The following is a 54,825-nucleotide window of genomic DNA, read 5'->3' as shown; positions in this document are numbered from 1 at the left end:
GCCCGGCGCCCCGACCACCACCCTGACGCGCATTCGGGCACCTCGTTGCCAGTAATTTCGCCTTGCGGCAGACGGTCTGCCGCTTCTAGAATTTGGGACTACGTTCCAAAAAATGGAACAAACGGTATCATCATGAGCGCTCTGACCAACGCCATCGACATCCTGCGCTGCTTCTCGACCGCGCGGCCCGACCTCTCCTTTGCCGACGTCCAGGTCCTGACCGGCAAACCGAAAAGCTCGACCTCCCGCCTGCTCCGCTCGCTGCGCGATTGCGGCCTGCTCGAGCAGGATCCGCACAGCCGCCGCTACCGGCCGGGCCTGCTCACCTTCGAGCTCGGGCGGCTGCACCGGGCCCATGACGACCTGATCGCCACCGCCGAGCGCGAGCTGCGCGATGTCTGCGCGCGCACCGGCCACACCGGCTACATCGCCGTGCTCGACGGCTATCAGCAGGTGGTGCTGCGCATCGTGCCCGGCTCCAACCCGCTGCGCGTCGTCAACCCGCCGGGCCAGCGCACGCCGGCCATCATCACCTCGAACGGCCGCGCCATGCTGGCGCGTCTGACAGACCAGGAGATCCGGACGCGCGTGCCGCTCGACTACCCGAAGGTCCCGGCCAACTCGCCGCAGAACTTCACCGAGCTGATGGCGCGGCTGAACGAGATCCGCCGGACCGGCATCTCGGACGCCGCCGACGAGGCCATCGAGGGCGTCGGCTCGCAGGGCTTTGCGCTGACGAGCGGCGAGAGCGGTGAGCTGATCGGCATCGCCGTCTCCTACTCGGTCCAGGCCACCACCGAGATCGAGCGTGCCAATGTCCGCCGCGAGCTCGGCAGCATGGCCGCAAAGCTGCGGCGCATGACCGGCGATCCGCTCGGCCAGACCATCGAGCAATTGGCCGGACTGGCCTCCTGATGACGAGCAGCAGCGCGCCGCGCGTCAACAGCCTGGCGCTGTTGATCCTGCCGAGCGCGCTGCTGTTTGCGTTGTTCTTCTTTCTGCCGATCGGATTGATGGCGGTGATGAGCGTCCTGACCGGCAACCCCGTGGTCATGCCGAACGTCGCCCTCACAGCCAGGCACTATGCCCGCATGGGCGATGACGGCTACTATCTCGAGGTGATCTGGACCACGATCCGGATCGGCCTCTGGACGACGCTCGCCGCGCTCGTGATCGGCTACCCGCTCGCGCATTGGATGGCGCGTATCAAGAGCCGCACCGGCCATGCGCTGCTGCTGATGGCCGTGCTGGCGCCGATGCTGACCGGCATCGTGGTGCGTACCTTCGCCTGGATGACGCTGCTGTCCGACAAGGGTGTCATCAACCAGATCCTGGCGTCGCTCGGGCTGGTCACAAGGCCGTTGCAGCTGATGTACAATGAGACCGGCATCATCATCGGCCTGGTCCACATCTATGTGCCTTTCATGGTGCTGACGCTCACCGGCGTGATCGGCCGCATCGACGAGCGGCTGGAGCAGGCGGCGGAGAATCTCGGCGCCAGCCCATGGCGCGCATTTCTCGAGGTCACCCTGCCGCTCAGCCTGCCCGGCATCCTCGCCGGCTCGCTGCTCGTCTTCGCGCTCGCGATCAGCGCCTATGTCACCCCGATCCTGCTCGGCGGCTTCCAGGTCATGACCTTGCCGATCCTGATCTACCAGCAGATCTCCGCCAACTTCAACGTCGGCTTCGCGGCTGCGCTCGGCATGGTGCTGCTCATCATTTCGCTCTCGCTCGTCATCGCGTATAATCACGTGCTCGGCCTCGTTTCGGGCCAGCGCGAGCTGCAATGAGGGCGCAGATGACGAGCCTTGCTCCGGGATCGCGGCCGCCGCTCGCTGCGCCAATCGGTCTGGCGGCCACACCTGCCCTTCGCAGCAAGGCGCGGCCGCTCCGGTGGGGCCGCAGGCTCTATCTCGCCGCCAACACCGCCATCCTCGTCTTCCTGCTGGCGCCGATTGCGATCGTGATCGTGTTCGCGCTCAACCCGACGCCTTTCATCCAGTTTCCACCAGTCGGCATCTCCTTTCGCTGGTTCGAGAAATTCTTCGCCTCGGGCGACTTCATGCACGCGCTGCTGTTCAGCATCGAAGTCGCGGCCATGACCACGGTCGCGGCCACCGTGCTGGGCGCCTCGGCCGCGCTGGCGATCGCCCGCGGCAACCTGCCAGGCTCCCGGCTGATCGTGGCGACCATGCTGTCGCCGCTCATGCTGCCGGCGATCCTGACCGGTCTTGCGCTGTTCCAGTCCTACGTACTGCTCGACGTCGGACGCCCGGTGTGGGGGCTGGTGGCTGGTCACACGCTGGTGACGATTCCCTACGTGGTGCGGACCACGCTCGCCGTGCTGCACAATTTCGATGTCAGGTTGGAGGAAGCCGCGCAGAATCTCGGCGCCAGCCCCACCCGGACCTTCTTCGAGATCACGCTGCCGCTGGTGAAGCCCGGCGTTCTGGCAGGCGCGATCTTTGCTTTCATCGTCTCGTTCGACCAGTTTCCGGTGTCGCTGTTCCTGGTCGCGCCGGGCAGCGAGACCTTGCCGATCACGCTGTTCAACTATCTGAAGTTCGATCTCGACGGCACCATCGGCGCGGCCTCGGTGGTCTCGATCCTGCTCGCCTTCATCGTCGTCATCGCGCTCGACCGCACCGTAGGTCTTCGCTCCTACGTCAAACTCTAAGGGAGATCCCGGACATGACCGCCTCATCGCGTCGTTTTCCCCTGAGCCGCCGCCGCCTGCTGACCGCGGCTGCGTCGCTCGGCGCCGGCGTTGTCGCTGCTCCCTTTGTCGCGCGTGCGGACGAGCCCGTTCTCAACGTCACCGGCTGGGGCGGCAAATGGGGTGACGTGATGAAGGCCGAGATCGGCCCGGCCTTCGAAAGCGAGTTCAAGTGCAAGCTCAAGACCGACACCGCGCTGCCATTCCTGCCGAAGCTGCAGGCGAGTTCGCGCTCGGCTCCCATCTACGACGTGCTGCACACCAACTCCAACGAGCAGTGGGCGGCCGTGGAGATGGGTCTCGTCGAGCCCAAGGTCGACCCCAAGCTGGTTCCGAACATTGCCGACGTCTACCCTTACGCCGTCAGCGACAAGATCGTCGGCGTCTGCATCTTCACCAGCGCCATCGGGCTCGGCATGCGCACCGACAAGGGCTATGGGAGCGTCACGTCGTGGAAAGACTACTGGGATGCGAAATTCAACGGCGCGCGCGGCGGCTATGTGATCCCTGCCAATAGCCTTGGACAGGCGTTCGTGATGATGTGCGGCGCCCTGTATGGCAAGGGCCAGACCGACCTCGACGCCGCCTATGCAGCGCTGGAGAAGCTGAAGCCGATCAAGCTGGTCGACTTCACCGGCGCGATGGAGAAGCTGATCCTGTCCGGTGAGGTCGGCCTCGGCATCCTGCATGATTCCGGCATCTATCGTTACGACGGCCAGAACCAGCCGGTCGACTTCGTCACGCCAAACGAGGGCGTGCTGTCGCTCGAGCAAGTGCTGAGCATCACGCCTGGCAGCAAGGTGAAGGATCTCGCCAACGCCTATATCAACTACATGCTGCGCTCCGAGGTTCAAAAGCGCCTCGCTGAGACCGTCTGGTATTCGCCGGCCAACAAGAAGGTCAAGCTCGACTCCAAGTATGACGCCAAGCTGCTGACGACGCCGGAGAAGGTCGGCAAGCTGATCCAGGTCGACTGGAAGTGGTACAACGCACGGAAGGACGAGATCGACAGCCGGGTCAACCGGATATTCCGCGCATGAGCGCTGCCATCGAGATCGCCGCGGTCAGCAAGATCTATGACGGCGGCGTACGCGCAGTCGACGCGGTTGCCGTGAACATCAGGCCTGGCGAGTTCTTTTCGCTGCTCGGCCCGTCCGGCTGCGGCAAGACCACCACCCTGCGCATGATCGCCGGCTTCGACAGCCCAAGCGCCGGCGAGATCCGCCTCGACGGCGCCGACATCACCCACGTGCCGGCGCACAAGCGCGACATGGCGATGGTGTTCCAGAACTACGCCCTGTTCCCGCACCGGACCGTGGCCGAGAACGTCGCCTTCGGCCTGCGCATGCGCAAGATCGACAAGGCGACGATTGCCGCGAAGGTGAAGGCAGCGCTGGCGATGGTTGAACTCGGAGGCCTGGAGAACCGCAGGCCGGCGCAACTGTCCGGCGGCCAGCAGCAGCGCGTCGCGCTCGCCCGCGCCATCGTCATCTCGCCCCGCGTGCTGCTCTGCGACGAGCCGCTCGGCGCGCTCGACAAGAAATTGCGCCAGCAGATGCAGTTCGAACTCAAGCGGCTGCAGAAGACGCTTGGCCTCACCCTCGTGTTCGTCACCCACGACCAGGAGGAGGCGCTGGCCATGTCGGACCGCATCGCGGTCATGAACGCCGGCCGCGTCGAGCAGATCGGCACCCCGCTCGAGATCTACGATCAGCCGCGGACGCGTTTCGTTGCCGATTTCATCGGCGACACCAACATTTTTCGTGGTCAGCGCGTGACCTTGGACAAGGGCGTCGGGATAGCCGTCGGCAACGGTCTGGTACTGTCCCTGGCGGACACAGTTGCAGCAGCCGAGGCCGAGGTTCTGTCGGTCGCGCTGCGGCCGGAGAAGATCTCGGTATCGCCAGCCGAGGTGGCCGATGCCAAGCGGACAGGCATGTCCGCGCGCGGCACCGTCGAGAGCACCAATTTCCTCGGCGGCGCGGTGCTGTACCGCATCGCCCTGGAGAGCGGACAGCACGTGCTGGCGCAACAGCCGAATTCCGGAGCTGGTCCTCTCCATGCGCCGGGTCAAACGGTCACGCTCGACTGGCGTCCGGCCGATCTCGTCATCCTCGAGGATTGATATTGTGAGCGTTATATTCCTATTCCCGCAGCAGTACCGTGCGCCGCAGTCACAGAGCGACGTCGAAGAGCTTGTGCCGTGAGCGCAGCCGGCATGAAGACGATCAGCCTCGACGACATCGAGGCGCTCGCGGTCGGCGCCTGGATCCTCGGCACCGGCGGCGGCGGCAGTCCCTATCTCGGCCTGCTCAACCTGCGCCGGCTCTATGCGGAGGGGCATCGCGTGCAGATGATATCGCCGCTCGACCTCGCCGACGACGACTGGGTCGCGGTGGTCTCCAACATGGGCGCCCCCTTGGTCGGGCAGGAACGGCTGGCCGACAGCCGCAGCATCGCGCGTGCGGTGCGCATGCAGGAGGAGATCAACGGCATCACATTTCGCGCCGTGATGTCGGTCGAGATCGGCGGCGGCAACGGCATGCAGGCGCTGATGGCGGCGGCGCATCTGAACATCCCCGTGGTCGACGCCGACTGCATGGGCCGTGCCTTTCCCGAGGCACAGATGACGTCGGTCGCGATCGGCGACCTCAAGCCCTATCCCTGCACGCTCTACGATCCGCGCGGCATCGAGGCCGTCGTGACCAAGGTGCCGAGCTGGAAGTGGATGGAGCGCGCCAGCCGCAAGATCTGCGTCGAGATGGGCTCGATCGCCTCGACCAGCAAGGCGCCGCGCACGGGCCGCGAGGTCAAGGACTGGGGCATCCATTTCACGACCACCAAGGCGATCGCGATCGGCCGTGCGGTCGAGGCAGCGAACCGGAGCCACCAGGATCCGATCGCGGCGATCCTCGATTGCGAGGGCGGCCAGCGGCTGTTCAGCGGCAAGATCGTCGACGTCGAGCGCCGCACCACCGAGGGCTTTCTGCGCGGCAGCGCCGTCGTGGAGGGCAGCGACGACGATCGCGGCACCCGGCTCAAGCTGTCGTTCCAGAACGAATGGATCGTGGCTTGGCGCGATGGCGAAGCCATCGCGATGTCGCCAGACCTGATCTGCGTGCTCGACAGCGTCAACGGCCACGGCATCGGCACCGAGACGGCGCGCTACGGCCAGCGCGTCACCGTGATCGCGCTGCCCGCGCCCGCCGTATTGACCAGCCCGCGCGGGCTCGAATTCGTCGGCCCCCGCGCCTTCGGTTACGACCTCGATTTCCGGTCGCTGTTTGCGACCCCTGGAGCTCCCTGAGAATGAAGCGGATTGGCATTGACGTCGGTGGCACCAACACCGACGCCGTCCTGATTGCCGACGACCATGTCGTCCACTCCGTCAAGGCTGCGACCACCGCCGACGTCACCTCCGGCATCCTCGCGGCGCTGAAGGCGCTGCGAGAAAATCCCGCGGCGGCCGCGCCGGTCGACGCGGTCGTGATCGGCACCACGCATTTCATCAATGCGGTGGTGCAGCGGCGGCACCTGCAGAAGATCGGCGCCATCCGCATCGGCATGCCCGCCTCCGCCTCGCTGCCGCCGTTCTGCGACTGGCCGGGCGATCTCGCCGCGCTGGTCAGCGGCGAGACGTTCATGCTCGAGGGCGGCCACGATTATGATGGCCGCCCATTCATGCCGCTCGACATCGGCGGCCTGAAAGCCGCCGCGCGCGCGATCAAGGCCAAGGGCCTGCGCGCGGTCGCGGTCGCCTCGTCGTTCTCGCCGCTCGACCCGAGCTGTGAGATCGCGGCGCGGGAAATCCTCGCCGAGATCTGCCCTGATGTGGCCGTCACGCTCTCGCACGACCTCGGCCGCATCGGACTGCTGGAGCGCGAGAACGCCGCCCTGCTCAATGCCGCGCTCCACGACCTCGCGGTCACGACGGTCGCCGCCTTCCGCAAGGCGATCGCGGAGTCCGGCATCGATGCGCCGCTGTTCCTGACGCAGAACGACGGCACCGTGATGCAGGCGGAGATCGCGACCGCCTTCCCGGTCATGAGCTTCGCCTCCGGCGCCACCAACTCGATGCGCGGCGCCGCGTATCTCTCCGGCCTCGACGACGCCATGGTCGTCGACGTCGGCGGCACCACCAGCGACATCGGCCAGTTGCGCCACGGCTTTCCGCGCGAGGCCAACACCGTCGTCGAGGTCGGTGGCGTCCGCACCCTGTTCCGCATGCCCGATTTGCTCTCGATCGGGCTCGGCGGCGGCAGCCATGTCGAGCAGGATCCGGTCCGCGTCGGCCCGCTCAGCGTCGGATACCGGCTGACATCCGACGCGCTGGTGTTTGGCGGCGACCGCCTGACCGCGACCGACATCGCGGTCGCGGTGGGGCTGATCGACATCGGCGACAGATCGCGCGTCGCGCATCTGCCGAAAAGCCTGATCGACGCCGCGCTCGCCGACGCCCACCGCAAGCTCGAGGGCGACATCGACCGCATGAAGACCGAGGCCGGCGACGTGCCGCTGCTCGCGGTCGGCGGCGGCGCCTTCCTGGTGCCGGAGCGCCTTGCCGGCATCTCCACCATCGTGCGCGTCGACCATGGCGACTGCGCCAACGCGGTCGGCGCCGCCATCGCCCAGGTCTCCGGCGAGGCCGACCAGGTCTTCCGCGACCTGACCCGCGACGAGGCCATCGCGGCGGCGCGGGCCATCGCCGAGGAGCGCGCGGTGCAGGCCGGCGCCGACCGCGACACGCTCAAGACGGTCGATGTCGAGGACATGCCGATCGCCTACCTCCCCGGCAACGCGCTGCGCGTCCGCGTCCGCGTCGCCGGCACCATCGCCGAGCCGACCATCGGCGCGGCGGCGTAGTCCATCGTCGCTACGCCAGCTCGGCGATCCGCTCGACCCCAGCCTCCGCGCCCTGCGCCTTGGCCGCCGCCATCGAGCCGCCGAGGTCGATGCCGCGGCAGGCGTTGTCGATGACGATGGCCGCGAAGCCGAGCCGCCGCGCATCGACCGCCGAATAGTGCACGCAGAAATCGGTGGCGAGGCCGACCAGGAAAACCCGCTTCAGGCCGCGCTCGCGCAGGTAGCCGGCGAGGCCCGTGGGCGTGGTCTTGTCGTTCTCGAGGAACGCCGAGTAGGAATCGATCGCGGCACGAAAGCCCTTGCGGATGATGAGCTGCGCCTTGTCGGTCGCAAGCTCGGCATGGAAGGCGGCGCCCGGCGTGCCCTGGATGCAGTGGTCCGGCCACAAGGTCTGCGGCCCGTAGGGCATCGTGACGCTCTCGAACGGCGCCTTGCCGGGGTGGCTCGAGGCGAACGAGCTGTGTCCCGCCGGGTGCCAGTCCTGGGTCAGGACGACGTGATCGAACATCCCGCTCAGCCGGTTGATCACCGGCACCACGGCATCGCCGTCGGCCACGGCGAGCGCGCCGCCGGGACAAAAATCGTTCTGCACATCGATGATGAGCAGCAAATCCTCGTTGGCCCTGATCTGCATTCCTGTCTGCATCCGTTTCACGCGCACTCCATCAAGGATGGCCCCAGGCCGCGGCGATCTCAAGCCGGGCCGCCGAATAATCCGCGGCAAGCCAGCCCCTCCATTTTGGAATCCCTGCCCTGCAGGATGGGCCTGGAAACACCCGCCGATTCATGGATTCTCCCGGCGGGAGAGCGTGGCCGATGCAGACTGCCGTCACACACCATTCCGCGAGCCAGCGTCTCGAGCGCTGGGCGGTCGCCACCCTGCGCGAGGCCGGCGCGATCGTCGAATGCGAACAGCACGGCTGGATGCGCGAGCGCGGCGACCCGCATGCGCTGGCGCGGGCGCTTCGCATCGCACGCGACGATCCGCCACGCGGCTTGTGTAGTTCGGACGCGCTCGCGGCGATCGAGGCCGTCCTGGCCGCGACCGGCGACACCTGCCCTGATTGTTCACGGCACGGAGAGCCGGAATATCCGCCGTGATTCAAATAAGTGATTCCGTAGCTACCCCGAGATGCCCTAGCCTGAGGCCTCCACCGGGAGACGCAATCATGCCGAATCATCCGGTCCCGTGGCTGCTGCGCAAGCCATGCCCGACCTGCGGCCGTGCGCTCGCGGTTCGCGAGGGCAAGGGCGGGCGCCGCGAGCTTGCTTGTCCGACCTGCGATGGGCCCGATCCGCTGCACTCGCCCAAGGCGCTCCGCTGGGCGAGGGGATCGCTTCGGCCGCCGGAGCGGCCGAAGCAGCATTGACGTCACTGGCGCGTCAGCTTGCGCTCGACTTTCTTGCGGCTGTTGCCGACCTTCTTGACCGCCTTCTTCACCGCGGACGCCGAGCGGCCGCTCTTCTTGGCTTCGTAGCGGACTTCGTGGTCCTGTCCACCCGCGACGCGGGCGCGATCCTGGTTGCGTCCGCGAGCTGACTTTGCGGTCGAGGCTTTCTTCTTCGTTGCCATGGTGCATCTCCTTATCAGCGCGCAACGCACGACGCAGCGAAGCGGTTCCGCCGATGAGGGAGCCCCATCGCATCGATCAACCGAGGTCGAACTTGACGCCCTGCGCCAGCGGCAGGCTGCGGCCGTAGTTCACGGTGTTGGTGGCCCGGCGCATATAGGCCTTCCATGAATCCGAGCCGGACTCACGGCCGCCGCCGGTCTCCTTCTCGCCGCCGAACGCGCCGCCGATCTCGGCGCCCGAGGGGCCGATATTGACGTTGGCGATGCCGCAATCGGAGCCGCGCGACGACACGAACAGTTCGGCCTCGCGCAGATCATTGGTGAAGATCGACGACGACAGCCCCTGCGGCACCGCATTGTGCAGCTCGATCGCGGCATCGAGATCGCGATACGGCATCACATAGAGAATCGGCGCGAACGTCTCGCGCTCGACCGGACCGGATTGCGATTCGATCTCGACCAGGGCCGGCCGCACGTAGTACGCCTCCGCAAAGCCGCCGACCGCGACGCGCTCGCCGCCGAACACGCGGCCGCCGTGATCCCGCGCGGCGCTCAGCGCGTCCTGCATGGCGTCGTAGGCGCCGCGATCGATCAGCGGGCCGATCAAGGTGCCCTGCTCCAGCGGATTGCCGATCGCCACCGAGGCGTAGGCCTGCTTCAGCCGCGGCACGAGCTGGGTGTAGACGTCGGCATGCACGAACAGGCGGCGCAGGCTGGTGCAGCGCTGGCCCGCGGTGCCCATCGCCGCGAACGCCACGGCGCGCAGGGTGAGATCGAGGTCGGCCGTGGGCGTGACGATCGCGGCATTGTTGCCGCCGAGCTCGAGGATCGCGCGGGCAAAGCGGCTGGCAAGACAGGCGCCGACGACGCGGCCCATGGCGGTCGATCCGGTCGCCGACACCAGCGGCACCCTGGCATCGTCGACCAGCATCTCGCCGACCGCGCGGCCGCCGAGCAGCAGGCCGGCGAGCCCCTCCGGCGCCTCGCCGCCCCCGCGACGATAACGCTGCAGCGCGCGCGCCAGCAACGCGTCGGTCGCGAGCGCGGTGAGCGGCGTCTTCTCCGACGGCTTCCAGACGACGCTGTTGCCGCACACCAGCGCCAGCGCTGCATTCCAGGCCCACACCGCCACGGGGAAGTTGAAGGCGGAGATCACGCCGGTGACCCCCAGGGGATGCCAGGTCTCCATCATCCGGTGCTCGGCGCGCTCGGTGGCGATGGTCAGGCCATAGAGCTGGCGTGACAGGCCGACGGCGAAGTCGCAGATGTCGATCATCTCCTGGACCTCGCCGAGCCCCTCGGAGACGATCTTGCCGGCCTCGATCGAGACCAGGCGGCCGAGCGCGGCCTTGTGGGCGCGCAGCTCCTCGCCGAACAGCCGCACCAGTTCGCCGCGCTTCGGTGCCGGCTTGAGCCGCCACTGCAAGAACGCGGCATGCGCGCGCGCGATCACCGCGGTCGCATCGGCCCTGCTGTCGTCATGCACATGGGCCAACACGTCGCCGGTCACCGGCGAACGGGCGGCGCGCGTCCCACCGCGCAGCCGCTCCGGCGCGACGCCGAGCGAGGTCAGGATCTCGGCCGTTTCGACAACGAGTGTCAGGGGCGATGCTTGGCTGGGCGACATATGCAACTCCGGATTGTCTCACGCACCGGTGCACGCGAGACGTCATGAATGGTCCATCGTAAACGCCCCCGTGTAGATCAAATCCGGCTGCGGCGCGAGCACCCGCGCGCTGGGCAAACGGCCACTGGGCAGGTCGCTCGTCGGCGCACGGAGGCGTCCTCCCGCTCGTTCTGTTTCGCGCGCGCCGGCTGAGCCTTCTGGCGCGCATCGGCAAGATCCCGCGACGCAACGCGCCCGGGCTGATGGGATCGACGACCCCTCGCGAAACACGAGGGCGCAGGGAATGCCGGGAGCTGGCCGCCCCCATGGCCCGCCTGCGAAAAAAATGCAGGCGGCAGGAACCACAGGTTCAGCCGAGACATCCCGGCATTCCCCGCGCGATGGTCTTCACGCTTATACCGTGATCTCCCCGGTGTACGGCTCTTTAGCCACCGTCGCCCTCGGACTCATCGCCCGAAAGCTTAGCGCCAGCGTCGCGGCGCCAGGACCACACGACTTCACGCCCGCCGGCTGCCGTTCGTCCGCGTGCAAGCACGCTGCGGCAGATAAGCGGCCATCGCCTCCCCGCCTCACGTGTCGTGACGATCGCGATACGCCCCTCGTGGCGAAGCAGGATGGATGCAGTAGAGCACATTTTCTGGAAAAGCGAAAGCGTTTTTTTGGAGCCGACGGATTGTGATCGTCGAGGAAAACAGCAAAGCGGCCCTCGCAACAAAGATCATTGCGGCCCTATCCGCCTCGATATACCAACGTCGCATATGTCCTCGCGAGAGACGATCAGCATGACGATCGAGACTTGGTTCGCGTTTGCGGGAACGTCCATCATCCTCCTGGTGATCCCGGGGCCGACGGTTCTGCTGGTGGTCTCCTATGCGCTGGGCCAGGGGTGGCGAACCGCGCTGCCGACGGCCGTCGGCGTCGCGCTGGGCGACTTCACCGCCATGACCTTGTCCATGCTGGGCGTCGGTGCGTTGCTGGCGACCTCGGCGCTGCTGTTCACCGTGCTGAAATGGATCGGCGCGGCCTATCTCGTCTGGCTTGGGATCAAGCTGTGGCAGGCCGGCGGCGCGCTGAACGCCGTGCCGCGGACCGACAGGACCTCGGCGCTGAAGATGCTCGGTCACGCCTGGATCGTCACGGCGCTGAACCCGAAGAGCATCACCTTCTTCGTCGCGTTCCTGCCGCAGTTCCTCAGTCCGAACGGCAGCTTCCTCACGCAGATGGTGGTGTTCGAATCGACCTTCGTCGTGCTCGCCTTCGCCAACGCCGTCGGCTATGCGCTGATCGCCTCGCGCGCCCGCGCGCTCGTACGGAGCGCGAAGGTGATCAGCATCTTCAACAAGGCGGGCGGCACCCTTCTAATCGGTGCGGGCGTCGCCGCCGCAGCGGCGCGGACGGCGCAGAACTGAACGGACTGCGACCTTCGGCGTGGATCGTCGCCGGCCACATCGGATGACGACGCCCGCGAGGCGTCGTCCAGGTTTCTGCAACGCGCAGGTCAGGCTATATTGTCGCCGTCACCTGTTATCGAGCAGGCTTTGCCATGGCCGACACACACCCATCCAGTCCCGAGCTCTGGTCGTCGATCCAGCACGAGGCCCGGCGCATCGCCGCGGCCGATCCCGTGTTCAGCCGCGCCCTGTCGGCTGCAATCCTCGATCATTCTGATCTCGGCAGCGCCGTCGCGCAGCAGATTGGCATCCGCCTCGGCAGCGGCGATGCCGCGCGCGCCCGATTTGCCGCGGTCGCGCGCGAGGCGTATGCCGCCGCGCCTGAGCTCGTCGAGGCGGCGGGTCGCGACCTCGGGGCGATCGCGGCGCAGGATCCAGCGACGACGGCGCTGCTGCCGCCGCTGCTGAACTACAAAGGCTACGTCGCGCTGCAGGCGCATCGCGTCGCGCACTGGCTCTGGAGCAACGGGCAACCCGACCTGGCGCTACTGCTGCAGGCGGACTCGTCAACATCCCTGCAGGTGAGCATCCATCCCTCGGCGCGGCTCGGGACCGCGGTGTTTCTCGATCATGCCACCGGCATCGTCATTGGCGCCCACAGCAGCATTGGCCACGACGTCACCATTCTGCAGAACGTTACGATCGGACGACACGACGCGCTGCCCGGCCGCGCCCCGCGGATCGGCCGCGGCGTGCTGCTCGCCTCGGGCGCGACCGTGCTGGGCGACGTCGCGATCGGTGATTTTGCCAAGATCGGCGCCGGTGCCGTCGTCACCACCGATGTGCCGTCGGGCTGCACCGCCGTGGGCGCGCCGGCGCGGCTGACGAACTGCTCGGAGCATCCGGTCCCAGCCTGACCACGACTCCTCGCGACCCCTGGGGCGGCCGGTTCTACAGCAATGTTTCAAGCTTGCCCGCGGCGACGGAGATCAGGTCGCGGATCTTGTCGCACTCGGCCGCAAGCGATGCGAGGGCCGGATCCGACCTGATGCACCGCTCCAGATTGTCGACCGCGCTTCGCCAGGCTTCCAATTCGCGCCGCAGCCGTCCGATCTCGCTGGTAACCACCGCATCGGGCAGCCGTTCTGCTTTCGCGCCGATGATCCGCAACGGGGTCCGGGCGGGAAATGCGAGGATATCAGCCACGGATCGCCTCGATGAGAAAGGTGGAATTCGGCGAAGACGACAGGCGCATGACGTGCGGGGCGGCGGCATTGCCTGCAACGGCGCGGCGACCTGGATTGGCAGGCCGCCGCGCGATCAGTGCTTTCCGGTCCGACCTCAAGCCGCGGCGCGCTCGGCCAGAGCCTGAGCCTCGGCCGCGGCGCGCGCCATGCTGGACGACATCTCGCTCGTGACAGTGCTCTGCTCCTCGACGGCGGCGGCCGTCGACGTCACATACTCGCTGACGTTCTGGATCGCCTGCTTGATCGAGCCGAGAGACGTGACGACGCCCCCGGAAATATTGTTGAGACTGTCGATCTCGGTCGCGATCTTGTCGGTGGCGGTCTTTGCCTGGGTGGCAAGGTTCTTGACCTCGGAGGCAACGACGGCAAAGCCCCTGCCAGCTTCGCCGGCCCTGGCGGACTCGATGGTGGCATTCAGCGCCAGCAGATTGATCTGGCCGGTGATGTTGTGGATCATCTCGACGATGCCGCTCATCGACTGAGCGGCATCGGAGAGCCGCTGCGCCTGCGCGTCGGCTGAGGTGACACGGTCCACCGCGCCCATGGCGGTCTCGCGCGACTTCGTCATGGCTTCGGAAATCTCCCGCACGGACGCGTTGAGCTCCTCCGCGCCCGCCGCCACCGATTCCATCATGGCGCGCACGCGCTCGTTGCCCATGCGAACGAAGACCTGCCGGGTGACGTCGGTCGCGTATTTGACCACCTTGAACGGCTTGCCGTTGAGGTCGAGGATCGGATTGTAGGAGGCCTGGATATAGACCTCCCGGCCGCCCTTGCCGATGCGCTTGTATTCGGCCGACTGGTACTGACCACGGTTCAGGCTGGCCCAGAAGTCGCGGTAGGCGGCGCTCTCCCGCTCGGACGGTTCGACGAACATGCTGTGATGCTTGCCCCGGATCTCGGCCAGCGTGTAGCCGAGCGCATGCAGGAAATTGTCGTTCGCGGTGATGACCGTACCGTCCATGTTGAACTCGATCACGGCCTGGGACTTGCCGATGGCCTCGATCTGGCCGGCGAGGTCGGCGTTCGTCAGCTTCTGCGCGGTGACATCGGTTGCGAACTTGACGACCCCGATTGGCCTGCCCGTCGCATCCAGCACCGGATTGTAGGTGGCAAGGATCCACACTTCCTTGCCGCCCTTGCCGATGCGCTTGTATTCGCCGCCCTGATATTCGCCGCGATTGAGAGCTGCCCAGAACTCGCGGTAGGCCGCGCTGTCGCGCAGCGCGGGTTCGACGAACATGCTGTGATGCTTGCCCTGGATCTCGTCGAGGCGATAGCCCAGCGCGTCCAGGAAATTCTTGTTGGCACTGACGATGGTGCCGTCGAGCTTGAATTCGATCATGGCCTGCGCGCGATCGATGGCGGCAAGCTTGGAGCCGTCGGCCATGCTGCGCAGCTTCTTCTCGGTGATGTCGGTCGCGAACTTGACGACCTTCACCGGCTTGCCGGCGCTGTCGAGGACGGGATTATAGGACGCTTCGATCCAGATTTCGCGACCGCCCTTGCCGATGCGCTTGAACTCGGCGGCCTTGAGCTCGCCGCGGCTCAGCGCCGCCCAGAACTCGCGGTAGGCGGCACCGTCGCGTTCGGAAGGCTCCACGAACATGCTGTGATGCCTGCCCTGGATTTCCTCTAGCTGATAGCCGAGTGCGTTCAGGAAGTTCTTGTTCGCGGTGATGATCGTGCCGTCGAGCTGGAATTCGATCACGGCCATCGCGCGACTGATTGCTGCAAGCTGTGCTTCCGCGTCCGAGCGGCTGTTCGATCGAAACAACAAGGTAACCTCCAGATGAATAGTTCGTTTGCAGATGGTCGGCGGCGGTGACGATCGTCCCGCGCGCCCGGCGACATGTCTGCGCAAAAATTGATGCAACTTGTTCCACTCTCGTTAAAGCGCGTTGAGAATTCCGGCTTTTCCGTAGTTCTACCGCTGTGACATGACGTCCGACATACAATGACGTCGCGCGGAAGCTGCGCTGCGGCCCCAGGATCGTCGACAATCGGGCGCGTGGCGCGGAGATCGTGGGGCGTCGCCTTGTTGGCGTGCAGCTCCTCTCCGAACAGCCGCACCAGATCGCAGGACCTCGGCGCCGGGAGCAACCGCCACTGCAAGAACGCCTGATGCGCGCGGGCGATCACCGCGGTCCATCATCCCTGGTGTCGTCATGGACCTGGGCCGGCGATCCTCCGATCAGCGGTGGTCCCGTTGGACGGCAGAGCTACACCGCCTCGACCACCGCCTTCAAAGCGTCAGAGACCTTTGTGGCGAGCGTCGCGAGCGCCGCGTTCTCGATGGCCTGCATCGAGGCGACGGGATTCACGGCGGCGACCTCGACCTTCCCGCCGATCTCCTGGACGATGACGTTGCAGGGAAGCATGGTGCCGATCCGGCTCTCCGCCTGCAATGCCTCATGCGCCAGCTTCGGATTGCAGGCGCCCAGGATGGTGTAGGGCCGAAAGTCGGCGCCGATCTTCTCGCGCAGCGTCGCCTGCACATCGATGCGGGTCAGAACGCCAAAGCCGCGTGCCTTCAGCTCGGCCGTCACCCGCTCGATCGCCGCGTCGAACGATAGATTGACCGCTTTGGCAAAATAGTAGGTCATGCTCGCCTCTTTTCCGGCTGGTCTGCCGCCGCGTCGACGCAGTTCGTCGCACGCGGCGATCGGATCTGACGGCGGCACTGTTGCGCGTCCGTGCGGCGGGCACTTGATCGAGATCAGCGAAATGGCCGCACTTGCCGGACTCGCGCCAGCGCAGGCCCGGCCATCACGCCGGTTTGACGCCGGTCATTGCGGCCCGTGCATGAACGCCTGCATCTCTTCCGGGGTCAACTTGCCGTCCTTGTTGCTGTCCATGGCCTTGAAGATGCGCTCATGCGCCGCCTGGAATTCCTGCAGCGAGATCGTGCCGTCGCCGTCGGTGTCGACAAGTGCGAACACCATGCGCATCAATGCCGGGCCCATGACGCCGCCGCCCATCCCGCCGCGTCCCATCGGGCCGGGCATATGCCCCATCATGCCGCCGCCCATCATGCCGCCAATCGGCGAGCCGGTTCCCGGGGCCATCGCAGGCGGCATCTTCTGCTGATCCGGCGTGGTCTGGCTTTGCGCCAGAGCGGCGGCGGTGCCGCAGGCAAAAACCAGGGCTGATATCGTCAGTCGCAACATGGCTCGGCGCATGGAAGCCTCCTCGAATGCGTCATCACGCGCGACAAGTCCGCCGACCGGGCATCGATCCTATGAGGACCCTTCACGATTTCCTGTGTCCGCATGGCGGCACTGACGGCGCCGCGGATCACGCTGCGCTGATCCGCCCTACTCGTTTCGATCTACCGGCCGCAATGACAGTCTCGCGCGCCGCTTTCCTCATATTCATCGTGCAGGCGCACCCAATCGGAGAGGTTGCCGCGGCCGGTCTCGTTGCGGCCCTTGGGCGTGAGATCGAGATAGTGATAGGCGCCGATCAGGGGATCGCCGCCGCGGGAGCGGACCTGGAACGTGCAGAAGATGTTACCGGCGTCGTCCTTGGTGAACACGGTCAGGCCCGGGAGCTCGGGCGACCTGCTCGTCAAGGGTGCGAAATTGTAGGCGGCCTTGCCCGTCGCGATCTGCTCGTCCGAGAACGAGACCTGAAAGTCGAAGTTGAAATCACTGCCCTCGGATGACACCCAGTCGAACGCCCAGCCCATGCGCGCCTTGAATGGCGCGATCTCGGCGAGCGGCGCACGCGACACGACGACCAGGCTGACGTCGTGGTGGCGGAGGTGCTGGTTGGCGCCGTCGATGTGGTCGCACAGAAACGAGCAGCCGGGACAGCGGTGCGGATCGCCCGGCGCCATCATGAAATGATAGACGATCAGCTGGCTCCGTCCCTGAAACAGATCGCCCAGGCTGACGGGTCCGTCCGCCGCCTGGAAGACATAGTCCTTCTCGACCCGGACCCACGGCAAAGCCCGGCGGGCGGCAGCCAGCGCATCGCGCTGCCTGATGAAGGCCTTCTCCTGGGCGAGGTGGGCGCGATGCGCTTCGGTCCATTCGTCCGCAGTGACTATTCTGGGGGTCATGTCTGGAGTCCTCCGTGTCCTTCGCAGAGGACGATGCAAGGTTCGGCGGTCCGACACCGACGCCATCTATTTTCTCGGCGGGTCATCGCAGCGCGGCCGGGTGCGGGGAACCGCGGATCGACCAGAAAAGGCCAGCGTCGGGCGCCCCCACTCCCATCTCAGACCGGCGTGCGCGGTCGACCTGATCCACCGCCCGCTCTCGTCCGTTTCGGGGCAGCCATGGCAGACGTGTCGGATCAGAGCAGTGACTCCCACAGCGGTCGGACCGAGCCGGCGCGCTGCCGCGGCTGCGGCCAACCGGCGCGCGCGGTTCAGAGCATCCTGAACCCACGAACCGGCGAAGCGGCGCGTCTGTTCAATTGTACCGCCTGCGGATCTGTCAATTGGATGGACGACCGGCGGTGAGCACCGGCTCGGTCGCGGCTGGCTGCCGGCAAAAAACTGATCCGCGAGGAACAGACCTCGCATTCGGCCGTTTTCGATGATCGCCTCCGGTCCTGCAGACCCTGCCTCAAGCCGATGGTCTTGAGCTTCGCCATCGCGAGCGGGTCAGGCATCCCATGACGATCCTGACCCGCCGGTTGCGACGGCACGAGCTGAACACCATCGACACCGCGGCACCTCGGCTTTGGCTCGGCAGCGGCACGCGTGGCGCATCTCGTCGCTGAGCTGCAACGCCTGGCGGAGGTCGGTCTCGTCGCCGACAACGTATCAGTTCCCGATTACGAGGCTGCGCTCGCCGAAGCCCTCGCTCTCAGCACGGTGCATGTGAAGCGGGTGCTTCAGGAGTTCCGCGTTCAGGGGGTTCCGGACACCCGCAGGAACCTTGTCACAATGTTCGATTTTGAGATGGTCGTGGCTGCTGGAGGGTTCGATCCCGCATATCTCCACCAGATCGACGGCTCCCGCCTTCGGGTGACGGCAGATCAGGACGAACGAGATGCGCTTCTATGTGACAAGTCCTGGCGAAATGCGCGGCGATGGCGTCGATTTCGATGATGTCGAGACGGTGCTGATGCAGACGGCGGACACCGCGCTTGCAATCGCGCGCGACCGGCTCGATCCCTCCTCCACGAACGTCCGCCTCAAGGTCAGCTCCGATGACGGCGAGGTCGGGCATGTCACGGTTTCGGTGCTGATCGAGCGCGGTTGATCGCGAACTGGAGAGGTCCGAGACCGCAGCTCGCTATCAGCAGCTCACCATCAGCCCCCGTATCACGAGATGCGCGCCTGCGACCAGACGTGGTCCATCTTCACCGCATCGAGTGCGGTCGCCAGTTCGTCGATGCGATATGGCTTCGACAGGATGCGGACGCCCGCCTCCTTGGCGGCGTGAACGGCAGCGCCCGAATAGCCGCTGGTCAGCAGGATCGGCATGTCGCCGCGCCGTTTCTGAATCTCGCGCGCCAGCTCGACACCGTTCATGCCCCCCGGCATCATGACGTCGGAGAACACGAGATCGACGGCTCGTCCGTCGGCCAGCGCACCGAGCGCCGCGGCGGCGCTGGAGGCCCGGGTCACCTCATAGCCGAGCTGGCGGAGCATCTCGCCGACGAGCGCAGCGACCTCATCGTCATCCTCGACCAGCAGCACACGGCCTTCGTTGCGCCGGCGGGCCTGGGGCCGCTGCAGATCGAGGAGATGGTGCGGCTCCCTGGACGCCGCGTGCTCTGACCTCGGAAGGTAGAGGGCAATCGTCGTCCCCTTGCCCGGCTCGGAGTCGATGCGGACAGTGCCGCGTGACTGGGTGACGAATCCATAGACCTGGGCCAGCCCGAGGCCGGACCCTTTGCCGACGTCCTTGGTCGTGAAGAACGGCTCGAACACCCGGACGCGAACCTCCTCCGTCATGCCGGTGCCGGTGTCGATCACCGACAGGCGGACGTAGTCCCCGGCGATCTGATCGTCTTGCACGTTGCGGAGGTTCTCGGCCCGAACCACGATCGTGCCGCCTGTCGGCATCGCGTCGCGAGCGTTGACGGCGAGATTCAGCACGACGAGCTCGAGCTCGCCGGGGTCGACCTCGACGGGCCAGAGCGCATCGGGGAAATCGAACTCGACGTGCACGTCGCCGCGCAGGCTGCGGTCGAGCAGCTCGCGCATGCCGCCGATCTGGCGGGCGATGTCGACCGGCTCGGGCCGCAGCTCCTGCCGGCGCGAGAACGCGAGCAGCTGGCGGGTCAGGCTGGCGCCGCGCTGCGCCGCCTGGATCATGCCGTCCATCAGGCGGCGACGCCGCGCCGGATCGCTCTGGCGGTCGAGCATGTCGAGCCCGCCGGAGATCACCATCAGCAGATTGTTGAAGTCGTGCGCGACGCCGCCGGTCAGCCGGCCGATGGCCTCGATCTTCTGCGTCTGGCGCAGGGTCTCCTCGACCCGCGCGCGCTCGGCCATCTCGATGCGAAGATGCTCGTTCGACTCCGCGAGCGCCCGCGTCCGCTCGACGACGAGTTGCTCGAGCTGCTGCGCCGCCTGCTCGCGCGCCTCGATGAGGGCGCGAATCTCGTATTGACGACGTCGCGCCCGCAGCGCGGATTGAACGGCGCTGGTGAGCGTGATCGGCTGGACCGGCCGTTCGAGCAGCGAGACATTGCGCAGCGCGCTTACCAGATTGCGCCGCCACGTGACGACGGCACTCTGCTCGCGGTGACTCGTGAGCACGATGAAGGGCAAATCGGACCAGGCCGGCTGCCGCTCGACCCATTGCGTGAGGGCGGCGGTGTCCTTTGCGAACAACCCTTCCTCGGCAACGAAGACCGTGCCCACGCCTGCGCTCAACTCACTGAGCAGCTGCGTGAGGTCAGAGCAGACGGTCGTCTCGATTCTTGCACTGCGGAGCAGCTCTGCCGATGCCGGCCCGTCCCGCCCGATCGGCGCGAAGACGAGGACGCGGTGATCTCGCTCAATGCCCATCCCGCACGTCCATGTCGGGGATATCCGTTCCGGTGAAGCGCGGATTGCCGGAAAATATTCCGCTGAATTCCTTGAGCGGCGGGCCGAGGGTGATGCCGGAGCTGCTCAGGCGAAACTCGCGGATGCTGTGCTCGTGGTGACCGCTGCGCTTCTTGACCACCGACAATGCGCGGCGCACCGCCCCTCCCACCTCGAAATAGCGCAGCATCAGCACGGCATCGCTGAGATAGCTGATGTCCAGCGGCGTATCCATCGGCCCGACCAGACCGTGCTGCGCGAGCACCAGGATGGTCAGCACACCCTGCTGGCCGAGATAGGTCAGCAGCTCATGCATCTGCAGGATGAGAAAGCGCTCGTCGGGCATCGCGTTGAGATAGCCGTTGAGACTGTCGATGACGATCAGGCGGGCGCCGTCCTGCTCGACGCTCTGCCGAACGATGGCGCCGAATTCGCCCGGCGACAGCTCGGCCGGGTCGACCTGCTGGAAATGGATGCGCCCGGATTCGATATGGCGTTCGAGCGGCAGGCCGAGCGTCCGGGCACGGGCTTCCACGGTGCCGCGGCCCTCGTCGAATGCAAAGAAGACCGCGTGCTCGCCGCGCTGGGCCGCCGCGATGGCGTAGATCAGCGCCACCGAGGATTTGCCGACACCGGCCCCACCGATGAGAAGCGCATTGGTGCCGCGCTCCAGCCCGCCGCCCAGGAGCTGATCGAGCTCGGCGTTGCCGCTCGAGGTGAAATCGCCGGCAAAGGATCGGTGATGCTCCGCGGCGACCAGGCGCGGAAAGATCCTGAGCCCGCCCGAGGCGATCGTGAAATCATGGAAGCCGCCCCGGAACGAGATGCCGCGCATCTTGATCACGCGCAACCGGCGGCGCTCCGCGCCATATTCGATCGCGAGCTGCTCCAGCATCACGACACCATGCGCGACCGAGTGGAGCTGCAGGTCGTCCTGCGAGGATGACAGGTCGTCGAGCAGGACGACGGTGCAGTTGCGCTTGGTGAAGAAGTGCTTCAGCGCGAGCACCTGGCGGCGATAGCGCAGCGGGCTCTGGGCCAGCAGCCGGAGCTCCGACAGGCTGTCGATCACAACACGGCTGGGATTGATGCGCTCGACCTCGTTGAACATCAGACCGGTGGTCTCGCTGAGCTCCACCTCCGCCGGATGGAACACGGTGAGCTCGCGCTCCGGGTCGAGCGTCGTTTCCGGCGGCACCAGCTCGAACATGTCGACGCCGGCAAGCGACCAGCCATGGCGCCGCGCCACGACCTCCAGCTCGCGCCGGGTTTCCGACAGCGTGATGTACAGCACGCGCTCGCCACAACTTGCGCCCTTGAGCAGGAACTGCAGCGCGATGGTGGTTTTCCCGGTGCCGGGACGGCCTTCATACAGATACAGGCGATTGGGATCGAAGCCGCCGCCGAGAATGTCGTCGAGGCCTTCACTTCCGGTGGAAATGCGCGGCAGATCCCTGGGCCCACCCTCGTCGCTTCCGCGAACAGGCTGCTCCGTCATGCATAAGCTCCGTCGTGACAATCGAGACGACGCCGCAGCGAACCCGACAATTCGGGGCTTCGCGACGACCCGATAGGAACACAGCGGATCCGCCTCGGGTTCCCGGGTTCCGTCTCAGGCGGGCGGTTCCACGAGATCGCCGTGGCGCGGGCCCCGTGCGTTGCGATCCCCGTGCGGCATCTCGCATGGCCGAGCCGATCGCACCTGCATTCTCAGCCGACGGCAGATCAGCTCCCACGGCCCACCGTGTCAGCCATCGTGGCGCCGCGGGTGCCAAGTGGCTGTGCGGCGCCGGTGGTGGTGTCGCGCAGGGTCTGATGCTCCAATTCGGCATCGAGCTCAGCACCGATCAGGATCACGATGGCGGAGATCCAGATCCAGGTCATGAAGCCGATGGCGGCGCCGAGCGAGCCGTAGGTCGCGTTGAAGCTGCCGAAATTCGCCGCATACCAGGAAAACAGCGCCGAGCCCGCGAGCCACAGCGCCGCCGCCAGCGCGCTGCCCCAACTGATCCAGCGCCATCTAGGCTCCTCGCGGTCCGGCCCGTAGCGATAGATCAGGGCCAGTCCGAGCGCGACGCAGATGAAGATCGCCGGCCAGCGGCCGATCCGCAGCACCAGGTCGCCGGCCCCGGACATGCCGAGATAGTTCAGCAGCACCGGGAGCACGACGACGGCGCCGATCGCAAGCAGCGCGAACAGGATCGCGCCGCCGGTGAACAGCAGCGAAATCGCGTTCAGCTTGATGAAGCCGCGCCTCTCGGGCTCGCGATAGACGATGTTGAGCGTGTCGAACAGCGACTTCATCGCCGCATTGGCGCTCCACAGCGAGATCACCAGGCTGACGAGGAAGGTGATGCCGAGCGCCTGACGGCCGTTGGCAGAGACGCGCGTCAACTGGTCGCGCGCGATGTCGATGGCGCCGCCGGGCATCACGCCCTGCAACTGTTCCAGATGTCCGGTGATTTTGGCCGGATCGGAGAACAGGCCGTAGATCGCCACCAACGCGGCCAGCGCCGGAAAGATCGCCAGCAGAGTGTAGAACGTCATGCCTGCGGCGAGCGCGACGATCCTGTGCTCGGTGACGTTTTCATAGACCCGGAACAGGACGTCCTTCCAGCCGCGCGCGGGAAGCTCCGCGGGCGAACGCGCCAGCCGGCCGTGTCCAGCGCCGGACCGGCGCGCGCCTCCCGAGCCTTCCGTCTGTTCGGGCCGCTGATCGAAATAGTGGATCAGGAACGCGAACCCGAGCAGAGCCAGCATCCCGCCGGTGCCAGGTGCGCGCGGGCGGCTCGCGAAAACGCTCGAAGAGTCGCGATGTGCGGCGTCTGACGTCTTGGATCGGCGAAACATGGGATCGGTCCATCACCAGCGGCCAAAAGCAACCGGAGCGGTGGACGAATGTTCCGGCATCACGCCATGACGCGCGTTGCCAAGCTCCGCAACGGTGGGCTCCTCCGATCTTCAAAAGGCCAACTCGGGCAAGCGCCAACATGCAGACAATTTCGTCGGCCAGTGAACGCGTCGCAGCGCCGCCGACACAAAACAGTTGATGTTGCGCGAGGAACGGGCCTGCGCCCCCTCGCGTTGCAACGGTACTTTTCAACGCAAGGATAAACGCATGCGCCGCCTGTTATTTGCCTCGCTGTCTGCCACCGCCGTCCTCGCGAGCTTCGCCGCGATCTCACCGGCTTCCGCCGCGCAAGACCGCTTCTGCCTGCAGGGCAGGATGTGGGGCTATCCGGGCAACTGTCAGTTCTCCACCTATCGTCAGTGCCAGGCGGCGGCCTCGGGGACCGATGCGGGCTGCGGCATCAACCCCGCTTACGCCTATGCCCGGCAGCGCGGCTACGACCCACGCTATTGACGGGTCATTGCGTCAGCCCTCGCGCGGGGAATGAGCCGCGCGATCCATCCAAACCTGGCAACAATTGAAACATGGCTGGCGGCGACATCTCTGGCCGCCACGCCCCCTGGCCCTGCTCTATTGCATCGCGCAACGGCACCATGATCCTTTGGCTCATGATCCGTTAGCTGTTGCGGCAAGTCCCATCTGAGGCCGGCGGCCACGCGTTCTCTCCTCCTCCGCTGATACGTGCACGGAACATTGCGCCTCGCTGTTGCTTATACGGCGACCAATGTCGAACCGGAGGAGGACCATCATGGACGGACTGATTTATCTCGTGGGATTGATCGTGGTCATCATGGCCGTTCTGTCGTTCTTCGGTCTGCGCTGAGACGACATCATGGCCATGGAAACTGCGCCGGTCGTCACATCACCCCTTTCAAGCGCGACGGCCGATAGCTGGACCCTGCAATGGACGCCGGTCGTTGCAGGAGCCCTAACCGCCGCCGCGGTCTCTTCGATCCTGATCAGCTTTGCCATGTCGGTCGGCCTCGGTGTCAGCTCCAGCGCGCCGACATGGCGCGACGCCTCGGTGGCGCTCTGGCTCCTGTCCGGCCTCTATCTGGTGCTGCAGGCGCTGATCAGCTTCGGCTGCGGCGGCTACATGGCGGGTCGCTTGCGCGCAACGCACGGGCTTGCCGAAAGCGAAGAGATCGAAAAGCGCGACGGCCTGCATGGCGTCTCAGCCTGGGCGCTGGCAGTCGTGCTCGGCGCTACCCTGGCCGTGCTCGGCGCGTCCGCGGCGACGCGGACCAATCCGCTGACTGCGCCGGCGACGGCCAATGAACCATCGATCCTGAGCTATGAGCTCGACCATCTGTTCCGCGCGCCCCGGCGAGCACCCAGCCCGGATCTCGCCCCCGCACGCGGCGAGGCCGGCCGCATCCTGCTCACGGCGTCGAGCCACAATGGCGTCAGCCTGGAGGATCGCAGCTATCTCGTGCAGCTCGTCAGCGGCACGACCGGTCTCGCTGCTCCCGATGCCGAGCGGCGGGTGGACAGCGTGATCGCGGAAGCCAAGACCGCGATCTCGCGCACGCGCGCCGGCACCGTCATCCTGGCGTTCTCGGTGGCCACCGCGCTGCTGCTCGGCGCCGTCGCCGCCTGGGCGGCTGCGGAGAGCGGTGGCCGTCACCGCGACGGCAAGCCTGTCACCGGATGGATGCTGCACGCCAACCGCTTCAGCCGGCGGCGCGACATGTGGCGGCGGCCGATGTCGATGCCGGAATAGAGCACGTCAAGAACAGCGAGCGGCCCGGCCCATCGCCGGGCCGCTACGCATTGTACCCCCCGCCGCGAAAGACGCGCGCGCAATTCAGGCGAGCCGCAGGATCATCAGGTTCGCGTCGCTGCCATAGCTGCCGGTCGGATCCGCGGCGGCTGCCTTGTCGACCGCAAATCCTTGCCTCTCCCAGAATGGCGTCGAGCCGTTGACGGCGATCAGCGACAGCGACTCCAGGCCGAGCGCACGCGCGTGTCGGATCAGTTCCTCGACGATCACGGTCGCCGAGCCGCTGCCGCGAACCCCGGGCAGCAAAGCGAGATCGTGGATGTAGTAGGTCGATGCAGCCGACGGAATGCTTCCGATCAGCCGGTTCAAGGCCGGCGGCCGGCCGAGATGCCAGGGATGGCTGAGCACATAGCCGGCGATGCCGGCGCCGGTCCCACGCAGCACGCGGCATCCATCAGGGTGGAGACGCAGGCGCTCCGCGAAAACACTCTTGTCCTCGGGATAGTCCGGGTGCACGCGGGCTGCGATCCCATCGACGTCAGCAAGATCGCTTGGCGCCATGGCACGCCAACTCATGCGGCCCGCACCGGCCCGGTTCGTCCCCACTCGCCCTTGCTCACTTGGCAAGCGCCAGCCAGCGCTCGCTGGCCGACAGCGCCGTCGGCCACAACGCCTCCGTCGGCTGCCCGCGATGCAGTGCCTTGCCGACCTCGCAGATCGACATGAAGGCCGCGGAGCGCGCCTCCTCCACCTCGAGCGGCTGCTCCGCGCTCGGGCTGCGGACGAGGCCCATCAGGCCGTTCAACGTCTGCAGTGCCGCTTCCGGCGGGCTCGCTTCCGCCGCCCTCAGCGCAGCCACGATCTGCTGCGCCTTTTCCGATTCGGTCATCACGTCGGTCATCGTCTTATCGCTTGCCCGTGCCTCATGGGAGAACGCTAGCAGCCGGACGAAGGTCGGGCAATGCTCGGGCAGGCGGCACTCCGATGCCGAACGCGCAGTGCCGACGTGCGATTTTCCGCCGGTCGCGGCTCGGCCATCTTGCGAGGCTGCTTCGCCAGCGTCTCGGCCAGCGTCGCATTGGCCTCGTGGTCGGCAACTTGTCCTTCAGATGGCGCGATCATTGGCGATCACGACGCCTGGACGAGGCTGAGGCATCGTGGTCGCTCTGGCCCATGTCATTTCGCCAATGATTTCGCCATGTCGAGGTGCTTCTGCAGCACCGGCACGGTCTGCTGGGCGAAGTCCGACAGCGGTGAGTTTGCCGCGGCCTGCTTCTGATACTTCTTGATATCCTCCTGGTGATCGCGAACCATCGCCTGCGCGAACGCCTGGTCGAACCGACCGCCGGACATGCCTTCCAACCGGCTGTAGATGGCCTTCTGCTTCTTGCTCGGCTCGGACGGCATCTTCATCCCGTTCTGGCTCGCAAGCTGCTGCGCCTTCTGCAGATGCTCGCTATGGTCCTGCTGCAAGGCCTGCCCGAACTGCTTGACCTGATCGCTCTGCCCCTTCTGCTGCGCCAGCCTGCCCATGCTCACCTCGGACATGTCGCCCTCGATCGCCTCGGTCATGAAATGCTGATCCTTGGCGGGCGGCTGACCTTTCGGAGCGGCGACCGCGCCGCCGGCCACCAACACGGTCACGGCAGAGGCGGCCATGGCAATTCGGATCGCTTTCGTCTGACGGTTGTGGATCATCCTGCTCATCGTTGATCTCCGAGGGGTTGGCTCCTGATCGTCCCGACGGCAAGAACCTCGCCCGACGATCGTTCCTAAGCCCCGCGTGGCGGCCCTGCAGAATGCTTCCGCGCGCAACTACGCGGCGGGTTCCAAATGCTGCGGCACGCCCCTGCAGCACGACGTCGATGACTTCTCGGTATCGGACCCGCGCCAGACAGCTCTCAGTGAGTGCGTGCATCCCCTCCGAGCGCCCGAGCCAGCACGCGTCGAAGCAGGCCGGCCTGCGCCGCGCTCCCGCGCCACGCCACGATCTGATCGGGACGGATCAACGCGAGGTCGGCCTCGTAGAGATCGCGCAGGGCCCGCGGCAAGGTGACGATCTCGACATCGGCACGCAGCGGCCCCATGGCCTCACGTAGTTGATCCTCATCGAGGCCGCTGCCCTCACACCGCAGCAGCGTCCATTCGAAGCCGAAGCGGTCGTACAGCGAGATACCTTGCTCCAGCCAGGCGTGCGGCGCGCGTCCGCCGGGACAGGCGCTCGGCACGTAGGCGTTGGCCGCATCCGGCGGCGGCCGGGTGCCATCGGGGACGATGATCGGTGAGCCATCATAGCGGCCGCCGAAGGTGACGCCGGGGACGTTGAACTCGGCGCGCGCATGCTGATCGAGATAGGCGCTGGCGATGCGCCGTGCCTCGTCGCCGGCCGCGGTCGCGTCCTCGATCTCGGGCACCGCGGCAAACAGGCCGAGCGAATCCGCAAAGCCGCGCGCGTAGTCGGTGTTGCGCAGCGCCACCGGACGGCGCTCGGCCTCGTAGCTGTCGAGCAGCGAGACGGGGCTCGTTCCCTTGACGACGCTCGCGAGCTTCCAGCCCAGATTGACCGCGTCCTCGATCGCGGTGTTGTAGCCGAGTCCGCCGGTCGGCGTGAACAGATGCGCCGCATCGCCGCCAAGGAAGACCCGGCCGCGCTGCAGGCGCTCGGCGACCAGCGCATGACCCGCGGTCCAGGTGAGGTGCGAAAGAACCTCGCAGGAAATGGGCGCACCGCAGGCGCGCTGGAACGCTGTCCTTGCATCATCGGCAGTGATCGCGCTTTCGTCCTCGCCGGGCCGCAGCTGGGTGTGGAAGGCAAACTCGTCGCGTCCGTTCACTGCGGCCATGAAGGCGCGGCGGTCTCGATTGAAGCAGACATACATCCAGGCTCGCGCATGCGGGACACTGGCGTAGAACTCCGGCGAGCGGAGATAGACCGCGAGCATGCGGCCGCCCATGAAATCGCGCCGTATTCCCGTCGTTCCGCCGTAGGAGATCCCAAGCGATTGTCGCACCGGGGAGCGCGGACCGTCGGCGCCGATCAGGAAATCGGCCGCGACCTCGCAGCGCGCGCCGTCGCTGACACGCTCGACGTCGGCGGCAATGCCGCCGTCATCCGCGACGTAGCCGATCAACCGATGTCCGTAGCGCAACTGAATGCCCGCAAGCTGCGCCGCGTGCCTACGCAGGATCGCCTCGACGAATTTCTGCGACACCCGGTGCGGCAGCTCTGCTGCGCTCCACGAGCCGGACAGACCCTTCACCAGTTCCGTCGCGCGTGCCGCGGACGGCAATTGAAAACGTGCCAGCTCATGCGCCGTGTACCGCGTGAAATAGGCGACGTCGGTCGGGTAGTCCGCGGGCAGGCCCGCGCGCCGGACCTCGTCGGCGAAGCCGAGCCGGCGGAAATGCTCCATCGTCCGCGCCTGCGTCGCGTTGGCCTGCGGGTTGAAGGCCGTTCCCGGCTTCTCGTCGACCAGGATTGCGGACACGCCGCGGCGGCCAAGCTCGTTGGCCAGCATCAGCCCGCACGGACCGCCGCCCACGATCAGCACCGAGGCGCTCAGACGTTCGATCACGGCGCTTCTCCTCGCAACGGAGGAATGCTACCGCGCCCGGCAAAATAGTCAAGCAACCTGACTATCTGGTGTCGTCGAGCGTATCGAAGCGGGCGCCATAGGCCGACAGTCCTTGCAGGATCGCGTCCATCACGACCTTGCCGAGCTCCTTGCGCATCTCGGCTTCGGCCACATCGACGGCATCGCCAAACGCCTCCAGCCATTTCAGTCCGGCCGGCGTGAAGCGGACCAGTCGGGCGCGACGGTCGCTCGGATCGGCCTCGCGCGACACCAGACCCAGCTCGACGCATTGATCGACCAGCTCGCCCATCGCCTGCTTGCTCATCGAGGCCCGCCGCGCGAGCTCGGTCAGCCGGGTGCCCTCGACGTCGAGATTGCGGGTGAGGCTGACATGGGCGATCCGCGTCCCGCCATGACCGCCCTCGGCCATCAATTGGAGGACCCGGGATTCGAACCTGCGCACCGCATTGTTGAGCAGCCGGCCGACATTGGCGTGCCGCCATGCTGTTCCGGTTCGTCGCGCAAGCGGCGCCTCGCGTGGAGATCGCGCTGTCATGTGGAAAACACCTCGTCGAATCCGGCTACGCTGGGCCAGGGTAGCAAGCGCACGCTCGTTTCACCCGATTCGTGGCGATTCGTTGCGGCGTTTCGGTAAGAGCAGCTCCAACTTTTCCGATGATCTCGGCTTGAGGGCATACGCTCGCGAAGCCACCCTGAGAACAAAGGCGTTCAAGATGGCCGGCCTGGCTGTCTGCTTCTGAAATCGATCGATGCTTCGTCATTACCTGATCAGCGCACCAGCCGCCTGCCTGAGGCCTCGCAGAAGGCCAGCCCGAAGCGGATGCCCTGAACCGCGCCGCGACGATCGAGGCCAACGGTCCGCAGAGTCCATGCCGTCGTGACATGCAAATGCACGTCGTCGTGCTTCGGAGCGAAGCGCCCGATCGAGCAGCGCGGCTTCGATCGCCGACAGCGTCCCCTTACGTTAGTCCGGCTGACGCAGGCGGCCCGCATGGCGCGTTCATGCATTGCCGCGCAGTGCGTCTTCCGCCGCAAGCAGTTCGTCGAAGAGATCCCATGCACTCGACGCTTCGGCTTCTGACATCTTCCGGATGGCGTAACCGACATGAACCACGACGTGATCGCCGGGATCGATCGTTTCATGCTGAAGCAAAAACAGACTCACCATGCGCTCGATGCCTTTGGCCTCGCATCGCGCCATGACTCCGTCACACTCCACGACCCGCATCGGGATGCCAAGGCACATGTCGGTTCCACGCAATTACTTGGGTGCTAAATCATAGCCCGCTCGATGAACTCGATTTGACGTGGATCAAGATAAGAGCATCATATTCGCTGCATAGAATATGAGGCGCCTGATCTCGCAGGAGTTCTCCTATGCGGACGCATGTCGCGGCGACCCACACGCTGGTGCTCGGAATCGGCAATATCCTGCTGAGCGATGACGGCATTGGCGTGCACGTCATTCGGGCCCTCGATGCACTGGAATGTGCGGGCGAGATACCGCATCGTGTTGCTCTGCGGGATGGCGGGACGCTCGGGCTGTCCCTGTTTTCGGAGATCGAAGATTTCGGCTCGCTCATCGCCGTCGACGCCGTGGAACTGGGCGCGAAGCCCGGCACCGTAAGAATCTTTCAAGGTCCGGAGATGGACCGGCAGCTGACGGGAAAGAAGCGGACGGCTCATGAGGTCGCGCTTGCCGACCTGATGTCGGCGGCGCGGCTGACCGGCTGCGAGCCGGCGCGTCGGGCGCTCGTCGCAGTTCAACCTGAATCCACACAATGGGGCCTGTCGCTGACGCCCGCGGTTGGCGCGGCCATTCCCACCGCATGTCTGCAGATCAAAGCGCTACTCAGCAGGTGGCACCATGACAGTTGAAGCGGATGCCGCAGCGGGGTTCCGCACCGGGATGATCGACAGCCTGCTACGCGAGATCGCCCATCACCTCGATGTGCTTGCCAATACCGGCGCTTGCGCGGCGATCGATCTGTGCAGCCTGCCTCTCACGGTTGCGGACCGCAGCGAATTGGAGGAGCGGTTGGGCCACGGTGACCTGGAGGCCGTTTTGACCGCAGCCGGCATCAGCGAAATCTGGGAGACGCGCTATGCCGGCGTGTGGTGGGTTCGCCACCTGGGCGCCGGGGACAAGCTCGCCGCCGAACGCATCGAAATCACGTCGTCCCCGGAGATCCTGACAAGCCATGCGGCCGACATCGCTGCGGCCAGCAACAAACTGTCTGAAGATCTGATCGACCGCGTCTCTTCAGAGGATGCCGAAGATGCATGAAACCGAGACAATCGGCGAGCTCTTGACGCGCCGGGGCGTCTCCCGTCGCGCCCTGCTGAAATATACGACCTATCTTGCCAGCCTTCTGGCGTTGCCCCCGATGGCCGCGAAGGGCATGGCGGAGGCGTTGGCGAATACGCGGCGCCAATCCGTGATCTGGCTCTCATTTCAGGAATGCACGGGCTGTACGGAATCGCTGACGCGTTCTTTCGGTCCGACCATCGAGGATATGATCTTCAATCTCATCTCGCTCGACTATCACGAAACGCTGATGGCGGTGTCGGGTGCTGCCGCGGAAGCGGCCCGCCTCGCTGCCATGAAGGAGAACAAGGGCAAATATGTCGTCGTAGTCGACGGCTCAGTCTCGACGAGAGATGGCGGGGTCTACTCCACCAACGCCGGCAAGACCAACCTCGAGGTGCTGAAGGAGACGGCCGCAGATGCGGCCGCCGTGATCTCCGTCGGGACCTGCGCGGCCTTTGGCGGCATCCCGCACGCAAATCCCAACCCCACCGGCGCAGTTGCCGTCAGCGACATCATCACCGACAAACCGGTGATCAATGTCTCCGGTTGCCCGCCCATTCCGGAAGCCATCGCGGGCACGGTTGCGTATTTCGTGACTTTCAACAAGCTTCCCGAGCTCGACGACAAGGGCAGGCCGAAAGCGTTTTTCGGCGATACGATTCATGACCGCTGCTATCGCCGACCGTTCTACGACAAGGGGCAGTTCGCCAAGCAGTTCGACGATGAGGGAGCACGCAAGGGCTGGTGCCTCTATGAAGTCGGTTGCAAGGGGCCCGTGACTTACAATGCGTGCGCGACCGTGAAATGGAATGGTGGCGTCTCCTTCCCGATCCAGTCCGGACACGGCTGTCTGGGGTGTTCCGAACCGAATTTCTGGGATCGCGGCAGCTTCTACCAGCCGCTTTCCTCAAACACGTTGAATGATCCGGAGATCATCGGCGGCGCCGCGGTTGCGGGCGCGGCGGTCGGGATTGCCAGCGCATGGCTGGCGCGCCGGCGCAAACAACGAGCGGAGAGGGAGACCCAGCCATGAGCCTGCTGGATTTCGTGCGCGGGCCCGCGATCGAGATTGCAATCGCGATATTCGTGGGCGGCGTGGTGTGGCGGCTCGCGTCACTGTTGCTCCTGCCCTGGACCAACGACAGATCGGCGAAGCGAGCCGGTGCACCGCATGCGGTGGTTGGCGCGTTCCGGGGCTTCGTGCGTCACCTATGGCCCGCGAACACCCATCTGCGCGCGTCGCTGTTCAGCACGGTGAACGGCTATGTCTTTCACGTCGGCCTTGCCATCGTCGTGTTCGGACTGGCGCAGCACATTCTATTCCTGCGCGGATTGTTCGGCTTTTCATGGCCGAATTTGCCCACCGGCGTGATCTCGGCCGCGTCGGTGCTCACGCTCGCGTCGCTCCTGGCTGCGCTGGCGCGGCGGATGACGAATCCCGTCTTAAGACTGCTATCGACGCTTGACGACTACGTCAGCTGGCTGGTGACGTTCCTTCCGGTCGTGACAGGGCTGATCGCGGTGAGCCACCTATGGGCGCCGTATGAAACGCTCTTGTCCGTGCACATCCTGACCGTGTGCCTGTTCCTGATCTGGTTCCCGTTCGGAAAGCTCATGCATGCCTTCCTCGTCTTCCTGACCAGAAGCGAGACCGGGATCTTCTACAGCCGCCGGGGAGTTGAGATATGAACCAGCGCATCGTGGTCGATCCCATCACGCGCATCGAAGGGCACCTGCGGATCGAGGCGGAAACAGATCCCCAGGGCGCCATCACCGGTGCGTACAGTTCCGGCACGATGGTGCGCGGCATCGAACTGATCCTCAAAGGACGCGATCCGCGCGAGGCCTGGGCTTTCGCGCAGCGCATATGCGGCGTGTGCACGCTGGTCCACGGCATCGCCAGCGTCCGTGCCGTGGAGAATGCGCTGGGATACGCCATTCCGCCGAACGCGCAACTCATCCGCAACCTGATGATTGCCGCACAATATGTGCACGACCATGTCATGCACTTCTATCATCTGCACGCGCTCGACTGGGTCGACGTAGTGTCGGCGTTGAAGGCCGATCCGGCGGCGACGTCGCAACTGGCGCAATCGATCTCGAGCTTTCCGAAGTCGAGCCCGGGCTATTTCGCAGATACGCAGAAGAGACTGAAAGCCTTCGTCGAAGGCGGCCAGCTCGGCATCTTTGCAGGTGGATTCTGGGGACATCCCGGATTCAAGCTGCCGGCCGAAGCAAACCTGATGGCGGTCGCGCACTATTTGGAAGCGCTCGCCTGGCAGCGCGAGGTGGTGCAGCTCCATACCGTCTTCGGCGGCAAGAATCCGCATCCGAATTTCCTGGTCGGCGGCGCCCCGTCGGCGATCAGCCTGAACACCGGCGGCACCGCCATCGGCATCGACGGTCTGCAGACGGTGAAGACCGTGATCGGCCGAATGAAGGATTTTGTCGAGCAGGTCTATCTGCCGGACACGCTGGCCATCGCGTCCTTCTACAAGGACTGGTTCGCGCGCGGCGAAGGCGTGGGCAACTTCCTGACCTACGGCGACTTTCCCGAAAAGGGCATGGACGACCCGGCCAGCTGGCTGATCCCGGCGGGCGCCATCCTCAATCGCGACCTGACCACGATCCATCCCGTCGACATGAACAATTCGGAGGAAATCCAGGAGTTCGTCTCCCATTCCTGGTACGACTATGCAACCGGCAAGGACAAAGGCCTGCATCCCTACGAGGGCGAGACCAATCTGCATTACACCGGTCCCAAGCCTCCCTTCGAGCAGCTCGATGTCGGTGCGAGCTATTCCTGGCTGAAGGCGCCTCGCTGGAAGGGCCATGTCATGGAGGTCGGCCCGCTCGCGCGCGTGCTGATGCTCCATGCCAAAGGTCACGAGCCGACGCGCGAACTGGCCGGTTACGCGCTGGGCAAGCTCGAACTGCCCCTGACGGCGATGTTCTCGACCATGGGACGCACTGCGGCGCGCGCCCTGGAAAGCAAGATCGTCGTCGACCAGATGTCGACTTGGTACGACCGTCTTCTTTCCAACATCCGCGCGGGTGATCTGAACGTTCACAATTCGAACAAGTGGGATCCCTCAACTTGGCCCACCGAAGCCAAGGGTGTCGGCTTCATGGAAGCGCCGCGTGGGGCGCTGGCGCATTGGGTGGTGATCAAGAACAAGCGCATCGATAATTATCAGGCCGTGGTGCCCTCGACCTGGAACGCGGGACCGCGTGATTCCAAGGGCCAGCCCGGACCTTACGAAGCGGCATTGATGGATCGCCACACACTCCACGATCCTCGGCAGCCGCTCGAGATCCAGCGCACGATACACAGCTTCGATCCGTGCATTGCGTGCGCGGTGCATGTGATCGATCCGGAAGGCGAAGAGCTGATGCAATTGCGGGTGAGGTAAGGCGATGGGCGGCGAAATCGACGTCGAAGCAGCCAGCAGAACGTTCCTGGCGCGAACCGAGGGACATCTGGTCAGCTATCTCGAGGCCTGCGTCCATTGCGGGAACTGTGCCGAAGCCTGCCACTTCTATCAGGCCTCCGGAGATCCGCGGCACACGCCCGCCTACAAGCTGTTTCCGATTGCCAAGGCGTATCGCCGGCAGAAATTCCCGCTCTCGCTCTTCGCCCCCCGCGTCACGGAAGAGGACCTCAGGGAATGGGAGGAACTGCTGTTCGATACCTGCACCATGTGCGGTCGCTGCACCACGATCTGTCCGATGGGGATCGACATCGCTTCCATCGTGGGCGGCGCGCGGCAGGCCTTCGTCAAGGCGGGACTTGGACCGAGGGACCTTCTGCAGGCCGCCGACAATTCGCGCGATCATGGAAGCCCGCTGGGCGTGACGGCCGAAAAGCTGCGCGATCGTATCGAATGGCTCGAAGATGAGCACGACGTGCCCATCGCGCTCGACAAGGACAAGGCCGACATTCTGCTGACGCTCTCGTCCGTCGAGACGATGAAATACCCCGATTCCGTGGTGGCCATGGCCAAGCTGCTCAACCACGCGGGGGTTGACTGGACGCTGAGCACGAAGGGCTATGAAGCCACGAATTTTGGCTATCTGGCCGGCAAGGCGGACGTCGCCAGGATCATGGTTCAGCGGATCACCGAGGCCGCCGAGGCGGTGGGAGCCAAGACGGTGGTGATTCCGGAGTGCGGCCACGCGTTCGGTGCGCTGCGCTGGTCGGGTGCCAATATGCTCGGCCGCCCCCTGCCCTTCGCAGTCGTGCACATTTCGGAATTCATGGCGCAACTCAAGCGGGACGGCAGGCTGAGGCTGAAGCCGATCGAGGAGTCGATCACCTATCACGATCCCTGTCAGATATCCCGTCGCGGCGGCGCGACCGAAGATGCGCGATTCCTCCTGCAGGATTTCGCGAAGGACTTCCGCGAGATGACCCCGACCGGAAATCTCAACTGGTGCTGCGGTGGCGGGGGCGGCGTGCAGGCGATCGCGCGCGCTGCCGATCTTCGCCACAAGGTATTCAAGATCAAAATGGATCAGGTCGAGAAGACCGGTGCAAAGACGATGGTCTCGGCATGCTCGAACTGCCGGCTGACCATGGACGAGAGCAAGGCCCATTGGAAATGGGAAGGCGGGCTCGCGAGCCTGGTGGAGATCATTGCGGACCACCTGATCGAGGACGCCCCGGCGAAGACGCAAGGGTGACGGTTCACAGTCGTACGCCTTGCAGCGTGGGCAAACGGCGGCGAAACGCCGGCGGCGGAGCACGCAGACTGCACCGGTCCCCCTCCGTTGGTTGCGGTTCCGCTCTCGGTCAAACCGAAAGGCACTCCGGCGTGGCAGAGATTGCGTAGCGTCAGGACGTTCGCCTGATCAGGAATTCGAACTGCTTGCCTTCCGACTTGGATTCCAAGAGATCATTTCCGGTCGTGCGACAAAACGCCTCGAAGTCCTTCACAGCGCCGGGATCGGTGGCGAGCACTTGAAGCGTCCCACCGATCGGCACGTCCTTGAGTGCCTTCTTCGCGCGCAAGATCGGCAGCGGGCAGTTCAGTCCCTTGGCATCGAGAACCTGGTCAGCCATCCTGTCTCTCCGTAATTTCTGGTGCTGGCTTCGTGATACATTCAAATGAACAGGTTGATGTCGCTCTTGGTCGCCGTCTCGATGTAGGTCGCAGCGCCGCCGAGCACCGGCCCCTCGATCATGTCGTCCTTGGTGTACTCGAATAGATCCATGGTCATCTGGCAGGCGATCATCTTGACTTCGGCTTCGATGGCCATCGTGCGCAACTCCTCTATCGATGCGACCCCCTTTTTCTTGATCAGGTTCTTCATCATTGTCGTCGCCGCCGCGTCGACGCCGGGGATGGCCGATACGAGATTCGGCATGCCGATGTGCATTCCAAACATCGGCATCTCCATGGCCGGATTGCCGAGCGTCGAAATCTTCAGGTCGAGATTCTTCTTGAGCAGCGTCAAGCCGTAGAAGGTGAAGAACATGGTCACTTCGAGGCCCATGGCCGCCGCTGTCGTGGCCAGGATAAAGGGCGGATAGGCCCAATCCAGCGTGCCCTTGGTGACAATCATCGACATGCGCTTGGTATTGTTATCATCGGCCATTGCATCTCTCCGTTTGGTCTCTCGCAGGCGCAACCGCGCGCATCACTGGATTCCTGCTTTCCAACGCACGACCATCAGCACGAGAACTGCGAGGAACAACGTCTCGGCGACGATCAGCGCGATCGCCCGGCCGCCGACATCGGCCATCGCCTTGAGCGACGTCTTCATCCCGAGCGCTGCGATCGCCGTCACCAGGCACCACCTTGAAATGTCCTTGATGAGGGCAAGCAGGAATGCGGGAATGACGCCGGCGCTGTTGAGCATCACCAGAACGGCGAACACCACCAGGAACCCCGGCAATTGTCGCCCGGCCCTACCGACGTGATGGGCGCGGAACACGTAGGACAGCATCACCACGACAGGCAGCAGCATGGCGACCCGGAGCAGCTTGGTGAAGGTCGCGACGTTTCCGGTCTCCTCCGACACGCTGAAGCCGGCGCCAACCACTTGCGCAACGTCGTGAATGGTGCCGCCAAGAAACATGCCGACTGCAGCGTGATCGAGATGAAATCCTGCGATCACCAGCGGATAGACGATCATCGCGATCGTGCTGAGCGCGGTCACGCCGATCACGGTAAAGACCGTGTCGCGTTCGTGCTGCTCCCCCTTGGGCAACACCGACGAGATCGCGAGCGCCGCCGACGCTCCGCAAATCGCCACAGCCCCGGAGGTGAGGATTCCGAACCGCCGGCTCAAACCCATGGCACGGGAGGCCAGCGCGCCGAACAGGATGGTCAGGATCACCGCGCCGACGACCGTGATCACGGGCGTCGGACCAAGCTTCATGATCTCGGCAATCGTGATCTGCGCCCCGAGCAGGCCGACGGCGACGCGCAGGATGTGCTTCGAGGCGAGTTCGATGCCGGCAACACAGCGCCCCTCCTGCGACAGGAAATAGAAGGCCATCCCAAGCAGCAAGGCGAACAGCATGACCGGCCCGCCATAGTGCTCGGACAGGAAGGTTGCCGCGATCGCGATGATCAGACTGGCCAGGACACCCGGGAAATAGGTCGGCAGCGACATGAAGGCCGCGAGGCCGCGACTTATCATCGATGTCCTGATTGCGACGGTCTCAGTCACGGCCTATCCACTTCCTTACGCGCAGCCAGCGAAATTCTCGGCAGCCATCTTCGCTTCGTAAGGGGCGGCGGCCGCCGTGCCCGGCACGAGGCCGGCCTTGGCAGCAGCCCAGTCCTTCGGGCGCACCTTGACCATCCATCCCTCGCCATATGGGTCGGTGTTGGCGAGCTTGGGCGCTGCGCTCATTGCATCGTTGACCTCGACGATTTCCGCATTGAAGGCGACCTTTGCCGGGCCGACCCACTTGCCGGATTCGATCGTGGCGCAGGACTTGCCCGCATCGACCGACCGGCCGGCCTTCTTTGGTGTGAAGGCGACAAGCTGACCGGCCATGGCCGCTGCCACAGCGGTCATCCCGAGCGTCACGGTGCCGTCGGCGTTCTCGCGATACCAGATGTTGTTTTCGACGTCGTAGAGGAGGTCGTCGGGAAGGTTGCAGCCGCGGACGATGGGCATCGTCTTCTCCTTGTCTCAAACAGTTTCGTTGGTCTGCATCGATGCATCGAGTTGACGTAGCGGCCGGGACGCGCAGCAGAAGTCGCCGAGCCCGACCACCTCCAGCTTGCCTCCGATGAACAGCACAAGGTGCCGCGCGACCATGGCGCCCAGCCGCAGCCGCCGGGCGACCTCCGCGTGGCCCGGCTCGAGGCGCACCAGATTATAGTGATAGACGAGCTCGCGGCACGTCTCGCGGCAAGCATTGAAGCTTGCATCGCCGCGCGCACCCTGCCGATGCAGCGCCAGCAAGCGGAAGGTTTCGACCTTGCGATCGGTCGCGATCTCGCCGTGCGCAGCGAGCCATGTTTCGAGAATCATTTCGCCGAGCTGCAACAGCTCCTCGGCAAGTGGCGCGGCGTCCGCCGCGAGTGCAGCATCGGACGCGGCCAACATGGCGTCAAGCCGCATCGTGACGTTGTCGAGGCTCGTGATACCGATATCCGCCATCAGCCGAGCCCCCGCGCACGCAACAGACCAGTCGAATCCGAGAAGTTCTCCTGCACGCCGACCCTGCGCGCCGACAGCCCGAGCGCCATACCGAGGAGCTGGGTGAAGTACAGGATCTTGACGCTCGTCTTGCGGCCGAAGACCTTTTCGGCGCGCACCTGATGCATTTCGAGCCCGGTGTGGCAGGTCGGGCATTCGGTGGCGATCACGTCCGCGCCGCAGGCCTCGGCCGTCGTGAGCAGGTTGAGAACGAGCTTGGTCGAGGTGTCACTGTCGGACAGTGTGTGAGCGCCGCCACAGCATGCCGTCTTGAGGGGGTACTCGACATTTTCGGCCCCCGCCGCGGCCAGCAGGTCGTCCATGAAATGGGGCTTGGAGGTCGATTCCGAGCCGGGCCCCTTGTCCTTTTCCGGAAAGATGTGACGCGGCCGCGTGTACATGCAGCCATAGTAGTTGGCGACCTTCAAGCCGTTGAGCGAGTTCTTCACGCGTGCCTTGAGGCCTTGTTCGCCGACCGATTCCTTGATCCAGTCCAGCGCGTGAATGGTCGTGACCTTGCCCGCTTCGTAGGTCGCGTGGCCGGCCTTGCGCGACAGTCGGTCCGTCACCTCGCGCGACGCGGGATCCTTGGCGAGGTCGTATTCGGCCTTCTTGAGATTGTGATAGCAGCCATTGCACGGCGCCATTACGGTATCGAACCCCATCGCATCGGCGATCGAGAGGTTGCGTGCCGACAGATAGGTCTGCAGCTTGGGATCGATGTTCTTGACCTCCATGGCGCCGCAGCAGTTCCAGTTCTTGAGCTCGACCAGATCGAGGCCGAGTGCCTTGCCGACCTCCTTGGTCGAGCGGTTGTAGGCGTGCCCGGTTCCTTCGAGCGCGCAGCCCGGATAGTAGGCGACCTGCTTGTGTTTGTCGCTCATCACTCAGCTCCCTGAACGTCCAGCCGAAGCGCCTTGCGGGCAGCTGCTTCGCACTCATGGACATACTCGTCGATCGCGAGGCTGGCGCCCCGCCATCCGCGCGTGCGGGGACGGATCACGCTGGCAAGTCCCAGCTTCACCAGGAGGCCGACCGGCAATCGGCTGGCGAGACTGCGTATCAGTTCGACAAGCCAGCCCTGCGACAGGGACTGCCCGGTCCGCGCGAAGAACCGGCGCAGCACGCGGCCTTCCTCGATCTTGCCGGTGGCGAAGACCTGCTCGGAGAAGACCTCATCGAACGTGGTGGACGGCTTCTTCTCCGTATAGCCCTTCAGCTCCAGCCAATGTGCCGTGGCCTTCATCACGCCTTCCGGACTGACGTCGCGCGGACAGGCATAGGTGCACTTGTTGCAGGAGACGCACTGCCAGATGATGTCCTTGTCACGCAGCAGCTCGCTTTCGAAGCCCATGCGGATCAGGTAGATCCAATAGCGCGGGTTGAAGTCGGGATTCACGGCGTTGATCGTGCAGGCGTTGGTGCATGAGCCGCATTGCCAGCAGCGATGGATGAACTCGCCTCCCGGGAGCGCCGCGATCTCCTCCTGCATCTGCTCGTTGTAGTCGGTGATGGCGCGCGAGGTGATGAACGTGCTCCAGTGCCCGGAGACATCGACGCCATCGATTTCCAGGTGCTCATGCGTGACGAGATTCTCGGGCCGGATCAGCGATTTTTCGTGAATCGGCATGGATGTTCCCTCATTCGCTCAGCAGGCGAGGCTGCCCGAGCACATAGGCCCTGCCATCGATCAGCTTCAGGCGGGTGCGACCCGACTCGGTATCGACCGCATCGAGTCCCAGGAGACGGCGAGTATGCGCCATCCCGTCGGCCTTGAAGCCGCCGCAGAAGTCCGCGTGCAGGAACTGGCCGCCCTTGTCGTTGATATAGTTTGCATAGGTGTGGGCGCAGAGCAGATCGACATAGAAGGCCAGATCGCGGAAGACACCGTTCGCCTGCAGGAAACCTTCGAGCTCCTCGCGTAGCATCGTGAAAGTGGCGAGGCCGTCGCCGACGGCGATCGTACCGGCCTCGGCATCCCCGTCGTACCATATCTCGCGCAACACGCCGGTATTGACCCTGGCGTCCCACATCCAGCGCGTCATCAGCGGATAGCGATCGGGCGCGGTGAAATGAAGGAGCTCGGCGGCAAGATCGCGCGACCAGCGGTGCTCGCGATCGGCCGGAAAGCTCGCGACGAACGCGGCGACGCGCTGGTCGGTGGTGCCGAGGTCGGACCATCCGCGCAGCAGGGCCTCGAGCCTGCTGCGCATCGCCGCGAATCCGTTGCGGCCGAGCCACGCACCCACACGCCGGCGCACCGGCGTGATGAACGTGGCGAGGTCGCAGAATTCGGCCTCCGTCAGCTCGCTGACCCGCCCCTTGCCCAGCACCTCCTCGAACAGCGAGGCCTTGAGCGCGAGCGCTCCGACATAGCGCTCGACGCCACCGGTGCCGTCGGCGGATTCCACGAGGCTCTCGAACGCCCGCCGCAGCCTGGGGCCGGACAGATCAAGCACCGGCCGCGTCGGCTCGGCCACCACCGTACCTTTATGGCTGGTGATCGGCCACATCACTCGGCCGCTTCCATCATGGCGCCGCGGACCAGGGCCAGCGCGGCCATCGCTGCCGACTGGCCCTGTGCGATGGAATCGTCGATGGTCTCGGGCCCAGTCGCCGCGCCGGCGACGAAGACGCCGGGCCGCGAGGTCGCAGACGTGTCGGAATAGACCGATGCCTTCTGGATATGGCCGTGCTTCTGCAGTTTGACGTCGAACACGGCCGACAACGTCATGTTGTCGACATTGGGATCCATGCCGATGGCGTGCACCACCATGTCGAACGGAATCGAGATCGGCCGCTTCACCAGCGTGTCCTCGCCCTTGACGATCAACCGCCTGCCGTCCGATGTCACTTCGGCGATCCGCGCCTTGATGTATTTGACGCGATGCTTCTCCTGGCTTTCCCAGTAGTAGAGATCCTCGTAGAGACCGAAGGTGCGGATATCCATGTAGTAGATATACACGTTGCACCGTGGCATCGCCTCGCGGATCTCCATGGCAATGTTGGCGGAGACCGTGCAGCAGATCTTCGAACACCACTCGCGACCGATCTGGCGGTCGCGCGAGCCGACGCATAGCAGGATCGCAACCCGTTCCGGCTCGCGTCCGTCGGACGGACAGCGCACGCCCTTGCCGGAGGAGAGCATCTGCTCGACCTGGGTCGTGGTGACCACATCAGGGTAGGTGCCGAAACCCCATTCCGGCTTGTTGACGGAATCGAAATGCGTGAAGCCGGTGCACAGGATCGCCGCCCCCGCCTCCAGCACCGTGCCATCCGACAGCGTCACGCGAAAGTCGCCTGGGCTGCCCGAAAAGGCCTTTACCGTGACGCGCCTTCGGATCTCGACACGGCTGTCGGTTTCGACCCGGCGCACCATGCCACCGATGGCGTCCTTGGCCCATTCGCCGGACGGCACCAGCTTGGCGTAGCCCGACTGGATCGGCGCGCCGCCGAGCTGCTCCGCCTTCTCGACGAGAACGACGCGCTGGCCGGCAGCGGCCAGCGCATGCGCGGCGGAAAGCCCCGACGGCCCACCGCCAACGATGAGAACGGGACGAATCATGATGCGGCTCCTGACAAGGTCGCCGTCGGCTTGACATAGCCTGGGCCCGACGTAATCGCGCGTTTGGGGTCGTAGAGCGTTTCGATGCGGCCGGCCTTCACTTCATCGAGATAGGCCTCGAACTCGGCTTTGGCTTTCTGCCAGTCGATGCCGAGCTTCTCGAGCAGCCCCTCGAACGGCGAGGCGTGCCAGTGAAGCTGCGCGAGCTTGTATGGATGCGCACCGAGGGCGAGCGCCGCGAACTGGCAATCGGCCATGACTGGCAGCGCGTAGACCTTGTCGACGGCTTTGCCGATCCACTGGTTCTTGTCGAGCGTGGTGATGCAACCCGTGTCGTGGCCGATCATGACGTCCGCCCGCGCCTCCTCGACCGCGACCCTGATCTTGCGGTCGATGGCGAAGGAGCGGGTGAACTCACGTTCGCCAATGATATGACGAAAACCGAAGCCGCAGCAGTCGTACCAGGTGGAGTAGTCGATCACCTGTGCACCCAGCGCCTGCATCAGGCCGGTCGATACCGCGACGCGATTGCCGTCCATGACGGTGTCGTCATAGATCACGTCTTCCGGAACCATCTTGTAGACGTGACAAGCCGGATGAACGGTGGCGCGAAGGCTGCTCACGTCTATGACCTGCCGCTCCCGGATGCGATGACGCATGACGTGCAGCCATTCGGAATAGTGCACGATCTCTTCGGGGATCAGCAGCTTGCCGTCGACCAGGCGGCCCAGCTTGCCGAGAATCTTCTTCACCTGCTCGCGCAGTTCAGCCGAATGCATCAAGAAGATGCGCATCTCCTTGTAATTGCCGAACGACGTGCCGCAGTGGACCAGCGGGAAGTAGGTTCCGACCGGCAGCCCCTGCGCCTTGGCCGACATGTATGCCTGGTGGAAGTTGCGCAGGAAGACGGCGGCCAGACTGACGACATTGCCGACCCCGGAGCCGTGATAATTCCAGGCGGTGCAAGAGGTTTGATCGGTCTCGTCGAGATAGCGCACACCGAGCTGGTTCATCAGCCACATCACGCTCGACGGATAGCCGGGGATATTGCCGCACTGTCCGCAGGATTTGTGCTGCCAGAGGTTGGTGGTGGGAATGCGCTTGTCCCAGCCGTACAGCGTGCGCGCCACCACCGGCTCGTGGCGCTCGTCGATCCGATGGACGACGATTTCGCCGTCCTTCTCCAACTCCCACATCGCGTCGCGGATGTCCTGGACACGGTCCTTGTTGGTCAGCATCGAGCGACGGTCGATCCGGGTTTCCACCCAGGCAGTCGCTGTCTGCGCCTCGCCCGGCGTCAGATTGGAAGGGCGCCACTCCGCGCCAAAGCCGGCGTAAGCCGACTGACTGTCACTGCGCTTTTCGTCCATCGTTTCCTCCGTCGTCCACCGCAGCGATTGATCTCGCCGTCTGTTGTGGTCGTCTCAACGGCCTATTCTTCCTGCTGCTCTTCAAGCCACTCGTTGTATTCCTCGCGCTTCTCATCCATCACGTCACTGACGACATCGAACAGATTCTCGTCGATCGTCTCGAGCTGATCGAGCACGCCGGTCGCCTCCCAAATGGTGTAGAGTTCGACGGACGTCTTCAGGTTGACCTCCCAGGCCGTGTCCATGGTGTGCATGGTTGGGACCGGAATGGCCTTGCGCAGGATATTGAGCGGGGCGTCGACCTTGGCGACGTTCGGGCCCCAGTCGGGAAACGCATCGCGCGTGATCATGTTCGGCGCGAGCTGGTTTCCCGTGGAAATGACCTTCAGAAGCACCCGCGAGAACGGCCGCAGCACATCCTTCGCCGACTGCATGCCGTGCTTGATCGCGACCTCGCGCATGATCATGACGAGCCCGCCCGGCGAATTTTCGAACGGACAGCGGGCCGCACAGGTGTAGCACTGCGCGCAGGACCAGATCTTCTCCTGCATCGCGTCGTAGATGCCTTCGAGATTTTCGGTCCACAGCAGCTGGACGATCTCGCGGGGCGAATAATCGTAGTAGTGCGCCGAGGGACAGGTCGCGGTGCAGATGCCGCAATTGAGACAGCCATGCAGCTCATGATCGTAGAGGACGTGCGAGCGAATGTCGTCGAACACCTCTTCCAGCTTCTCGTAGGGAACGACCGGCGCTTCGGAGACCGGGTCGCCGATAGGGGTCAGCTCCATTGAAGCTCCGCTCGTCATCTGGCGGCTCTCCTCAGTAGGTCAGCACCTTGGCATTTTCGTTTTCCATCACCTCCTCGATGACCTTTGCACCCCCGACGATGCCTTCGCATTCAGGGATCAGATCCTGCTCGGTCATGTCGAACAGATCGAGGTTCGGAGAGCAGCAATAGAACTTCACTCCCGCTCCGTGCGCGTCCTTGATGAAGTCATAGACGGTCTTCGGAGACCCGGGCTTGACCACGAGCTTCTCTGCCACGCCCTTTTTCATGAGCTGCCCCGACGTCGCGGTACAGACGACCTCCACCTCGTAGTCCATCGCCGCGGCAACGGTGGCCTGGAAGAACGGCGCGCCCAGTTCCTCGCCGTTGCGAGGATCGGTATTGACCATGATGATGATGAGCTTTTTGGCCATTCTTACGATGTCCTCCCGATCATCTGCTATTGAGCGTGCGCAACGCACATCGACACACGAGCGTGCACAATAAGTTTATCTTGAGGCGCATCACCTTGGAGTTGATGAAGATCAACATGCCCAAGAACCGAAGTCCTGGGTGAACAACAAGCTCACATCGAATTCATCCAATCCGTCGGACGAACGCACAAAACATATTCCATTTTTTGAATGACATCTATAGGCTGAAGAAAATAATTCGTTGCTCGGGAGAACGGTCCTACGGGAGCGGCCGCATCAAATGCGTCGACTCGATCAAACCAATCATCAGCGGTCCGAGCGCCGCAGCGATCTCGCGCTGCACCACGCGCAGGTCGGCGAGCGTTTCCGCCGTGCGATCAGGACATTCTTCGGATTCCATGATCAGATCCTCGATCATGGCCGACTTGATTCCGGGATGGCCGAGGAACCCGAAGCAGTTATCACGAAGCTGAAACACCGCCGGCTCCCCCGCAGCGTCGATCGCGAGAACACGGGCATCGGCCGGCAGCACCGGGCGATCGCGCATGTAGATCGCGACGGGAAAGGATTGCGGCAGATGACCGCCGAGCGCCGCGGGATCGACCCGTCGGGCCGTCTCCACAACGAAGCGGAGCGGAGCTTCCTGAGTGCCGCCGGCGCACGCGGTTGCAACTATGCAGCTGCCGGCTCCGATGCCGATGACGGGCAGGTCGCGCGCCAGGAAATCCTGTACCAACCGCAACTCGGGCCCAAGGCTCGGAAGCAGGTTGCCGCTGACGACTCCGAGCGGTCCGGCGCCAAGAACAACGAGGCCGTCAAAATCCCCGGCCGTCGCAGGTATCGATCCTCCGGCCGTAAACGGCCGGCAATAGCGAAAGCCGACGTTGCGGCCTTCGAACTGGTCTTCCATCAAGCCGAGATAGTCCGCCTCAAAATGCTGCAAGACGCAGAGTGTCTTCATGGCGAACCGCGACAACTGATGAGGCATCAATGACGGCCGAAGCCGACGGCGGACCTACATTATATATGTTTTTTCGCATATGAAAAGCGAGGAACGCAATGGCGTGGTATGAGAAGCTGCAGGAGATCGAACCGCTCGACGACCTGCGTTTTGATCGCGAGCTCGTCGACGCACTCGAGGCGGCAGCCCGCGAGCGCGCACTCGGACCGATGCGGTTCTACACGCCGACGTTCCGCGCCTATGCCAGCGAGGAGCTCAAGGGCTGCGGCAAAGCGAGTTTTCCCGCCTTTTCCATCACCGGCGGCGCCTGCGCGCTGAATTGCGATCACTGTCAGGCGAAGATCCTCGAACCGATGATCGCGGCAACGACACCGGACGAACTCGACCGCAAGGTGCGCGATCTCATTCTGCTCAAGGATCTGCGCGGGTTCCTGCTCTCAGGCGGATCCAACCGGCGCAACGAGGTTCCGTACGATCGCTTCTATCCGACCATCGAAAGGCTCAAGCGCGACTTTCCCCATCTGCGCATCGCCGTCCATTCCGCGTTGCTCGACGAACGGCGCGCCCGATCCATGGAGGCCGCCGGGGTCGACGTCGCGATGCTCGACGTGATCGGCTCGGAGCAGACGATCCGCGAAGTCTATCACCTCGACCGTCCCGTCGCGGATTTCGAGGCGACGCTCGCCGCGCTCTCGGGCACCAAGATGCAGGTCGTGCCACACATCGTCATCGGTCTGCACTATGGCCGGCTGCTCGGCGAAGCGACCGCACTGGACATCGTTTCGCGCCATGCGGTTGCCGCGTTGATCCTGGTGGTGGTGACTCCGATCTATGCGCCGCCGGATCGGCCCTTCGCCACGATATCCACCGACGACGTGGCGAAGGTGCTGGTCGCCGCGCGGCAACGCATCAGTCACGCGCCGGTTCAACTTGGCTGTATCCGCCCCGCGGGCCGCCATAAGCTGATGACCGACGCATACGCCGTCATGGCGGGATTTGACGGTATCGCCTATCCCGCGGACGGCATCGTGGCTCTCGCCCGCGCCATCGGCCGGCCGGTCGAGCAGGAGCATGCCTGCTGCTCGATCGCGCTTGACGGCCTCGCCGGACGGCGGGCTTGCGCAGCCTGAGGTGCACCATGAACGCCGAGGCAGCGGATATCGTCGTCGTCGGGCTTGGACCGGCCGGGAGCCGTGCGGCTGCAATTGCCGCGAAAGCGGGCTACCGCGTCGTCGCCGTCGATCGCCGGCTCGAGGCGGGTCGCCCGGTCCAATGTGCCGAGTTCGTGCCCGCCATGATCGAGCGGGACATTCCGAACATCACGGCCGTCGCCCAACAGAAGATCACGCGCATGCTGACCTTCACCGAAGCGACGGATTGCGAGGAAACGCCGGACTTCCGCGGCTGGATGATCGATCGCGCCGCCTTCGATCGAATGCTCGCTGATGAGGCGGCGAATGCGGGAACCGCGTGCCGATACGGCACCTCCGTGGTTGCCATCGATATCGACGGCACAGTTCATACGTCCGATGGTCTTGCCCTCAAACCGCGCGTCCTCATCGGCTGCGACGGCCCTCGCTCGCGGGTCGGCGCGGCCATCGGCCAGATCAATCGCGCGCTTGTCGATACGAGGCAACTGACCGCGCCGCTGATCGTGCCGCACGATGCCACGGATATCTTCCTGAGCGCCGACTACCGCGGCGGCTATGGCTGGCTGTTTCCCAAGGGCGCCGTGGCCAATATCGGCGTCGGCATCATGATAGAGGACCGGCGGCGACTGAAACCGATGCTCGCCGCGCTCTTCGCCTCGCTGTCGGCATCGCGCCGCATCGGAACACGCCCGTTCGCGTTGACGGGCGGGGCGATACCCGTGGGCGGCAGGGTAGGTTCGACAGGCCGGCTCGGCGCAACCCAGGTGTTGCTGGCCGGCGATGCGGCAGGCCTGACCAACCCCGTGACCGGCGCCGGCATCGCCTCCGCCGTGCAATCGGGGGCACTCGCCGGGCACGCCGCGGCAGACATGCTGTCTGGCCGCAGCGGCGCCCTCGATGACTATGACGAAGAGCTCGGCGACATTTTCGATGCGGCCTTGAGCCGGGCATTGCTGCGACGACGGCAAGTGCTGGCGCACTATGGCGACGGCCGTCGCCCCGACGCGACTGCGCTCGCCGAGGGATGGATCAGTTCGCCGAACTATTGGGCGTGAAGATGCAGGATCAGGGGAGGACGTCATGAGCTGTCTCGAAGGACCGACGCATCCGGTGCCGGATTTCCTCACCGGGGAGACGCGCACCTTCAACGCGGCCGAAGCCATGCGGCCGCGCGCGCCCGGCGCCGTGCCGGCGGAAGCACGCAACGGCGGGCGCGTGAGAGCGCAGGATGTGCGGCCGGTCGGCACGTACCTGCCGAACGACAATGTTCTGACGCCGAACATGCGGTCGCCCGAGTACGTGCAAATGTCGACGGCGGCGGCGATCACCCTCGGCATCATGAACGGCTACATGCATCGCACCAGTTGCACCCGTTGCCTGAACCTGCTGCTGACCTATCCGGAAGGTTGCCGCGCCAACTGCGCCTATTGCGGGCTTGCGCGCCATCGCGAAGCGGAGCGCAACTATGCCGACCGCAACTTCATTCGGGTCGACTGGCCTGCGGTGCCCTACGACCAGGTGATTGACATCGTTGCATCGGGCGGCGACGGCGGGCGCTTCCATCGCATGTGCATCAGCATGATCACGCATCCGCGGTCGGACCAGGACACCCGCATCGTCCTGCGGAAATGGGTTGAACGCATCAGGCACGTGCCCGTGTCCATCCTGTCCAATCCGACGACGATGACCCGACTGGATGTGCAGGAGCTCAAGGATCTCGGCGCCGAGATATTTACGGTCGCGCTCGATGCAGCCAACCCGGTCATCTTTGACCGCACCCGCGGCCGCGGGGTTCAATCGCCGCATAGCTGGGACAAATATTGGGAGATCCTGCTGGCCGCCGCCGAGATATTTGGCCCGGAACGTTTCGGCGCCCATCTCATCGTCGGGATGGGCGAGAGCGACCACGACGTTCTCTCGCAGGTGCAGAGAATTCGCGACCTCGGCGGCCACAGCCACCTGTTCGCGTTCTTTCCCGAACAAGGCTCATTGATGGATCATCTCCCGCCGGCGCCGCGCCCGCAATGGCGACGCATCCAGCTCGCCCGCTATCTCATCGACTATCGAAGCCATTCCCTGCAGCGCATGCGTTTCGACGAGCGCGGTCAGCTCGTCGATTTCGGTCTGCCGCAGGACGAAGTCGACGCGATCATCGACGCGGGCGTGGCCTTCCGCACGTCCGGCTGCCCCGGCAAGGAGGCCGCCGATGTGTCCGCCTGCGACCGCCCCTATGGCGACTCGCCGCCGCGCGACATTGCTTCATACCCTTTCAAGCTCGATCGCCGCGACATTCGCCACGTGCGCGGCCAACTCCGGCGCGGACTACCCAAATAACCGGGAGGAAGATGCGATGGCCAGCAGCGACAAGTCATTTCGGGTCATCGACACCGGGATTCGAGGCGGACGCGCCAATATCGCCTTCGACCAGGCGCTCATCGACGCTCATAAGGCACGGCGGATTCCCGATACCATCCGCTTCCTGCGGTTTCGTCCGTCGGCGCTGGTCGGAATCCACCAGATCCTGAGCCATGAGGTCCGGCTCGACTATTGCCGGAGCAAGGGAATCGAGGTCGGCCGGCGGATCACGGGAGGCGGAGGTCTCTATCTCGACGAGGGTCAGATCGGATGGGAGCTCGTGTTCGGCCGCTCCAGCCTCGGCGCCATGGATCTCACCGAAACGACGCGCCGGATCTGCGAAAGCGTCGCACTCGGGCTCAACAAGCTCGGCGTCCCCGCGCGCTACCGCCCGCGCAACGACATCGACGTCGACGGCCGCAAGATCAGCGGCACCGGCGGCTTCTTTGACGGCGATACGCTGTTCTACCAGGGAACACTGCTGATCGACTTCGACCCCGAGCAGATGATCGCTGCGCTCAAAGTGCCGGTGGAAAAGCTCGCCAAGCGCGACCTCGCCTCGGCCCGCCAGCGCGTCGTCAGCATGCGCGAGATCCTCGGCGACAAGCTTCCTGATCTGGCCGCCATCCAGCAAGGCCTGCTCGACGGCCTGGCGGAAGGCCTCGGCATTGTTCCGCAATGGGGCCAGGTATCGATGCTCGAAGAAGAACTCGCCGAGCAGCTATATCGCGACGAGATCGGCCGTGACGACTTCGTCGAGATGGTCGACGCTCCCGAGGTGGACGGCTCGCTGGTCAGTGCCACTCTGACACGGCGCGGCGGCAGCCTGCGCGCGGATATCCGCCTCGAGGGCCCAGACCGCAGGCGGATTCGCGAAGCTCTGATCACCGGCGATTTCTTCGTCACACCGCCCCGCGTCATCTTTGATCTCGAGGCGGCGCTGCGCGGCGCCGAACTGGCCGATGCCGGATCGGTCGTTGAGGACTTCTTCTCGCGCACGTCGGCCGATTTCGTCAATCTCGGCCCGCCGGACATTCGCGATGTGGTCGTCGCGGCGGCGCGGCAGCTCAGCTTCGTTGCGGCCGGCCGGAGGCTTCGCGGCCATTGGCTCGCGGCGACGCGACCGGAACGTCCGCCGCTCGTCCTGCTGCATGACGCCTTGGGCTGCGCCCGGCTCTGGCGCGATTTTCCCGAACGGCTTGCGGCTGCGACCGGCTGCTCCGTCCTGGTCTTCGACCGCTGGGGCTCGGGTGACTCGGAGCCGCTCGAGCCGCCCCATTCGCGGCAATATCTGCTCGCCGAGGCTCTGGATGCCCTGCCCGAAGTGTTACGGACGACCGGAGCGCGGCGTCCGATCCTGGTCGGCCACTCCGACGGTGCTGCGATCGCGTTGACGTTTGCCGGCGCGTTTCCCGATGAGGTCAGCGGGGTCGTCGCGATCGCCCCTCACCTCTTCCGCGAACAGCGGACGGTTGACGGCATCGCCGCCCAGATCAGGGACTTCGAGCACGGCGACCTGAGGGCGAGGCTCGCACGGTATCATGGCAGCAGAACCGATCATCTTTTTGGCCGGCTGGTCGATGCTTGGACTGGAGAAGAACCGCGCGACTGGGGTATCAAGCCCTACGTTGGACGGGTTCGCGCCCCGGTGCTCGCCGTTCAGGGCAGCGAAGACGAGTTCTTCACGCATACTCAGCTTGAGACGCTCCGCGCCCTCGTGCCAGCCCGGATCGAGACCTGCGTGCTGGAAGGCTGTGGACATGCGCCTCATCAACAGGCGACCTCCGCGGTGATAGCCGCGGCAGCCGGGTTCATCGATCGCGTGACCGCAGAAAACACAGTCGCCGCTGTCCCCGGCTCCGCCTGACGGACGATCCCCGCGGGCAGCGAGACTCCATCAGTGCCACCTAGCAGAAAGCGCGATAGAGAGCGGACATGACCTCGATCACTTCCGGCCGCGAGACCGAATAATACACGTTCCTGCCGTCCCGGCGCACCTTGACGAGATCGTCCGCGCGCAGCCGGGCAAGTTGCTGCGACACCGTCGGCTGGCGGAGCTGCAGCGAATCCTCAATGCTGCTGACGGACTTCTCTCCGTCAAGCAGCAGACACAGAATGGCAAGCCGCGCTTCGTGCGACAGCGCCTTGAGGAATTCGCTTGCCTTGTGAGCCTTCTCGAGCAACGCGTCAGGCTCGAGCGAAGACCTGCTGCGTGCACGCTTGGTTGCCATATTCGTCCGCATATTCCTCAATCGACCAATTCGGTCCGTTACATCGGCGGCCACGGCGTCATGCCGCAAGGCCGCCCCGTGTTGCTATCACTTTGGCGAGACGATAACAAACAGGCGGTCGAGCCTGTGCCAGCGCGGTTCGTGCGAGACGGTATCGAGCCGCCGGCGCGATCGTCCCCTGCTCACGCGCCTGCCGCGTCTGACGGGCTGATGAACTACGATCCGGCTTCCAGTTCACCTAACTTGCGATCAAGGGTTCGCAAGCTGATACCGAGGAGCTCGCAAGCTCCTTGCGGCTGCCAACAAACACGCTTGTCATCTTCAAAGTGGGACTGCCGATGGTCACGAACGTACCGCCAGACGCCGACGCCGGCCGCTGGAACCGACGATTCGAAGGCGATGATTTCGTTTTCGGAACCGAACCCAATCAATGGCTGCGCCGCCATGTCGGCACGTTCCCGTACCGCAGTCGCATTCTCTGCGTCGCCGACGGAGAAGGCCGCAACAGCGTCTGGCTCGCCCGGCAGGGATTTCAGGTCGACGCCTTCGACATCTCGGAGGTGGGTCTGGCGAAAGCGAGCAAACTTGCCGCGTCAGCCGGAGTCAGCGTGAACTACCAGCTTGCCGATTGCGACGGCTTCGCGTGGCCAAGTGCGGCGTATGACGGCATCGCAGCGATTTTCGTGCAGTTCGCCGCCCCAGATTTGAGGAAACGGCTGTTCGCGCGCATGATCGCAAGCCTGAAGCCGGGCGGGACGCTGATCCTGCAAGGCTATACGCCCAAGCAGTTGGAGTACAAGACGGGCGGCCCTTCCGCCCTCTCGCACCTCTATACGGAAACCATGCTCCGAGAGGCGTTCCGTGAGCTGGAAATCATCGAACTGCGCGAATACGAGACCGAGCTCAGCGAAGGCAGCGGCCATCACGGTCGCTCTGCGCTGATCGGAATGGTCGCGCACCGGCCTTCCTGATCGCGCTCTGCTGGTCCCCGGAATTGATCGCGCGCACGCGTCTCGCATCGTCGAGAAACGATCTTTACGACCGACTGTCAACCTTTCCGATCCTTCTGCCGGCATTGCGCGGCCGCGCCTCTGATCGACCGCTTCTCGCCGCAGCGCTGCTTGCAGCGAACCGCAACAAAGCTGGCGCCTGCTGACGATGAGAACTCGCCGTCATCGAAGGAGCGCGAGGCGCGAGCGCTTCGGACCGCCCTGTTGACGCATCGCGGCAATCGAGAATCGCTTGCAAAACCCCTCGGCATCAGCCTGCGCACGCTTGACCGGAAGCTGAAGGAATTGGACGCTCCATGAAGCGCTGTCGTCTGCCGCGGCGAAATGCTCACGAATAGCCGGATGGGTGCAGGGTGGCGCCGTGTGATTTCGTTGCGCTTCTCGGGAGATGAAAAGCTAGGCGCCTGAAAAAATGGTCGGAGCGGCAGGATTCGAACCTGCGACCCCTGCGTCCCGAACGTAAGTAGCATGCGAAAAGATCAACGAAAACAATGAAGTTTGCTCGCGATTGACGGCCTTTATCGCCGTTTGTTCACGGGGTTTCGGTGGTCAACCGGTGGCCAGCTTCGGCTTGCACCTGAGCAATTCGCTGCAACGACATCTGCGCCCGTCAACAGCATTGGCAGCTCCCGGCAGAGCTAGTCGATCGCACCAGGGCTTTGGCCGGAGAAGTTCAAATAGCTGCTCCGACCCGATGGACCGCCCGCCTCCTCTCAAGCTGCCAACCGGGGAAACAAGCGGAGCGACACCCCCTTCAGTACTGCGATCACTATTACGGTAAATCACACGCAGCACTCGATGGTGGGTACGACAGGGGAGAAAGCCAAGAGCAAGATCAATGACTTATGGCCCCCTACCTACTTTTAAGGCGCCTTGATTTCAAATGAGAATTTTTGGCGGCGCCCGCACCCTCCAAAGGTGGGGCTCGGCTGGGACGACCTCGAAGGCCTGCCAGAGTGACGGCCTCGGATCACACCCACGCTCACGGGGAAGGCGCGGAACCATCTCAAATGCCGTGCCATAGATGCCACAAGCATCAGAGGGCTCAACGCCTAGCGCGACGGCCAGGGCTTGGATGTTGTCGAGTGTGAGGTTAATCAGCCCGGCCTCAATCTCCTAGAGCCTCAAGGCTTGCGATCCTCGACCTTCAAGCTCGATCGTCCCGTCCTTTCGGAGCAGCGCAAGCGGCAGGAATTTCTCCATAGCGCGGGGTTCAAGACGCTTGGCCAAGTTGAGCTGTTCAAGTCGAACAGCGACTTCCACGAGGCGCTCGCCCTTATGTCGGGTAACAGGTTCTTGGCCCAGACCGTCGCCCGTCAGAACGAATTGCGGCGCCTGATCGAATACCGTCAGACGCTCGACCGCGACCGGGTATGGCGGCAACCAGGCGAGCACCTAGCCATCATCGATCTGCTGGAGAAGGGCTCGCTCGAAGGCGCCGCCAAGCTTCTCGACAAGCATATCGGCGGAGCCTTGAAGGAGAAGGCCCCGCCTGAGCTTTTCGGATCGTAGCTCAGGATTCGGCACGAATGAGCGCGGCCATCGAAAATAACGCATGCGAATAGCCAGACCTTGTGCTCCCGATGTCCCGCGGGACGTCAGCTCTTGTGAAGGATTGCGGATGCCGGCCGCAGCGGTGACGGTGTGGAATATGCGGGCGGCTTGCGCCCGAAAGCCTCCAAGGGAGGAAACCGCGCATGATTGGCAGGTCACCCGTCCGAGTGCCGGATGCTTGCTTGCCAAGACCTCAGCGTACGGATCCTTGTAGAGAACCGAGCGCCCTGGCCTATAAGCTACGAACATCGGCTCGCTTGATCCCAGGATAATTTGGACAAGCGTTGTCAGCCGAGGAGACCAATTCCCCAGAGACCCGACTCTCAAGCCTGGTCGCGAGATCGGCCTCCATCTGCCGCATCAAATCGCGGGTAAACGCTCTGAGGTTCTCCATGTCGGCTGCGTCCTAGGGAGAGACAATGAACCGGAAATGATGCCGGTCACCCCTGCCCAGCGCCTCGAACGCAGCCTCATTCGCCTGATCGCCCGCGGCGTCGAACATCCGTGCCGGCTGGCCATCGCGAGTGACCCCGTCCCTCTCGAGATAGGTGAGATGCGCCGCCAGGGGCGCTGACCTAAACGCCCGGCCCTTGTGCCTAGCGATCCGCGCCTTCACCGTGACGCGCCGCACCGGGGCGAACAGCCGTTCACCAGAAACCGGTCAAGCTCGTCACTCCAGAGGCTCATCTTCGGAAGCGGCTGCGTCTCTCGCTCGTATCGGACTTCGTTGCCTCTGTTCAGCCCGGGGACATAGCTGACGGGTGTTCGGGGAGATGGTTGACACTTCAAAATCGGCTCGATTCGTCAAGCA

59 protein-coding genes and 3 pseudogenes are annotated in these 54,825 nt (G+C 64.7%); 29 read left to right on the top strand and 33 right to left on the bottom strand.

Annotated features, from left to right (window positions below; all coding sequences use genetic code 11):
- Positions 1–132: 132 nt before the first annotated feature.
- The 7 genes from QW863_RS14790 to QW863_RS14760 all read left to right on the top strand — a co-directional run bounded on the left by QW863_RS14790 (position 133) and on the right by QW863_RS14760 (position 7,579).
- The gene (locus QW863_RS14790; protein WP_315715498.1) at positions 133–915 is read left to right on the top strand and encodes an IclR family transcriptional regulator; all 783 of its coding nucleotides are present in this window, start codon (positions 133–135) and stop codon (positions 913–915) included.
- The gene (locus QW863_RS14785; RefSeq protein WP_315715497.1) at positions 915–1,790 is read left to right on the top strand and encodes an ABC transporter permease; all 876 of its coding nucleotides are present in this window, start codon (positions 915–917) and stop codon (positions 1,788–1,790) included. The genes QW863_RS14790 and QW863_RS14785 overlap by 1 nt, the downstream gene beginning before the upstream one ends.
- Positions 1,791–1,798: 8 nt before the next feature.
- Positions 1,799–2,677 carry an ABC transporter permease gene (locus tag QW863_RS14780; protein ID WP_315715496.1) on the top strand — a complete coding sequence of 293 codons (879 nt, stop codon included), beginning with the start codon at positions 1,799–1,801 and terminating at the stop codon, positions 2,675–2,677.
- A 14-nt stretch (positions 2,678–2,691) separates the two neighbouring features.
- Positions 2,692–3,756, top strand: a complete 1,065-nt coding sequence (locus QW863_RS14775) for an extracellular solute-binding protein (protein ID WP_315715494.1) — start codon at positions 2,692–2,694, stop codon at positions 3,754–3,756.
- Positions 3,753–4,841 (top strand): ABC transporter ATP-binding protein, encoded by a 1,089-nt coding sequence (locus QW863_RS14770; protein ID WP_315715493.1) that lies wholly within the window; start codon positions 3,753–3,755, stop codon positions 4,839–4,841. The genes QW863_RS14775 and QW863_RS14770 overlap by 4 nt, the downstream gene beginning before the upstream one ends.
- Before the next feature lie 78 nt (positions 4,842–4,919).
- Entirely contained in the window at positions 4,920–6,023 is a 1,104-nt protein-coding gene (locus tag QW863_RS14765) for a DUF917 domain-containing protein (protein WP_315715492.1), read from the top strand.
- Positions 6,024–6,025: 2 nt separating this feature from the next.
- Positions 6,026–7,579 carry a hydantoinase/oxoprolinase family protein gene (locus QW863_RS14760; protein WP_315715491.1) on the top strand — a complete coding sequence of 518 codons (1,554 nt, stop codon included), beginning with the start codon at positions 6,026–6,028 and terminating at the stop codon, positions 7,577–7,579.
- Between the two features lie 10 nt (positions 7,580–7,589).
- On the opposite strand, the gene pncA is transcribed toward QW863_RS14760, so the two are convergent.
- Complete coding sequence (pncA, locus tag QW863_RS14755) at positions 7,590–8,225, bottom strand: bifunctional nicotinamidase/pyrazinamidase (protein WP_315715797.1); 636 nt, start codon at positions 8,223–8,225, stop codon at positions 7,590–7,592.
- A gap of 170 nt (positions 8,226–8,395) precedes the next feature.
- On the opposite strand from pncA, the gene QW863_RS14750 reads away from it, so the two are divergent.
- Positions 8,396–8,680 (top strand): hypothetical protein, encoded by a 285-nt coding sequence (locus QW863_RS14750; RefSeq protein ID WP_315715490.1) that lies wholly within the window; start codon positions 8,396–8,398, stop codon positions 8,678–8,680.
- Positions 8,681–8,748: 68 nt separating this feature from the next.
- Positions 8,749–8,949: a hypothetical protein gene (locus tag QW863_RS14745; RefSeq protein ID WP_315715489.1), complete on the top strand. Its 201-nt coding sequence runs from the start codon at positions 8,749–8,751 to the stop codon at positions 8,947–8,949.
- 2 nt (positions 8,950–8,951) lie between these two features.
- Here QW863_RS14745 and QW863_RS14740 read toward each other — a convergent pair whose 3' ends face one another.
- Positions 8,952–9,152 (bottom strand): DUF3606 domain-containing protein, encoded by a 201-nt coding sequence (locus QW863_RS14740; RefSeq protein ID WP_315715488.1) that lies wholly within the window; start codon positions 9,150–9,152, stop codon positions 8,952–8,954.
- Between the two features lie 76 nt (positions 9,153–9,228).
- The gene (locus QW863_RS14735; protein ID WP_315715487.1) at positions 9,229–10,779 is read right to left on the bottom strand and encodes an aldehyde dehydrogenase family protein; all 1,551 of its coding nucleotides are present in this window, start codon (positions 10,777–10,779) and stop codon (positions 9,229–9,231) included.
- 782 nt (positions 10,780–11,561) lie between these two features.
- On the opposite strand from QW863_RS14735, the gene QW863_RS14730 reads away from it, so the two are divergent.
- Together QW863_RS14730 and QW863_RS14725 are read left to right on the top strand one after the other, a co-directional pair.
- Positions 11,562–12,188: a LysE family translocator gene (locus QW863_RS14730; RefSeq protein WP_315715486.1), complete on the top strand. Its 627-nt coding sequence runs from the start codon at positions 11,562–11,564 to the stop codon at positions 12,186–12,188.
- Positions 12,189–12,322: 134 nt separating this feature from the next.
- Entirely contained in the window at positions 12,323–13,087 is a 765-nt protein-coding gene (locus tag QW863_RS14725) for a serine acetyltransferase (protein WP_315715485.1), read from the top strand.
- A 34-nt stretch (positions 13,088–13,121) separates the two neighbouring features.
- Here the strand turns inward: QW863_RS14725 and QW863_RS14720 are convergent, their stop codons facing one another.
- The 5 genes from QW863_RS14720 to QW863_RS14700 form a co-directional block, all read right to left on the bottom strand.
- A complete protein-coding gene (locus QW863_RS14720; protein ID WP_315715484.1) occupies positions 13,122–13,376 on the bottom strand; it encodes a hypothetical protein in 255 nt (84 codons plus the stop codon).
- 135 nt (positions 13,377–13,511) lie between these two features.
- A complete protein-coding gene (locus tag QW863_RS14715; RefSeq protein ID WP_315715483.1) occupies positions 13,512–15,134 on the bottom strand; it encodes a PAS domain-containing methyl-accepting chemotaxis protein in 1,623 nt (540 codons plus the stop codon).
- A 505-nt stretch (positions 15,135–15,639) separates the two neighbouring features.
- A complete protein-coding gene (locus tag QW863_RS14710) occupies positions 15,640–16,023 on the bottom strand; it encodes a DUF302 domain-containing protein (protein WP_315715482.1) in 384 nt (127 codons plus the stop codon).
- Between the two features lie 183 nt (positions 16,024–16,206).
- On the bottom strand, positions 16,207–16,599 hold the full coding sequence (locus tag QW863_RS14705; RefSeq protein WP_315715481.1) for an EF-hand domain-containing protein: 393 nt from the start codon (positions 16,597–16,599) through the stop codon (positions 16,207–16,209).
- Positions 16,600–16,748: 149 nt separating this feature from the next.
- The gene (locus QW863_RS14700) at positions 16,749–17,483 is read right to left on the bottom strand and encodes a thioredoxin family protein (protein ID WP_315715480.1); all 735 of its coding nucleotides are present in this window, start codon (positions 17,481–17,483) and stop codon (positions 16,749–16,751) included.
- A 648-nt stretch (positions 17,484–18,131) separates the two neighbouring features.
- Between QW863_RS14700 and QW863_RS14695 the strand changes: the two genes are divergently transcribed.
- Together QW863_RS14695 and QW863_RS14690 are read left to right on the top strand one after the other, a co-directional pair.
- Complete coding sequence (locus QW863_RS14695) at positions 18,132–18,482, top strand: hypothetical protein (RefSeq protein WP_315715479.1); 351 nt, start codon at positions 18,132–18,134, stop codon at positions 18,480–18,482.
- Positions 18,454–18,636 carry a hypothetical protein gene (locus QW863_RS14690; RefSeq protein ID WP_315715478.1) on the top strand — a complete coding sequence of 61 codons (183 nt, stop codon included), beginning with the start codon at positions 18,454–18,456 and terminating at the stop codon, positions 18,634–18,636. The genes QW863_RS14695 and QW863_RS14690 overlap by 29 nt, the downstream gene beginning before the upstream one ends.
- 62 nt (positions 18,637–18,698) lie before the next feature.
- Here QW863_RS14690 and QW863_RS14685 read toward each other — a convergent pair whose 3' ends face one another.
- The 3 genes from QW863_RS14685 to QW863_RS14675 form a co-directional block, all read right to left on the bottom strand.
- Positions 18,699–20,396 carry a response regulator gene (locus QW863_RS14685; RefSeq protein ID WP_315715477.1) on the bottom strand — a complete coding sequence of 566 codons (1,698 nt, stop codon included), beginning with the start codon at positions 20,394–20,396 and terminating at the stop codon, positions 18,699–18,701.
- Positions 20,386–21,912 (bottom strand): ATPase domain-containing protein, encoded by a 1,527-nt coding sequence (locus QW863_RS14680; RefSeq protein ID WP_315715476.1) that lies wholly within the window; start codon positions 21,910–21,912, stop codon positions 20,386–20,388. Before QW863_RS14680 ends, QW863_RS14685 begins: the two co-directional genes overlap by 11 nt.
- 227 nt (positions 21,913–22,139) lie before the next feature.
- Entirely contained in the window at positions 22,140–23,174 is a 1,035-nt protein-coding gene (locus tag QW863_RS14675; protein ID WP_315715475.1) for a YihY/virulence factor BrkB family protein, read from the bottom strand.
- 358 nt (positions 23,175–23,532) lie between these two features.
- Between QW863_RS14675 and QW863_RS14670 the strand changes: the two genes are divergently transcribed.
- Together QW863_RS14670 and QW863_RS14665 are read left to right on the top strand one after the other, a co-directional pair.
- Positions 23,533–23,778 (top strand): DUF3551 domain-containing protein, encoded by a 246-nt coding sequence (locus QW863_RS14670; protein ID WP_315715474.1) that lies wholly within the window; start codon positions 23,533–23,535, stop codon positions 23,776–23,778.
- A 379-nt stretch (positions 23,779–24,157) separates the two neighbouring features.
- A complete protein-coding gene (locus QW863_RS14665) occupies positions 24,158–25,048 on the top strand; it encodes a hypothetical protein (RefSeq protein WP_315715473.1) in 891 nt (296 codons plus the stop codon).
- Positions 25,049–25,132: 84 nt separating this feature from the next.
- Here the strand turns inward: QW863_RS14665 and QW863_RS14660 are convergent, their stop codons facing one another.
- The 7 genes and pseudogenes from QW863_RS14660 to QW863_RS14630 form a co-directional block, all read right to left on the bottom strand.
- Entirely contained in the window at positions 25,133–25,624 is a 492-nt protein-coding gene (locus QW863_RS14660) for a GNAT family N-acetyltransferase (protein ID WP_315715472.1), read from the bottom strand.
- 40 nt (positions 25,625–25,664) lie between these two features.
- Complete coding sequence (locus QW863_RS14655) at positions 25,665–25,937, bottom strand: hypothetical protein (protein ID WP_315715796.1); 273 nt, start codon at positions 25,935–25,937, stop codon at positions 25,665–25,667.
- 287 nt (positions 25,938–26,224) lie between these two features.
- Positions 26,225–26,707 (bottom strand): DUF4142 domain-containing protein, encoded by a 483-nt coding sequence (locus QW863_RS14650; RefSeq protein ID WP_409977937.1) that lies wholly within the window; start codon positions 26,705–26,707, stop codon positions 26,225–26,227.
- A gap of 242 nt (positions 26,708–26,949) precedes the next feature.
- Positions 26,950–28,623 carry an FAD-dependent oxidoreductase gene (locus tag QW863_RS14645; RefSeq protein WP_315715471.1) on the bottom strand — a complete coding sequence of 558 codons (1,674 nt, stop codon included), beginning with the start codon at positions 28,621–28,623 and terminating at the stop codon, positions 26,950–26,952.
- A 61-nt stretch (positions 28,624–28,684) separates the two neighbouring features.
- Complete coding sequence (locus QW863_RS14640; protein WP_315715470.1) at positions 28,685–29,179, bottom strand: MarR family winged helix-turn-helix transcriptional regulator; 495 nt, start codon at positions 29,177–29,179, stop codon at positions 28,685–28,687.
- A gap of 236 nt (positions 29,180–29,415) precedes the next feature.
- Positions 29,416–29,481 (bottom strand): annotated as a pseudogene (locus QW863_RS14635) (adenosine-specific kinase); the annotation flags it as partial.
- 163 nt (positions 29,482–29,644) lie between these two features.
- Positions 29,645–29,890: a HypC/HybG/HupF family hydrogenase formation chaperone gene (locus tag QW863_RS14630; protein WP_315715469.1), complete on the bottom strand. Its 246-nt coding sequence runs from the start codon at positions 29,888–29,890 to the stop codon at positions 29,645–29,647.
- 131 nt (positions 29,891–30,021) lie between these two features.
- Here QW863_RS14630 and QW863_RS14625 point away from each other — a divergent pair, with 131 nt between their 5' ends.
- The 7 genes and pseudogenes from QW863_RS14625 to QW863_RS14600 all read left to right on the top strand — a co-directional run bounded on the left by QW863_RS14625 (position 30,022) and on the right by QW863_RS14600 (position 35,638).
- Positions 30,022–30,522, top strand: a complete 501-nt coding sequence (locus QW863_RS14625; protein ID WP_315715468.1) for a HyaD/HybD family hydrogenase maturation endopeptidase — start codon at positions 30,022–30,024, stop codon at positions 30,520–30,522.
- Complete coding sequence (locus QW863_RS14620; protein ID WP_315715467.1) at positions 30,512–30,931, top strand: hydrogenase expression/formation C-terminal domain-containing protein; 420 nt, start codon at positions 30,512–30,514, stop codon at positions 30,929–30,931. The genes QW863_RS14625 and QW863_RS14620 overlap by 11 nt, the downstream gene beginning before the upstream one ends.
- The gene (locus QW863_RS14615; RefSeq protein ID WP_315715466.1) at positions 30,924–31,988 is read left to right on the top strand and encodes a hydrogenase small subunit; all 1,065 of its coding nucleotides are present in this window, start codon (positions 30,924–30,926) and stop codon (positions 31,986–31,988) included. The genes QW863_RS14620 and QW863_RS14615 overlap by 8 nt, the downstream gene beginning before the upstream one ends.
- Positions 31,985–32,644 carry a hypothetical protein gene (locus QW863_RS14610; protein WP_315715465.1) on the top strand — a complete coding sequence of 220 codons (660 nt, stop codon included), beginning with the start codon at positions 31,985–31,987 and terminating at the stop codon, positions 32,642–32,644. Before QW863_RS14615 ends, QW863_RS14610 begins: the two co-directional genes overlap by 4 nt.
- Positions 32,641–34,368 carry a nickel-dependent hydrogenase large subunit gene (locus QW863_RS14605; protein WP_315715464.1) on the top strand — a complete coding sequence of 576 codons (1,728 nt, stop codon included), beginning with the start codon at positions 32,641–32,643 and terminating at the stop codon, positions 34,366–34,368. The genes QW863_RS14610 and QW863_RS14605 overlap by 4 nt, the downstream gene beginning before the upstream one ends.
- A 4-nt stretch (positions 34,369–34,372) precedes the next feature.
- A pseudogene (locus tag QW863_RS36000) lies at positions 34,373–34,684 on the top strand (4Fe-4S dicluster domain-containing protein); the annotation flags it as partial.
- Positions 34,685–35,638 carry a (Fe-S)-binding protein gene (locus tag QW863_RS14600; RefSeq protein WP_315729375.1) on the top strand — a complete coding sequence of 318 codons (954 nt, stop codon included), beginning with the start codon at positions 34,685–34,687 and terminating at the stop codon, positions 35,636–35,638.
- Positions 35,639–35,789: 151 nt separating this feature from the next.
- On the opposite strand, the gene QW863_RS14595 is transcribed toward QW863_RS14600, so the two are convergent.
- The 13 genes from QW863_RS14595 to QW863_RS14535 form a co-directional block, all read right to left on the bottom strand.
- On the bottom strand, positions 35,790–36,017 hold the full coding sequence (locus QW863_RS14595) for a sulfurtransferase TusA family protein (protein ID WP_315715462.1): 228 nt from the start codon (positions 36,015–36,017) through the stop codon (positions 35,790–35,792).
- A gap of 41 nt (positions 36,018–36,058) precedes the next feature.
- Positions 36,059–36,553: a sulfur carrier protein DsrE2 gene (gene dsrE2, locus QW863_RS14590; RefSeq protein WP_315715461.1), complete on the bottom strand. Its 495-nt coding sequence runs from the start codon at positions 36,551–36,553 to the stop codon at positions 36,059–36,061.
- A gap of 42 nt (positions 36,554–36,595) precedes the next feature.
- Positions 36,596–37,633: a YeiH family protein gene (locus tag QW863_RS14585; RefSeq protein ID WP_315715459.1), complete on the bottom strand. Its 1,038-nt coding sequence runs from the start codon at positions 37,631–37,633 to the stop codon at positions 36,596–36,598.
- A gap of 15 nt (positions 37,634–37,648) precedes the next feature.
- Positions 37,649–38,089 carry a glycine cleavage system protein H gene (locus QW863_RS14580; RefSeq protein WP_315715458.1) on the bottom strand — a complete coding sequence of 147 codons (441 nt, stop codon included), beginning with the start codon at positions 38,087–38,089 and terminating at the stop codon, positions 37,649–37,651.
- Positions 38,090–38,104: 15 nt separating this feature from the next.
- Positions 38,105–38,578 (bottom strand): hypothetical protein, encoded by a 474-nt coding sequence (locus QW863_RS14575; RefSeq protein ID WP_315715457.1) that lies wholly within the window; start codon positions 38,576–38,578, stop codon positions 38,105–38,107.
- Entirely contained in the window at positions 38,578–39,501 is a 924-nt protein-coding gene (locus QW863_RS14570) for a CoB--CoM heterodisulfide reductase iron-sulfur subunit B family protein (RefSeq protein ID WP_315715456.1), read from the bottom strand. Before QW863_RS14570 ends, QW863_RS14575 begins: the two co-directional genes overlap by 1 nt.
- Entirely contained in the window at positions 39,501–40,247 is a 747-nt protein-coding gene (locus QW863_RS14565) for a 4Fe-4S dicluster domain-containing protein (protein WP_315715455.1), read from the bottom strand. Before QW863_RS14565 ends, QW863_RS14570 begins: the two co-directional genes overlap by 1 nt.
- A 10-nt stretch (positions 40,248–40,257) precedes the next feature.
- A complete protein-coding gene (locus QW863_RS14560) occupies positions 40,258–41,133 on the bottom strand; it encodes a hypothetical protein (protein WP_315715454.1) in 876 nt (291 codons plus the stop codon).
- The gene (locus QW863_RS14555; protein WP_315715453.1) at positions 41,130–42,182 is read right to left on the bottom strand and encodes an FAD-dependent oxidoreductase; all 1,053 of its coding nucleotides are present in this window, start codon (positions 42,180–42,182) and stop codon (positions 41,130–41,132) included. Before QW863_RS14555 ends, QW863_RS14560 begins: the two co-directional genes overlap by 4 nt.
- Positions 42,179–43,552 carry a heterodisulfide reductase-related iron-sulfur binding cluster gene (locus tag QW863_RS14550; RefSeq protein ID WP_315715452.1) on the bottom strand — a complete coding sequence of 458 codons (1,374 nt, stop codon included), beginning with the start codon at positions 43,550–43,552 and terminating at the stop codon, positions 42,179–42,181. Before QW863_RS14550 ends, QW863_RS14555 begins: the two co-directional genes overlap by 4 nt.
- A 62-nt stretch (positions 43,553–43,614) precedes the next feature.
- The gene (locus QW863_RS14545) at positions 43,615–44,340 is read right to left on the bottom strand and encodes a 4Fe-4S dicluster domain-containing protein (protein ID WP_315715451.1); all 726 of its coding nucleotides are present in this window, start codon (positions 44,338–44,340) and stop codon (positions 43,615–43,617) included.
- A 31-nt stretch (positions 44,341–44,371) separates the two neighbouring features.
- Complete coding sequence (locus QW863_RS14540; RefSeq protein ID WP_315715450.1) at positions 44,372–44,752, bottom strand: DsrE/DsrF/DrsH-like family protein; 381 nt, start codon at positions 44,750–44,752, stop codon at positions 44,372–44,374.
- Between the two features lie 259 nt (positions 44,753–45,011).
- Positions 45,012–45,728: a hypothetical protein gene (locus tag QW863_RS14535; RefSeq protein WP_315729374.1), complete on the bottom strand. Its 717-nt coding sequence runs from the start codon at positions 45,726–45,728 to the stop codon at positions 45,012–45,014.
- Positions 45,729–45,811: 83 nt separating this feature from the next.
- Between QW863_RS14535 and QW863_RS14530 the strand changes: the two genes are divergently transcribed.
- From QW863_RS14530 to QW863_RS14515, 4 genes are read left to right on the top strand one after another with little or no spacing between them, the layout of a single operon-like run.
- A complete protein-coding gene (locus tag QW863_RS14530) occupies positions 45,812–46,843 on the top strand; it encodes a radical SAM protein (RefSeq protein WP_315715446.1) in 1,032 nt (343 codons plus the stop codon).
- A gap of 8 nt (positions 46,844–46,851) precedes the next feature.
- Positions 46,852–47,919, top strand: a complete 1,068-nt coding sequence (locus tag QW863_RS14525) for an NAD(P)/FAD-dependent oxidoreductase (protein WP_315715445.1) — start codon at positions 46,852–46,854, stop codon at positions 47,917–47,919.
- A gap of 25 nt (positions 47,920–47,944) precedes the next feature.
- The gene (locus QW863_RS14520; RefSeq protein WP_315715444.1) at positions 47,945–49,198 is read left to right on the top strand and encodes a radical SAM protein; all 1,254 of its coding nucleotides are present in this window, start codon (positions 47,945–47,947) and stop codon (positions 49,196–49,198) included.
- Positions 49,095–51,086, top strand: a complete 1,992-nt coding sequence (locus tag QW863_RS14515) for an alpha/beta fold hydrolase (protein WP_315715443.1) — start codon at positions 49,095–49,097, stop codon at positions 51,084–51,086. The genes QW863_RS14520 and QW863_RS14515 overlap by 104 nt, the downstream gene beginning before the upstream one ends.
- Positions 51,087–51,126: 40 nt before the next feature.
- Here QW863_RS14515 and QW863_RS14510 read toward each other — a convergent pair whose 3' ends face one another.
- The gene (locus QW863_RS14510; protein WP_315715794.1) at positions 51,127–51,450 is read right to left on the bottom strand and encodes a metalloregulator ArsR/SmtB family transcription factor; all 324 of its coding nucleotides are present in this window, start codon (positions 51,448–51,450) and stop codon (positions 51,127–51,129) included.
- Between the two features lie 290 nt (positions 51,451–51,740).
- Between QW863_RS14510 and QW863_RS14505 the strand changes: the two genes are divergently transcribed.
- The 3 genes from QW863_RS14505 (at position 51,741) to QW863_RS14500 (ending at position 53,972) form a co-directional block, all read left to right on the top strand.
- The gene (locus QW863_RS14505) at positions 51,741–52,421 is read left to right on the top strand and encodes a class I SAM-dependent methyltransferase (RefSeq protein ID WP_315715442.1); all 681 of its coding nucleotides are present in this window, start codon (positions 51,741–51,743) and stop codon (positions 52,419–52,421) included.
- Positions 52,422–52,571: 150 nt separating this feature from the next.
- Complete coding sequence (locus tag QW863_RS35995; protein WP_409977933.1) at positions 52,572–52,760, top strand: helix-turn-helix domain-containing protein; 189 nt, start codon at positions 52,572–52,574, stop codon at positions 52,758–52,760.
- 771 nt (positions 52,761–53,531) lie between these two features.
- Positions 53,532–53,972 carry an FCD domain-containing protein gene (locus QW863_RS14500; protein ID WP_315715441.1) on the top strand — a complete coding sequence of 147 codons (441 nt, stop codon included), beginning with the start codon at positions 53,532–53,534 and terminating at the stop codon, positions 53,970–53,972.
- A gap of 364 nt (positions 53,973–54,336) precedes the next feature.
- Here QW863_RS14500 and QW863_RS14495 read toward each other — a convergent pair.
- Positions 54,337–54,669, bottom strand: a pseudogene (locus QW863_RS14495) (type VI secretion protein); the annotation flags it as partial.
- Positions 54,670–54,825: the final 156 nt, after the last annotated feature.

This window comes from Bradyrhizobium sp. SZCCHNR1017 (genome assembly GCF_032381375.1).
Classification (GTDB): domain Bacteria; phylum Pseudomonadota; class Alphaproteobacteria; order Rhizobiales; family Xanthobacteraceae; genus Bradyrhizobium.
This window is presented reverse-complemented; position numbering and strand designations above follow the sequence as displayed.

What these genes read in the sequence shown, in the direction of transcription:
- QW863_RS14790 (WP_315715498.1), top strand. Translation starts at nt 133, where the DNA reads ATGAGCGCTCTGACCAACGCCATCGACATCCTGCGCTGCTTCTCGACC.
- QW863_RS14785 (WP_315715497.1), top strand. Translation starts at nt 915, where the DNA reads ATGACGAGCAGCAGCGCGCCGCGCGTCAACAGCCTGGCGCTGTTGATC.
- QW863_RS14780 (WP_315715496.1), top strand. Translation starts at nt 1,799, where the DNA reads ATGACGAGCCTTGCTCCGGGATCGCGGCCGCCGCTCGCTGCGCCAATC.
- QW863_RS14775 (WP_315715494.1), top strand. Translation starts at nt 2,692, where the DNA reads ATGACCGCCTCATCGCGTCGTTTTCCCCTGAGCCGCCGCCGCCTGCTG.
- QW863_RS14770 (WP_315715493.1), top strand. Translation starts at nt 3,753, where the DNA reads ATGAGCGCTGCCATCGAGATCGCCGCGGTCAGCAAGATCTATGACGGC.
- QW863_RS14760 (WP_315715491.1), top strand. Translation starts at nt 6,026, where the DNA reads ATGAAGCGGATTGGCATTGACGTCGGTGGCACCAACACCGACGCCGTC.
- pncA (WP_315715797.1), bottom strand. Translation starts at nt 8,225, where the DNA reads ATGCAGACAGGAATGCAGATCAGGGCCAACGAGGATTTGCTGCTCATC.
- QW863_RS14750 (WP_315715490.1), top strand. Translation starts at nt 8,396, where the DNA reads ATGCAGACTGCCGTCACACACCATTCCGCGAGCCAGCGTCTCGAGCGC.
- QW863_RS14745 (WP_315715489.1), top strand. Translation starts at nt 8,749, where the DNA reads ATGCCGAATCATCCGGTCCCGTGGCTGCTGCGCAAGCCATGCCCGACC.
- QW863_RS14740 (WP_315715488.1), bottom strand. Translation starts at nt 9,152, where the DNA reads ATGGCAACGAAGAAGAAAGCCTCGACCGCAAAGTCAGCTCGCGGACGC.
- QW863_RS14735 (WP_315715487.1), bottom strand. Translation starts at nt 10,779, where the DNA reads ATGTCGCCCAGCCAAGCATCGCCCCTGACACTCGTTGTCGAAACGGCC.
- QW863_RS14730 (WP_315715486.1), top strand. Translation starts at nt 11,562, where the DNA reads ATGACGATCGAGACTTGGTTCGCGTTTGCGGGAACGTCCATCATCCTC.
- QW863_RS14725 (WP_315715485.1), top strand. Translation starts at nt 12,323, where the DNA reads ATGGCCGACACACACCCATCCAGTCCCGAGCTCTGGTCGTCGATCCAG.
- QW863_RS14715 (WP_315715483.1), bottom strand. Translation starts at nt 15,134, where the DNA reads ATGGCCGTGATCGAATTCCAGCTCGACGGCACGATCATCACCGCGAAC.
- QW863_RS14710 (WP_315715482.1), bottom strand. Translation starts at nt 16,023, where the DNA reads ATGACCTACTATTTTGCCAAAGCGGTCAATCTATCGTTCGACGCGGCG.
- QW863_RS14705 (WP_315715481.1), bottom strand. Translation starts at nt 16,599, where the DNA reads ATGCGCCGAGCCATGTTGCGACTGACGATATCAGCCCTGGTTTTTGCC.
- QW863_RS14700 (WP_315715480.1), bottom strand. Translation starts at nt 17,483, where the DNA reads ATGACCCCCAGAATAGTCACTGCGGACGAATGGACCGAAGCGCATCGC.
- QW863_RS14690 (WP_315715478.1), top strand. Translation starts at nt 18,454, where the DNA reads ATGCGCGGCGATGGCGTCGATTTCGATGATGTCGAGACGGTGCTGATG.
- QW863_RS14685 (WP_315715477.1), bottom strand. Translation starts at nt 20,396, where the DNA reads ATGGGCATTGAGCGAGATCACCGCGTCCTCGTCTTCGCGCCGATCGGG.
- QW863_RS14680 (WP_315715476.1), bottom strand. Translation starts at nt 21,912, where the DNA reads ATGACGGAGCAGCCTGTTCGCGGAAGCGACGAGGGTGGGCCCAGGGAT.
- QW863_RS14675 (WP_315715475.1), bottom strand. Translation starts at nt 23,174, where the DNA reads ATGCTGGCTCTGCTCGGGTTCGCGTTCCTGATCCACTATTTCGATCAG.
- QW863_RS14670 (WP_315715474.1), top strand. Translation starts at nt 23,533, where the DNA reads ATGCGCCGCCTGTTATTTGCCTCGCTGTCTGCCACCGCCGTCCTCGCG.
- QW863_RS14665 (WP_315715473.1), top strand. Translation starts at nt 24,158, where the DNA reads ATGGCCATGGAAACTGCGCCGGTCGTCACATCACCCCTTTCAAGCGCG.
- QW863_RS14660 (WP_315715472.1), bottom strand. Translation starts at nt 25,624, where the DNA reads ATGAGTTGGCGTGCCATGGCGCCAAGCGATCTTGCTGACGTCGATGGG.
- QW863_RS14655 (WP_315715796.1), bottom strand. Translation starts at nt 25,937, where the DNA reads ATGACCGAATCGGAAAAGGCGCAGCAGATCGTGGCTGCGCTGAGGGCG.
- QW863_RS14650 (WP_409977937.1), bottom strand. Translation starts at nt 26,707, where the DNA reads ATGGCCGCCTCTGCCGTGACCGTGTTGGTGGCCGGCGGCGCGGTCGCC.
- QW863_RS14640 (WP_315715470.1), bottom strand. Translation starts at nt 29,179, where the DNA reads ATGACAGCGCGATCTCCACGCGAGGCGCCGCTTGCGCGACGAACCGGA.
- QW863_RS14630 (WP_315715469.1), bottom strand. Translation starts at nt 29,890, where the DNA reads ATGTGCCTTGGCATCCCGATGCGGGTCGTGGAGTGTGACGGAGTCATG.
- QW863_RS14625 (WP_315715468.1), top strand. Translation starts at nt 30,022, where the DNA reads ATGCGGACGCATGTCGCGGCGACCCACACGCTGGTGCTCGGAATCGGC.
- QW863_RS14620 (WP_315715467.1), top strand. Translation starts at nt 30,512, where the DNA reads ATGACAGTTGAAGCGGATGCCGCAGCGGGGTTCCGCACCGGGATGATC.
- QW863_RS14615 (WP_315715466.1), top strand. Translation starts at nt 30,924, where the DNA reads ATGCATGAAACCGAGACAATCGGCGAGCTCTTGACGCGCCGGGGCGTC.
- QW863_RS14610 (WP_315715465.1), top strand. Translation starts at nt 31,985, where the DNA reads ATGAGCCTGCTGGATTTCGTGCGCGGGCCCGCGATCGAGATTGCAATC.
- QW863_RS14605 (WP_315715464.1), top strand. Translation starts at nt 32,641, where the DNA reads ATGAACCAGCGCATCGTGGTCGATCCCATCACGCGCATCGAAGGGCAC.
- QW863_RS14600 (WP_315729375.1), top strand. Translation starts at nt 34,685, where the DNA reads ATGGGGATCGACATCGCTTCCATCGTGGGCGGCGCGCGGCAGGCCTTC.
- QW863_RS14595 (WP_315715462.1), bottom strand. Translation starts at nt 36,017, where the DNA reads ATGGCTGACCAGGTTCTCGATGCCAAGGGACTGAACTGCCCGCTGCCG.
- dsrE2 (WP_315715461.1), bottom strand. Translation starts at nt 36,553, where the DNA reads ATGGCCGATGATAACAATACCAAGCGCATGTCGATGATTGTCACCAAG.
- QW863_RS14580 (WP_315715458.1), bottom strand. Translation starts at nt 38,089, where the DNA reads ATGCCCATCGTCCGCGGCTGCAACCTTCCCGACGACCTCCTCTACGAC.
- QW863_RS14575 (WP_315715457.1), bottom strand. Translation starts at nt 38,578, where the DNA reads ATGGCGGATATCGGTATCACGAGCCTCGACAACGTCACGATGCGGCTT.
- QW863_RS14570 (WP_315715456.1), bottom strand. Translation starts at nt 39,501, where the DNA reads ATGAGCGACAAACACAAGCAGGTCGCCTACTATCCGGGCTGCGCGCTC.
- QW863_RS14565 (WP_315715455.1), bottom strand. Translation starts at nt 40,247, where the DNA reads ATGCCGATTCACGAAAAATCGCTGATCCGGCCCGAGAATCTCGTCACG.
- QW863_RS14555 (WP_315715453.1), bottom strand. Translation starts at nt 42,182, where the DNA reads ATGATTCGTCCCGTTCTCATCGTTGGCGGTGGGCCGTCGGGGCTTTCC.
- QW863_RS14550 (WP_315715452.1), bottom strand. Translation starts at nt 43,552, where the DNA reads ATGGACGAAAAGCGCAGTGACAGTCAGTCGGCTTACGCCGGCTTTGGC.
- QW863_RS14545 (WP_315715451.1), bottom strand. Translation starts at nt 44,340, where the DNA reads ATGGAGCTGACCCCTATCGGCGACCCGGTCTCCGAAGCGCCGGTCGTT.
- QW863_RS14540 (WP_315715450.1), bottom strand. Translation starts at nt 44,752, where the DNA reads ATGGCCAAAAAGCTCATCATCATCATGGTCAATACCGATCCTCGCAAC.
- QW863_RS14530 (WP_315715446.1), top strand. Translation starts at nt 45,812, where the DNA reads ATGGCGTGGTATGAGAAGCTGCAGGAGATCGAACCGCTCGACGACCTG.
- QW863_RS14525 (WP_315715445.1), top strand. Translation starts at nt 46,852, where the DNA reads ATGAACGCCGAGGCAGCGGATATCGTCGTCGTCGGGCTTGGACCGGCC.
- QW863_RS14520 (WP_315715444.1), top strand. Translation starts at nt 47,945, where the DNA reads ATGAGCTGTCTCGAAGGACCGACGCATCCGGTGCCGGATTTCCTCACC.
- QW863_RS14515 (WP_315715443.1), top strand. Translation starts at nt 49,095, where the DNA reads ATGGCGACTCGCCGCCGCGCGACATTGCTTCATACCCTTTCAAGCTCG.
- QW863_RS14510 (WP_315715794.1), bottom strand. Translation starts at nt 51,450, where the DNA reads ATGGCAACCAAGCGTGCACGCAGCAGGTCTTCGCTCGAGCCTGACGCG.